This window comes from Arthrobacter sp. TJ-265, from assembly GCF_058269135.1.
In genome coordinates, this window is record NZ_JBZCND010000001.1 from 281582 (window position 1) to 335867 (window position 54286).

General features: G+C 70.2%; 56 protein-coding genes and 3 tRNA genes (2 of these 59 cut by a window edge). 34 read left to right on the forward strand and 25 right to left on the reverse strand.

Features of this window, described 5'->3' with window-relative positions; genetic code table 11:
* Positions 1–209 carry the 5' portion of an aldo/keto reductase gene (locus tag AC4D2E_RS01305; RefSeq protein WP_490951453.1) on the reverse strand. It extends 775 nt beyond the left edge of the window, so the window shows 209 of its 984 coding nt (coding positions 1–209); its start codon is at positions 207–209; the stop codon falls past the left edge of the window.
* Between the two features lie 136 nt (positions 210–345).
* On the opposite strand from AC4D2E_RS01305, the gene AC4D2E_RS01310 reads away from it, so the two are divergent.
* Together AC4D2E_RS01310 and AC4D2E_RS01315 are read left to right on the forward strand one after the other, a co-directional pair.
* Positions 346–996, forward strand: a complete 651-nt coding sequence (locus tag AC4D2E_RS01310; RefSeq protein ID WP_490909977.1) for a TetR/AcrR family transcriptional regulator — start codon at positions 346–348, stop codon at positions 994–996.
* Between the two features lie 49 nt (positions 997–1045).
* Positions 1046–3601 (forward strand): MMPL family transporter, encoded by a 2556-nt coding sequence (locus tag AC4D2E_RS01315; RefSeq protein WP_490909976.1) that lies wholly within the window; start codon positions 1046–1048, stop codon positions 3599–3601.
* A gap of 61 nt (positions 3602–3662) precedes the next feature.
* Here the strand turns inward: AC4D2E_RS01315 and AC4D2E_RS01320 are convergent, their stop codons facing one another.
* The gene (locus AC4D2E_RS01320) at positions 3663–4298 is read right to left on the reverse strand and encodes a YitT family protein (protein WP_490951454.1); all 636 of its coding nucleotides are present in this window, start codon (positions 4296–4298) and stop codon (positions 3663–3665) included.
* A gap of 223 nt (positions 4299–4521) precedes the next feature.
* Between AC4D2E_RS01320 and AC4D2E_RS01325 the strand changes: the two genes are divergently transcribed.
* From AC4D2E_RS01325 to AC4D2E_RS01340, 4 genes are all read left to right on the forward strand, one after another.
* On the forward strand, positions 4522–5163 hold the full coding sequence (locus AC4D2E_RS01325) for an ABC transporter permease (protein ID WP_104166840.1): 642 nt from the start codon (positions 4522–4524) through the stop codon (positions 5161–5163).
* A complete protein-coding gene (locus AC4D2E_RS01330; RefSeq protein WP_258069780.1) occupies positions 5156–6451 on the forward strand; it encodes an ABC transporter ATP-binding protein in 1296 nt (431 codons plus the stop codon). Before AC4D2E_RS01325 ends, AC4D2E_RS01330 begins: the two co-directional genes overlap by 8 nt.
* A 115-nt stretch (positions 6452–6566) precedes the next feature.
* Entirely contained in the window at positions 6567–7274 is a 708-nt protein-coding gene (locus tag AC4D2E_RS01335; protein WP_104166836.1) for an ABC transporter permease, read from the forward strand.
* The gene (locus AC4D2E_RS01340; protein ID WP_490951455.1) at positions 7271–8281 is read left to right on the forward strand and encodes a glycine betaine ABC transporter substrate-binding protein; all 1011 of its coding nucleotides are present in this window, start codon (positions 7271–7273) and stop codon (positions 8279–8281) included. Before AC4D2E_RS01335 ends, AC4D2E_RS01340 begins: the two co-directional genes overlap by 4 nt.
* Here AC4D2E_RS01340 and AC4D2E_RS01345 read toward each other — a convergent pair.
* The 3 genes from AC4D2E_RS01345 to AC4D2E_RS01355 form a co-directional block, all read right to left on the reverse strand.
* A complete protein-coding gene (locus AC4D2E_RS01345) occupies positions 8278–8658 on the reverse strand; it encodes a hypothetical protein (RefSeq protein WP_490909972.1) in 381 nt (126 codons plus the stop codon). The two genes, AC4D2E_RS01340 and AC4D2E_RS01345, sit on opposite strands and share 4 nt — an antisense overlap.
* A gap of 96 nt (positions 8659–8754) precedes the next feature.
* On the reverse strand, positions 8755–9765 hold the full coding sequence (locus tag AC4D2E_RS01350) for an adenosine deaminase (protein WP_490909970.1): 1011 nt from the start codon (positions 9763–9765) through the stop codon (positions 8755–8757).
* A gap of 152 nt (positions 9766–9917) precedes the next feature.
* Positions 9918–10760: a helix-turn-helix transcriptional regulator gene (locus AC4D2E_RS01355; protein WP_490909969.1), complete on the reverse strand. Its 843-nt coding sequence runs from the start codon at positions 10758–10760 to the stop codon at positions 9918–9920.
* Between the two features lie 101 nt (positions 10761–10861).
* Here AC4D2E_RS01355 and AC4D2E_RS01360 point away from each other — a divergent pair, with 101 nt between their 5' ends.
* The gene (locus tag AC4D2E_RS01360; protein WP_490951456.1) at positions 10862–11833 is read left to right on the forward strand and encodes an SDR family NAD(P)-dependent oxidoreductase; all 972 of its coding nucleotides are present in this window, start codon (positions 10862–10864) and stop codon (positions 11831–11833) included.
* A 67-nt stretch (positions 11834–11900) separates the two neighbouring features.
* Here the strand turns inward: AC4D2E_RS01360 and AC4D2E_RS01365 are convergent, their stop codons facing one another.
* Both AC4D2E_RS01365 and AC4D2E_RS01370 read right to left on the reverse strand, forming a co-directional pair.
* On the reverse strand, positions 11901–13388 hold the full coding sequence (locus AC4D2E_RS01365) for a catalase (protein ID WP_104166517.1): 1488 nt from the start codon (positions 13386–13388) through the stop codon (positions 11901–11903).
* Positions 13389–13395: 7 nt separating this feature from the next.
* Positions 13396–13875 (reverse strand): Fur family transcriptional regulator, encoded by a 480-nt coding sequence (locus AC4D2E_RS01370; RefSeq protein WP_104166834.1) that lies wholly within the window; start codon positions 13873–13875, stop codon positions 13396–13398.
* Between the two features lie 95 nt (positions 13876–13970).
* Between AC4D2E_RS01370 and AC4D2E_RS01375 the strand changes: the two genes are divergently transcribed.
* The 3 genes from AC4D2E_RS01375 to htpX all read left to right on the forward strand — a co-directional run bounded on the left by AC4D2E_RS01375 (position 13971) and on the right by htpX (position 17027).
* The gene (locus tag AC4D2E_RS01375) at positions 13971–14675 is read left to right on the forward strand and encodes an esterase/lipase family protein (protein WP_490909967.1); all 705 of its coding nucleotides are present in this window, start codon (positions 13971–13973) and stop codon (positions 14673–14675) included.
* 65 nt (positions 14676–14740) lie between these two features.
* Positions 14741–16027 (forward strand): MFS transporter, encoded by a 1287-nt coding sequence (locus AC4D2E_RS01380; protein ID WP_490951457.1) that lies wholly within the window; start codon positions 14741–14743, stop codon positions 16025–16027.
* A gap of 118 nt (positions 16028–16145) precedes the next feature.
* Entirely contained in the window at positions 16146–17027 is an 882-nt protein-coding gene (gene htpX / locus AC4D2E_RS01385; protein ID WP_104166511.1) for a zinc metalloprotease HtpX, read from the forward strand.
* Between the two features lie 78 nt (positions 17028–17105).
* Here htpX and AC4D2E_RS01390 read toward each other — a convergent pair whose 3' ends face one another.
* Positions 17106–17594 carry a YajQ family cyclic di-GMP-binding protein gene (locus AC4D2E_RS01390; protein ID WP_043440455.1) on the reverse strand — a complete coding sequence of 163 codons (489 nt, stop codon included), beginning with the start codon at positions 17592–17594 and terminating at the stop codon, positions 17106–17108.
* A gap of 147 nt (positions 17595–17741) precedes the next feature.
* Between AC4D2E_RS01390 and AC4D2E_RS01395 the strand changes: the two genes are divergently transcribed.
* The 3 genes from AC4D2E_RS01395 (at position 17742) to AC4D2E_RS01405 (ending at position 19502) form a co-directional block, all read left to right on the forward strand.
* Positions 17742–18119: a hypothetical protein gene (locus AC4D2E_RS01395; RefSeq protein WP_490951458.1), complete on the forward strand. Its 378-nt coding sequence runs from the start codon at positions 17742–17744 to the stop codon at positions 18117–18119.
* Positions 18120–18208: 89 nt separating this feature from the next.
* A tRNA-Tyr gene (locus AC4D2E_RS01400) sits at positions 18209–18290 on the forward strand.
* Between the two features lie 147 nt (positions 18291–18437).
* Entirely contained in the window at positions 18438–19502 is a 1065-nt protein-coding gene (locus AC4D2E_RS01405; RefSeq protein WP_490909965.1) for an acyltransferase family protein, read from the forward strand.
* On the opposite strand, the gene AC4D2E_RS01410 is transcribed toward AC4D2E_RS01405, so the two are convergent.
* Positions 19417–19950 carry a DUF6314 family protein gene (locus AC4D2E_RS01410; protein ID WP_490951459.1) on the reverse strand — a complete coding sequence of 178 codons (534 nt, stop codon included), beginning with the start codon at positions 19948–19950 and terminating at the stop codon, positions 19417–19419. The two genes, AC4D2E_RS01405 and AC4D2E_RS01410, sit on opposite strands and share 86 nt — an antisense overlap.
* An 87-nt stretch (positions 19951–20037) precedes the next feature.
* Between AC4D2E_RS01410 and AC4D2E_RS01415 the strand changes: the two genes are divergently transcribed.
* On the forward strand, positions 20038–20481 hold the full coding sequence (locus tag AC4D2E_RS01415; protein ID WP_490951460.1) for a MarR family winged helix-turn-helix transcriptional regulator: 444 nt from the start codon (positions 20038–20040) through the stop codon (positions 20479–20481).
* 14 nt (positions 20482–20495) lie between these two features.
* Here the strand turns inward: AC4D2E_RS01415 and AC4D2E_RS01420 are convergent, their stop codons facing one another.
* Entirely contained in the window at positions 20496–20930 is a 435-nt protein-coding gene (locus AC4D2E_RS01420) for a DUF1810 domain-containing protein (RefSeq protein WP_490951461.1), read from the reverse strand.
* Between the two features lie 85 nt (positions 20931–21015).
* On the opposite strand from AC4D2E_RS01420, the gene trxA reads away from it, so the two are divergent.
* Entirely contained in the window at positions 21016–21405 is a 390-nt protein-coding gene (gene trxA, locus AC4D2E_RS01425) for a thioredoxin (protein WP_490909961.1), read from the forward strand.
* 91 nt (positions 21406–21496) lie between these two features.
* Here trxA and AC4D2E_RS01430 read toward each other — a convergent pair whose 3' ends face one another.
* The 3 genes from AC4D2E_RS01430 to AC4D2E_RS01440 form a co-directional block, all read right to left on the reverse strand.
* Positions 21497–21784 carry a putative quinol monooxygenase gene (locus tag AC4D2E_RS01430; RefSeq protein WP_104166495.1) on the reverse strand — a complete coding sequence of 96 codons (288 nt, stop codon included), beginning with the start codon at positions 21782–21784 and terminating at the stop codon, positions 21497–21499.
* A gap of 74 nt (positions 21785–21858) precedes the next feature.
* Complete coding sequence (locus AC4D2E_RS01435) at positions 21859–22833, reverse strand: DNA-3-methyladenine glycosylase family protein (RefSeq protein WP_104166493.1); 975 nt, start codon at positions 22831–22833, stop codon at positions 21859–21861.
* Positions 22834–22874: 41 nt separating this feature from the next.
* On the reverse strand, positions 22875–23951 hold the full coding sequence (locus AC4D2E_RS01440) for a tartrate dehydrogenase (RefSeq protein WP_104166491.1): 1077 nt from the start codon (positions 23949–23951) through the stop codon (positions 22875–22877).
* A gap of 177 nt (positions 23952–24128) precedes the next feature.
* Here AC4D2E_RS01440 and AC4D2E_RS01445 point away from each other — a divergent pair, with 177 nt between their 5' ends.
* Both AC4D2E_RS01445 and AC4D2E_RS01450 read left to right on the forward strand, forming a co-directional pair.
* Positions 24129–25505 carry a cystathionine beta-synthase gene (locus AC4D2E_RS01445; protein WP_490951462.1) on the forward strand — a complete coding sequence of 459 codons (1377 nt, stop codon included), beginning with the start codon at positions 24129–24131 and terminating at the stop codon, positions 25503–25505.
* 26 nt (positions 25506–25531) lie between these two features.
* The gene (locus AC4D2E_RS01450) at positions 25532–26695 is read left to right on the forward strand and encodes a cystathionine gamma-synthase (protein WP_490951463.1); all 1164 of its coding nucleotides are present in this window, start codon (positions 25532–25534) and stop codon (positions 26693–26695) included.
* A gap of 112 nt (positions 26696–26807) precedes the next feature.
* On the opposite strand, the gene AC4D2E_RS01455 is transcribed toward AC4D2E_RS01450, so the two are convergent.
* The 3 genes from AC4D2E_RS01455 to AC4D2E_RS01465 form a co-directional block, all read right to left on the reverse strand.
* Positions 26808–28361: an LTA synthase family protein gene (locus tag AC4D2E_RS01455; RefSeq protein WP_490951464.1), complete on the reverse strand. Its 1554-nt coding sequence runs from the start codon at positions 28359–28361 to the stop codon at positions 26808–26810.
* 218 nt (positions 28362–28579) lie between these two features.
* Positions 28580–28996, reverse strand: coding sequence for a hypothetical protein (locus tag AC4D2E_RS01460; protein WP_490951465.1), 417 nt, complete (start codon positions 28994–28996; stop codon positions 28580–28582).
* A gap of 9 nt (positions 28997–29005) precedes the next feature.
* A complete protein-coding gene (locus AC4D2E_RS01465) occupies positions 29006–30205 on the reverse strand; it encodes an amidohydrolase (protein WP_490951466.1) in 1200 nt (399 codons plus the stop codon).
* A 142-nt stretch (positions 30206–30347) separates the two neighbouring features.
* Here AC4D2E_RS01465 and AC4D2E_RS01470 point away from each other — a divergent pair, with 142 nt between their 5' ends.
* The 7 genes from AC4D2E_RS01470 (at position 30348) to AC4D2E_RS01500 (ending at position 37188) form a co-directional block, all read left to right on the forward strand.
* On the forward strand, positions 30348–31685 hold the full coding sequence (locus AC4D2E_RS01470; protein WP_490951467.1) for a glycosyltransferase 87 family protein: 1338 nt from the start codon (positions 30348–30350) through the stop codon (positions 31683–31685).
* Entirely contained in the window at positions 31685–33229 is a 1545-nt protein-coding gene (locus AC4D2E_RS01475) for an ATP-binding protein (protein ID WP_490951468.1), read from the forward strand. The genes AC4D2E_RS01470 and AC4D2E_RS01475 overlap by 1 nt, the downstream gene beginning before the upstream one ends.
* Positions 33226–33900, forward strand: coding sequence for a response regulator (locus AC4D2E_RS01480; RefSeq protein WP_490909954.1), 675 nt, complete (start codon positions 33226–33228; stop codon positions 33898–33900). The genes AC4D2E_RS01475 and AC4D2E_RS01480 overlap by 4 nt, the downstream gene beginning before the upstream one ends.
* A 47-nt stretch (positions 33901–33947) precedes the next feature.
* The gene (locus AC4D2E_RS01485) at positions 33948–34604 is read left to right on the forward strand and encodes an MOSC domain-containing protein (RefSeq protein WP_104166477.1); all 657 of its coding nucleotides are present in this window, start codon (positions 33948–33950) and stop codon (positions 34602–34604) included.
* A gap of 337 nt (positions 34605–34941) precedes the next feature.
* A complete protein-coding gene (locus AC4D2E_RS01490; RefSeq protein ID WP_104166475.1) occupies positions 34942–36861 on the forward strand; it encodes a DEAD/DEAH box helicase in 1920 nt (639 codons plus the stop codon).
* A 126-nt stretch (positions 36862–36987) separates the two neighbouring features.
* Positions 36988–37059 (forward strand) — tRNA-Thr (locus AC4D2E_RS01495).
* Positions 37060–37114: 55 nt separating this feature from the next.
* A tRNA-Met gene (locus AC4D2E_RS01500) sits at positions 37115–37188 on the forward strand.
* A 66-nt stretch (positions 37189–37254) separates the two neighbouring features.
* Here AC4D2E_RS01500 and AC4D2E_RS01505 read toward each other — a convergent pair.
* The 3 genes from AC4D2E_RS01505 to AC4D2E_RS01515 form a co-directional block, all read right to left on the reverse strand.
* Positions 37255–38424, reverse strand: a complete 1170-nt coding sequence (locus AC4D2E_RS01505) for an RtcB family protein (protein WP_490951469.1) — start codon at positions 38422–38424, stop codon at positions 37255–37257.
* Positions 38425–38494: 70 nt separating this feature from the next.
* Positions 38495–39127 carry a class I SAM-dependent methyltransferase gene (locus AC4D2E_RS01510; protein ID WP_490951470.1) on the reverse strand — a complete coding sequence of 211 codons (633 nt, stop codon included), beginning with the start codon at positions 39125–39127 and terminating at the stop codon, positions 38495–38497.
* A complete protein-coding gene (locus AC4D2E_RS01515) occupies positions 39117–40217 on the reverse strand; it encodes an NAD(P)/FAD-dependent oxidoreductase (RefSeq protein WP_490951471.1) in 1101 nt (366 codons plus the stop codon). Before AC4D2E_RS01515 ends, AC4D2E_RS01510 begins: the two co-directional genes overlap by 11 nt.
* Before the next feature lie 92 nt (positions 40218–40309).
* Between AC4D2E_RS01515 and AC4D2E_RS01520 the strand changes: the two genes are divergently transcribed.
* From AC4D2E_RS01520 to AC4D2E_RS01530, 3 genes are all read left to right on the forward strand, one after another.
* On the forward strand, positions 40310–40894 hold the full coding sequence (locus AC4D2E_RS01520; protein ID WP_104166467.1) for a helix-turn-helix domain-containing protein: 585 nt from the start codon (positions 40310–40312) through the stop codon (positions 40892–40894).
* 107 nt (positions 40895–41001) lie between these two features.
* A complete protein-coding gene (locus tag AC4D2E_RS01525) occupies positions 41002–41568 on the forward strand; it encodes a type 1 glutamine amidotransferase domain-containing protein (RefSeq protein WP_490909950.1) in 567 nt (188 codons plus the stop codon).
* 135 nt (positions 41569–41703) lie between these two features.
* Entirely contained in the window at positions 41704–42774 is a 1071-nt protein-coding gene (locus AC4D2E_RS01530) for an ATP-dependent DNA ligase (RefSeq protein WP_490951472.1), read from the forward strand.
* 11 nt (positions 42775–42785) lie between these two features.
* Here the strand turns inward: AC4D2E_RS01530 and AC4D2E_RS01535 are convergent, their stop codons facing one another.
* On the reverse strand, positions 42786–43208 hold the full coding sequence (locus tag AC4D2E_RS01535) for a pyridoxamine 5'-phosphate oxidase family protein (protein WP_490909948.1): 423 nt from the start codon (positions 43206–43208) through the stop codon (positions 42786–42788).
* Between the two features lie 190 nt (positions 43209–43398).
* Here AC4D2E_RS01535 and AC4D2E_RS01540 point away from each other — a divergent pair, with 190 nt between their 5' ends.
* The 5 genes from AC4D2E_RS01540 (at position 43399) to AC4D2E_RS01560 (ending at position 46670) form a co-directional block, all read left to right on the forward strand.
* Positions 43399–44340 carry a DUF2797 domain-containing protein gene (locus tag AC4D2E_RS01540; RefSeq protein WP_490909947.1) on the forward strand — a complete coding sequence of 314 codons (942 nt, stop codon included), beginning with the start codon at positions 43399–43401 and terminating at the stop codon, positions 44338–44340.
* Positions 44341–44373: 33 nt separating this feature from the next.
* Positions 44374–44604, forward strand: a complete 231-nt coding sequence (locus AC4D2E_RS01545; RefSeq protein WP_104166459.1) for a hypothetical protein — start codon at positions 44374–44376, stop codon at positions 44602–44604.
* An 85-nt stretch (positions 44605–44689) separates the two neighbouring features.
* On the forward strand, positions 44690–45139 hold the full coding sequence (locus AC4D2E_RS01550) for an FAS1-like dehydratase domain-containing protein (RefSeq protein ID WP_490909946.1): 450 nt from the start codon (positions 44690–44692) through the stop codon (positions 45137–45139).
* Between the two features lie 2 nt (positions 45140–45141).
* A complete protein-coding gene (locus AC4D2E_RS01555) occupies positions 45142–45582 on the forward strand; it encodes a MaoC family dehydratase (protein ID WP_490909945.1) in 441 nt (146 codons plus the stop codon).
* Complete coding sequence (locus AC4D2E_RS01560; protein WP_490951473.1) at positions 45579–46670, forward strand: UDP-N-acetylmuramate dehydrogenase; 1092 nt, start codon at positions 45579–45581, stop codon at positions 46668–46670. The genes AC4D2E_RS01555 and AC4D2E_RS01560 overlap by 4 nt, the downstream gene beginning before the upstream one ends.
* A 221-nt stretch (positions 46671–46891) precedes the next feature.
* Here the strand turns inward: AC4D2E_RS01560 and AC4D2E_RS01565 are convergent, their stop codons facing one another.
* Positions 46892–47320 (reverse strand): hypothetical protein, encoded by a 429-nt coding sequence (locus tag AC4D2E_RS01565; protein WP_104166453.1) that lies wholly within the window; start codon positions 47318–47320, stop codon positions 46892–46894.
* Positions 47321–47503: 183 nt separating this feature from the next.
* Between AC4D2E_RS01565 and AC4D2E_RS01570 the strand changes: the two genes are divergently transcribed.
* Positions 47504–49225: an HNH endonuclease signature motif containing protein gene (locus tag AC4D2E_RS01570; RefSeq protein ID WP_490951474.1), complete on the forward strand. Its 1722-nt coding sequence runs from the start codon at positions 47504–47506 to the stop codon at positions 49223–49225.
* Positions 49226–49431: 206 nt separating this feature from the next.
* Here the strand turns inward: AC4D2E_RS01570 and asd are convergent, their stop codons facing one another.
* From asd to AC4D2E_RS01590, 4 genes are all read right to left on the reverse strand, one after another.
* Positions 49432–50571, reverse strand: coding sequence for an aspartate-semialdehyde dehydrogenase (asd, locus tag AC4D2E_RS01575; RefSeq protein ID WP_490951475.1), 1140 nt, complete (start codon positions 50569–50571; stop codon positions 49432–49434).
* 108 nt (positions 50572–50679) lie between these two features.
* Positions 50680–51342, reverse strand: coding sequence for a hypothetical protein (locus AC4D2E_RS01580; RefSeq protein WP_490909941.1), 663 nt, complete (start codon positions 51340–51342; stop codon positions 50680–50682).
* A 168-nt stretch (positions 51343–51510) separates the two neighbouring features.
* Positions 51511–52074, reverse strand: coding sequence for a dihydrofolate reductase (locus AC4D2E_RS01585; protein ID WP_104166447.1), 564 nt, complete (start codon positions 52072–52074; stop codon positions 51511–51513).
* Positions 52071–52850, reverse strand: a complete 780-nt coding sequence (locus AC4D2E_RS01590; RefSeq protein WP_104166822.1) for a thymidylate synthase — start codon at positions 52848–52850, stop codon at positions 52071–52073. The genes AC4D2E_RS01585 and AC4D2E_RS01590 overlap by 4 nt, the downstream gene beginning before the upstream one ends.
* Before the next feature lie 176 nt (positions 52851–53026).
* On the opposite strand from AC4D2E_RS01590, the gene AC4D2E_RS01595 reads away from it, so the two are divergent.
* Positions 53027–54286, forward strand: the beginning of a protein-coding gene (locus tag AC4D2E_RS01595) for a Pls/PosA family non-ribosomal peptide synthetase (protein ID WP_490951476.1). The gene runs 2661 nt beyond the window's last position; only the first 1260 of its 3921 coding nucleotides appear in the window; the start codon lies at positions 53027–53029; the stop codon falls past the right edge of the window.

Here is a 54286-nt window from a genome sequence, read left to right on the forward strand (position 1 = left end):
CCCAGCAGCTCCTCGTTGGTGTAGGGGCCGTACATCTCGGCGGTGTCGAAGAAGGTGACGCCGAGGTCGAGCGCGCGGTGGAGGGTGGCCATCGCCCCGGCGTCGTCCTTCCCGCTGCCGGTGTAGAACGCCGACATGCCCATGCAGCCGAGGCCGAGCCGGGAGACGTCGAGGCCCGAGCCGGGGGCGCCGAGGGTGATGGTTCTCATGGGAGCCGCCTTCGCAGGGGAATCGTGGGAGGAAAAGGGTGCCTCGGCCAGAGTACGCCGGGCGGCCCGCCCGCGGTCAGGGCCGGCGTCGGAGATCTTGTTGCACGCTGTGCAAGAATTCGCCTACGCTGTGATCGTGCTGGAAACGACCGACGACGCAGTGCCCGTGGGCCGCCGCGAGCAGAACAAGATCGACACTCGCCGAGCGATCGCGGATGCGGCGATCGACCTCGCGCTGTCCGTAGGGCCCGGCTCGTTCACCGTGGACCAGATCGCCGTACGGGCCGGGGTCTCCCGCCGCACGTTCTTCAACTACTTCCACAGCGCCGAGGACGCCCTGACCGTCCGCACCGACGGGTTCCTCGACCTGGCGCTGGAGGTCTTCGGGCGGATGCCGCAGGACGAGCCCCTCTTCGACTCCATTATCCGGGCGTTCACCGAGACCACGCGGATGGAGGGCCTCTCGCAGCACGGCGCCCTCTTCCGCATGGCGGACTCCAACCCGGATCTCTTGCGGGCGCAGCTGCACTCGTGGGAACGCGCCGAGGTGCGGATCGTCGAGGGGCTGCGCCGACGGCTCGGGGCGGACGCCTCCGAGCTCTACCTCACCGCCCTGGTGGGGAGCGTCCTCTCCTGCACCAAGGCGGCGATGCGCGACTGGGCCGCCGTGAGCCACGACTCCACCGGCAACCCCGGGCAGGAGCTCGAGGAACGCATCCTCGCAGTGCTGACCATGCTCCGCGACGGGTTCTCCCCCCGCACCACCGGGCCCGTCTCCCGGACCTGACTCCTTGTCCTTCCTCCCCTGCCCGCTCCCTTCCTGCTAGGACTCCTCCATGGCTTTCCTCCTCTACCGGCTCGGTTCCTTCGCGTTCCGAAGGCGGTGGTGGGTCGTCTCCGCATGGCTCGCCATCATGCTGGCGGTCGGCGCCGCCGCCGTCGCCTTCTCCGGGACGCTCACCAACAACTTCACCATCCCCGGTACCGAGTCGCAGCGCATCTCCGACCGGCTGCGGGAGGAACTGCCGGAGGCGGTCGGCGGCACGGGCACGGTGGTGTTCACGTCCGACGACGGCGCCGCCTTCTCGCCCGAGCAGCGTGAGGGCGTGCAGGCGGCCCTGGCGGACATCGCCGCGCTCGACGGCGTGCGCGGCGTCATCGACCCCTTCGACGTCGCGGACCAGGTGGCGTCCGGCAGTGAGGAGCTCGACGCCGGTCGCGCGGAACTCGACGCCGGCGAGCAGCAGCTGAGCGCCGGAGAGGACCAGCTCGCGCAGGGCCAGCAGCAGCTCGACGAGCAGCGTGCACAGTTCGAACAGGTCCGGGCGCAGCTCCCGGGACCCCAGGCGGCGGCCACCGCCCAGCAGCTAGAGCAGGGCCAGGCGAGGCTGGATGCGAGCCGCACCGAGCTGGAGTCAGGGCGGGAGCAGCTCGAGTCCGGGCGCACCGAACTCGACCTCGCCCAGCGGCAGCTCGACGCCACCTCCGGGGTGAGGCTGGTGTCCGAGGACGGCTCCACCGGCGTGGCCAGCGTGCAGTTCGACCAGCAGATCAACGCGGTCTCTCCGGAGCTGCGCGGAGCGGTGCAGGAGGCGGCTGCCGAGGCGGAGTCGGCAGGAGTGACCGTCGAGTACAGCAAGGAGATCGTCGAGGACGTCTCCGGGATCGTCGGGGCGACGGAGGCCGTCGGCCTGGCCGTCGCCGCGATCGTCCTCATCCTGATGCTCGGCACCCTGGTCGCCGCCGGGCTGCCGCTGCTCATGGCCATCGTCGGGGTCGGCGTGGGCGTGGGGGTCACCTTCGCACTGTCGGGGATCGTCGAGATGAACAGCATCTCCCCGGTCCTCGCCCTGATGCTCGGCCTCGCCGTCGGCATCGACTACTGCCTGTTCATCGTGAACCGGCACCGGACCCAGCTCCTGCACGGCATGGACCTGCAGGAGTCGATCGCCCGTGCCACCGGCACCGCCGGGAACGCCGTGCTCTTCGCAGGCATCACCGTGATCGTGGCCCTCGCCGCGCTCGCCGTGCCAGGGCTTCCGTTCCTGACCGTCATGGGTCTCTCCGCAGCGGGCACGGTGGCGGTGGCCGTCCTCGTGGCGCTCACCCTCACGCCTGCGCTCCTCGCGCTGATGGGACGTCGCGTGATCTCGAAGCGCCGGTGGGCCAAGGCCGCCGGACACAGGCACTCCGCCGCCGCATCCCTGGACTCCGAGGACAGCACCGCCCTGGCCGACCAGCGCGCCGCGCGCGGCGCGGGCTGGGGCGGCTTCGTGACCCGGAAGCCCGTCCTGACGGTCCTCGCCGGCGTGGTCCTCCTCGGCGTCATCGCCATCCCGGCCGCGCAGCTGCGCGTCGGCCTGCCCGACGGCGGCACGGAACCGGCCGATTCCACGGCGTTCCAGGCCTACAGCACCATCGGCGACAAGTTCGGGGCCGGCACCAACGGCCCGCTGATCGTCGTCGGATCCCTCCCCGGGACTGCCGACGAGGCCGAGCTCACGACGCTCCGGCTCGACGTCAACGACCGCCTGCGGGACGTGCCCGGGGTCGCCGCGTCGGTGCCTGCGACGGTGAGCGAGGACGGCCGCACTGCGATCTTCCAGGTCATCCCCGAGGAAGGACCCGCCAGCGAGGCCACCGAGAACCTGGTCCGCGACCTTCGCGCCGCGACCGGTGACTTCGAGGACCGGACCGGCGTCGCCATTGCCGTGACCGGTCAGACCGCGGCGAACATCGACGTCTCCGCCAAGCTCATGGAGGCGCTGCCGGTGTACCTGGCCATCGTGGTCGGGCTGTCCCTGATCCTGCTCCTGCTGGTGTTCCGCTCCATCCTCGTCCCGATCATCGCGACCGCCGGGTTCCTGCTCTCACTGCTCGCCAGCTTCGGCGCGACGGTCGCCATCTACCAGTGGGGCTGGCTCGGCGACGTCTTCGGGGTCACGAACCCCGGGCCGATCCTCAGCTTCCTGCCCATCATCCTGATCGGGGTGCTCTTCGGCCTCGCGATGGACTACCAGATGTTCCTGGTGTCCGGCATGCGGGAGGCGTACGTCCACGGGGACGACCCCAAGGCCGCAGTGCGCATCGGCTTCAGTCATGGCGCCCGGGTGGTCACGGCAGCGGCGATCATCATGGTCTCCGTGTTCGCGGGCTTCGTGTTCTCCCACCTGGCCATGGTGCGCCCGATCGGCTTCGGTCTCGCCTTCGGGGTGCTGCTCGATGCCTTCGTGGTCCGCATGACCCTGGTCCCGGCCGCGATGTACCTGCTGGGCCGGCACGCCTGGTGGCTTCCCGCATGGCTCGGGAGGATCCTCCCGGACGTCGACGTCGAAGGAGCCCGGCTCCTGCGCGACGAGAAGGAGAAGGAGTCCGTCCCGGTTCCCGCCTGAGGCCCTGGGTCGGAGGTGCGGGGGCACGCGGCCGGGAAGGGCGGCCCCCGCCCCTGGGCCCTCAGGCGCCGAGGTAGCGTCCGGGCCTGTGGTTGAGCGCCAGGACGAGGTTGAGCACTACGGCGCCGACGGCCGAGAGCAGCACGCCCGCGGGCGCGACGACGGTGAAGGCGGCGAGGATGACGGTCGTGTCGAGAGCCATCTGCACGTACCCGGCACGCCAGCCGAGCCGTTCCTGCAGGATGAGGGCGAGGATGTTGAAGCCGCCGAGGCTCGCCCGGTGGCGGAAGAGGATCAGCAGCCCGACACCTGCCAGCAGGTTCCCGCCGAGCGCCGCATAGAGGGGGTTCAGGGTCAGTCCGCCGAGCGACACGGGGTGCAGGGCGGCCAGGCCCGCGACGAGCGCCACGGCCACCATGGTGCGCAGCGTGAAGTCCCAGCCCTTCTTCCACACGGCGAGGGCGAAGAACGGGATGTTCACGAGGAAGAACAGCGCGCTGAAGGACAGGCCGCCCGTATAGCTCAGGAGCATGGCGAGGCCCGCCGTCCCGCCGGTCACGGCGCCGCTCGTCGTGAGCAGGAACAGGCCGAGGGACACCGTGAAGGTACCCGTGACCATCCCCAGGATGTCCTCCGGCACCGAGTGCCTGACGATGACCTCGGCGCCGATCGGGGCGGGGGCTGTTGTGGTGTCCATGGCGGCAAGCTATCACCGGCAGGTGCGGCCCGACGCACCGGGGGCCGTCGATGTGAACAAGGGCACAGGGGGTGGCCCGGACGCGGATCACCAGGACGCCGGGCGGCAGGAATCTCTTGCCCGCCCGTCCCCGATCTCCGGTACGGTTGAAAAAATAAGCCGGCTTACGGCTGCGCCCTGCGCTGGATCAGGGGCGCGGTGTGGGCGTGACGAGGAGGTGGACGTGCTCGACTACGTAGGCAGCAGGCTCGAGCAGATCCTGTTCGCCAGCTGGCAGCATTTCTCGCTCGTGGTCCAGTGCCTGGTGATCGCGACCGTCCTGGCCATCGCCGTCGCGGCGCTGGTCTACCGGAGTCCGGCCCTCACCGCCGTCGCGAACAGCGTCTCCGCGGTCGGCCTGACCATCCCGTCCTTCGCCCTCATCGGCCTCCTGATCGCCCCGTTCGGCTTCGGCGTCGCGCCGGCCGTCATCGTGGTGGTGTTCTTCGCCGTCCTGCCGATCCTGCGCAACGCGGTCGTGGGCCTGACGAGCGTGGACCGATCGATCATCGAATCCGCCCGGGGCGTGGGGCTGAGCCGCTTCCAGACCTTCCGCCGGATCGAGCTGCCCATGGCGTGGCCCGTCATCCTGGCCGGGGTGCGTGTCTCCGCCCAGATGGTCATGGGCATCGCCGCAATCACCGCGTACGTCCTCGGGCCCGGACTCGGCGGGTTCATCTTCACGGGCCTCGCCCGGCTCGGCGGCGCCAACGCCCTCGAATCCGTCGCCACCGGGATCATCGCCGTGGTGATCCTGGCCATGGTGCTCGATCTCCTTCTGGTCGGCCTCGGCCGGCTCACAATCCCGCGAGGTATCCGTGTCTGACAACATTCCCGCCACCCCCGCGTCCCCGGACGCCACGGCCGAGATCACCGGCGCGAGCATCCTGCTGGACAAGGTCAGCAAGCGGTACCCGGGCCAGGCCAAGGCGGCCGTCGACGGACTCACCATGGAGATCCCGGCCGGCAAGATCGTCATGCTGGTCGGCCCCTCGGGCTGCGGCAAGACCACCACGCTGAAGATGATCAACCGTTTGATCGAGCCCTCCGAGGGGCGGATCGTGCTCGACGGCGACGACGTCACGGCCATCGACGGCGATGCCCTGCGACGCCGCATCGGCTACGTCATCCAGGCCGGCGGCCTGTTCCCGCACATGACGGTCGCGACGAACATCGCCATCGTCCCGAAGATGCTCGGCTGGGGCAAGGAACGCGTGGCCGCCCGTGTCGACGAGCTCCTGGAGCTCGTCTCCCTCGACCCGGAGCAGTACCGCGACAGGTTCCCCCGGGAGCTCTCCGGCGGGCAGCAGCAGCGTGTGGGCGTCGCCCGCGCGCTTGCGGCGGATCCACCCGTGCTGCTCATGGACGAGCCGTTCGGCGCCGTGGACCCGATCACGCGGGTGCGCCTGCAGGACGAGCTCATCAGCATCCAGAAGGAGCTCCAGAAGACGATCGTCTGCGTCACCCACGACTTCGACGAAGCGGTGAAGCTCGGGGACTGGATCGCCATCTTCACGGAGGGCGCGCAGCTGGTGCAGTACGACACCCCGGCCCGGATCCTCGCCGAGCCCGCCAACGAGTTCGTGGAGAACTTCATCGGCGCCGGTGCCGGCCTGAAACAACTGACCCTGACGCGCGTCAACGAGGTGGCCCTGCGGTCCGCCGTGACCGCGTCCCCGGGCGATCTCGCCTCCGACGTACTCTCGCGCCTGGACCAGCAGGGTGACGACCACGCGGTCATCATCGACGGCCGGAACCGGCCGCTGCAGTGGCTGTCGAGGCGGCAGCTCGCCCGGCTCGAGCGGATCGGTGGCGACAGTGATCCGCGTCTTCCCCTCATCGGCGAACGTGCCACCCTGAACGACGCGCTCGACATCATGCTCGTCTCCAGTGTCGGCGCGGCGCTGGTCACCGGTGGACGTGACAGCTTCCGCGGCGTCGTCGACGTGGAGACCATCATGGTGGCGATGACCCAGGCGCACGCCCATGCGCGCACCTCCCACGCGGAGGGCAAGCCGGTCGGCATCAACACCGGCGCGCTCACCACGCAGCCGGACACCGGCGTCGAGCCCCAGCCCTTGCATCCGGCCGCCGGGGGTGGCGGAAGTGAGTGAGGGCTTCGGCGCTCCCGCCGCAGCCCAACGCCCGACGGCGGGTGCGGGCACCGCCCTCGTCCCGCGCGGTGCAGCCGATCCCCTCACCGTCAGCACCGGCCGCGGCTGGCGCCCCCTGCTCCTCCAGCTCGCCGGCATCCTCCTGGCGGGCGGTGCGCTGGCCGTCTGGCTGACGACGGCGCAACTCACCGAGACGGAACAGATCACCCTCAACCCGGCGTCCCTCCTCGGCTACACGCGGGAGCATCTGGCGCTGACGCTGCTGTCCGCCGCGATCGTGCTCCTGATCGCCATCCCGCTCGGTATCCTGCTGACGCGGAAGCCGCTCCGGCGGCTGGCCGGGCCCGTCCTCGCGGTCGTGAACATCGGCCAGTCCGCGCCGGCCATCGGGCTCGTCGTCCTGCTCGCCGCCTGGCTCGGCTTCGGCTTCCGTGCGGCGGTGACGGCGCTCGTGGTCTATGCGCTCCTGCCGGTCCTCCGGAACACCATGGTCGGCATCGGCCAGGTCGACGACCGGCTGGTCGAGGCCGGCCGGGGGATGGGCATGAGCGCCGCGGCGGTCCTCTTCCGCGTCGAACTCCCGCTCGCGGTGCCCATCATGCTCGCGGGCATCCGCACGGCGCTGGTGCTGCTCGTCGGGACCGCCGCGCTCTCCACGTTCATCAACGGCGGCGGGCTCGGCATCCTCATCACCACCGGGGTCAACCTCAACCTGTCGCGCGTCCTCGTGGCCGGTGCCGTGAGCGTCGCCCTTCTCGCGCTGCTCGTGGACTGGGTGGGGCGCGTCGTCGAACTCCTCGCCCGCCCGAAGGGACTCGCATGAGCCGGCGTCCCGGCCCCCTCAGCGTCCGGCTCCGCACCGGCATGGCGCTGACAGCCGCCGCCTCCGGCCTCCTCCTGGCCGGGTGCGGACTCGAGCCCGCCACGTCCTACGTCCCCGCCGCCGGTCCGGGCTCCATCCAGCCCATCGAGGGCGCCGACGACGCACCGCTCACCGTGACGTCCAAGAACTTCACGGAGCAGCTGATCCTCGGGAAGATCTCCGTCCTGGCGGCGCAGGCCGCGGGCTTCGATGTCACTGACCTGACCAACGCGCCCGGGTCGCAGCCGGCCCGGGACCTGATCCTCTCGGGTGAGGCAGACCTGACGTGGGAGTACACCGGTACGGCCTGGCTCGCCTTCCTGGGCGAGGAGGCCGGCATCGCCGACCAGCAGGAGCAGTGGACGGCGGTGCGGGACGCCGACGTCGCCAACGGGCTCGTCTGGGGCGGCCCGGCGCCGCTGAACAACACCTACGCCATGGCCGTGCGGACCGAGGCCATCCCGGAGCTCGGCGGGATCACCACGATGTCGGGGCTCGCCCAGCTGCCACCCGAGCAGCGGACGTTCTGCGTGGAGGCGGAGTTCAACTCCCGCGCCGACGGGATGACGCCCATGCTGCAGCACTACGGCCTCGAGCGCGGCACGGCGACCGGGGTCCCCGACGAGAACATCGGGATCTACGACACGGGGGCCATCTACGGGGCGACCGACACGGGAGCCTGCAACTTCGGCGAGGTCTTCGCGACGGACGGGCGCATCGAGGCCCTGGACCTGACCCTCCTCGAGGACGACCTCGGGTTCTTCCCGGCCTACAACGCAGCGCCGGTGTACTACGGGGAGACCCTCGAGGAGTTCCCGGAACTCCAGGACGTGTTCGACGCGATCACCCCGACGCTCACCGACGAGGCGCTGCGCGTCATGAACCTCCGCGTCGACGTCGAGGGCGAGGAACCCGCCGACGTCGCCTTCGACTTCATGGTGGACAACGGGTTCATCTCCAGGCCCTAGCGCGCCATTGCCGGGACGGGCCGTGGCCCGGACGCCGCGCCGATCGAGGACAGCCAGGCGCGGGCCTCCCCGCTCTCCGTGAAATAGCGGGTCCGGCTGCGCGACTGGGCGATGAACGCCGCGAGGACCCGGTCCACGGGGTCGCTGCCCGTCAGCCCGATCGGCCCCGCATGGTGGTAGGCGACGAGCATGCGGCGCGCCGGCGGCGTGATGTGCCGGACCAGGTTGAGGTGCACGAGCACCGGGGATGCGTGCCAGCGCGGGAAATGCGTGACCGTGTTCGCCAGGACGTCGAGCTCGGCCGGCCCGATCCCGATGCCGGGCCGCCAGAGGACCTCCAGGATGCCCGCGTCGTCGATGATCGTGAAGTCATCCACGATGGTGCCTCCCTCGGTCGGAACCTGCCGGCGCAGGCACTGTGAACTGAAGTCTCCCACGGGTGGCCGGGATCGGGGAACGATCGGCGTCCTCGCCTACCCGGCGCGCGTGACATGGGCGGACACCCGCCATTCCTCGATCTCCGCCAGCAGACCCCTGCGCCGGTCCTCCCCGACGAACGCCGACCGGACCGAGTTCGCGGCCAGCCGCGCGCGGTCGTCGATGCCCAGCCCGAACGCGTCGACCAGTGCCGCCACATTGTCGTCGAGATACCCACCGAAGTAGGCCGGATCGTCCGAATGCACGGAGACGTTCAGGCCCCGCGCGAGCATCTCCGGCAGGGGATGAGCGCCGATGGCGTCGACGGCCCGCAGCCGCACGTTCGAGAGCGGGCAGACCGTGAGCGGTACCTGCTCGGCGACGAGCCGCTCGACGAGCGCCTCGTCCTCGAGGCAGCGGATCCCGTGATCCAGCCGGTCCACCGCCAGGAGATCGAGCGCCTCCCGGATGTAGGCGGGCGGGCCTTCCTCGCCCGCGTGCGCGACGCACTTCAGGCCGGCGTCCCGGGCGACGTCGTACACCTCCCGGAAGAGCGACGGCGGGTAGCCCACCTCCGCCGAGTCCAGGCCGATCCCGACGATGGGCGCGTCCATCGCGAGGAGGTCGCGCAGCACCACGAGCGCCTCCGCCGCCGGACGGTCCCGCAGGAAGGCGGCGATCAGGGACGTGCTGATGCCGAGGTCGGCCTCGCTCGTGGACAGGGCCGCCGCCACACCGTTGACGCACGTCGCGAGGGAGACGCCGCGGACCAGGTGCGCCTGCGGATCCATCGTGATCTCCGCGTGGCGGACGCCGGCAGCGGCCGCCCGGCGCAGATACGCACGGGTCATGTCGGCGAAGTCCTCCTCCGTCCGCAGCACGTCCATGTTCGCGTAGTAGAGGTCCAGAAAGGACTGCAGATCCGTGAACGCGTACCGCGCCGCGAGGTCTGCGGGGTCGGCGTAGGGCAGGGTGATCCCGTTCCGCGCCGCGAGCGCGAAGATGAGCTCAGGTTCCAGGGTCCCCTCGATGTGGAGGTGCAGTTCGGCGCAGGGCGGTGGCGGCATTGCCCCAGCCTAGGAGGCACGGACCGCGGGCCGCCAGACACAAGGGTGCTCCGACGGCCGGGGCGATCCGTATGAGCGGAGCGGGACCACCGGGCGCGGACCGTGCCTCGCGGCGTCGGTCCACCCGACCACCCGGTGATGACACCGGAGGATCAGCCCCCGGCCGACTCCTGCACGCTCCAGCTCGCGAGGAAAGGCAACTTGCGGGCGGTCTCGGACTCCGGCTGCGCCGTATAGACGACGAGCACCTGATCGACACCCCGGGGTGGCACGACCGTCTCGACGTCGAAGGAAAGGTCGCCCACGATCGGGTGGAGGATCCGCTTGGCGGCGGATGCGTAGTCCTGCACGCCGTGATCGGCCCACCACCGCTCCGCATCGGCATCCCGCGAGCGGAGCTCGTCGATGAGCGCGACCAGTCGGTGGTCATCAGGATGGCGGCCCAGCTCACCGCGCAGGGCCGCTATCGACGCCGCCGCGAAATGCTCCCAGTTGACGATGCGCTCACGGGCCAGCGGGTCGAAGAACATGAACCGGGCGAAGGACGACGACGGCCGCAGGCCGGTGAGGACGGCGGCGAGGAGCGTGTTGGTGGCGAGAACGTCGCCGCGTCGGCCGAGGACCAGCGCCGGCATGTGGTCCAGCACGGACATCAGGCGCAGCAACCCGGGATCGGCCTGCTGGGCCGCCGGCGTCGACCGCCGCGGGCGGTTCGGCGGGTCGGCCAACGCGAGCAGGTGGTCGCGTTCGACGTCGTCGAGCCGGAGCGCCGTCGCGAGCCCCTCGAGGACGCTGCGGGAGACGTTCGCCTGCCGTCCCTGCTCCAGCCTGCTGTAGTAGTCGGAACTCACACCGGCCAGTACGGCGAGCTCTTCCTTCCTCAGCCCGGGTACGCGCCGCGGACCGGGGAAGGCGCGCAGGCCGACGTCGGCGGGGGTCAGGCTGTCGCGGCGGGAGCGCAGGAACGCTCCGAGCTGGGTGCGGTCTGCGGGCATCTCCCCACTCTAGGAGGTGGCGTCGCCCGCATCGTGGTTTTGTCGTACCCCGGTCCGGTACGGTCTGGTTCCCCTGCTACGCGGCGTATAGAACTGGGAGCATGACGACCGGACCGGCATCAACCCCCTCTGCCCCGCACACCTCACCCTTCGGGGCGGACAGCACGGCCCTGGAAGTGATCGAAGGCATCGACCTCCGCGGCCGCACCGCCGTCGTCACCGGCGGCTCCTCGGGCATCGGCGCCGAGACCGCGCGGGCGCTCGCCCACGCGGGCGTCGCGGTGACCCTCGCCGTCCGGGACGTTCAGGCGGGCCAGCGCGCCGCTGCGGACATCCGGCGCGGCAGTCCCGGTGCCACCGTGGACGTCCGGGGCCTGGATCTTGCGGACCCGGGCTCGGTGCGCCGCTTCACCGGCGAGTGGACCGGGCCGCTCCATCTGCTCGTCAACAACGCCGGGGTCATGATGACGCCGGAGCTGCGGACGCCGCAGGGCTGGGAGCTGCAGTTCGCAACGAACCACCTGGGCCACTTCGCCCTCGCCACGGGACTCCGCCCCGCACTCGCGGCAGCCGGCGGTGCGCGCATCGTGTCCGTGAGCTCCAGCGGCCACGGAAACTCCGACATCGTGTACGACGACCTGTTCTTCGACCGTCATCCGTACGACGCGGGGCACGCCTACGGGCAGTCCAAGACCGCGAACGTGCTCTTCGCGGTCGAGGCGACCGGACGCTGGGCGGACGACGGCATCACCGCGAACGCCGTCATGCCGGGTGGGGTGTGGACCGGGCTCCAGCGCCACTGGGACCCCGCGGTGCTCGCCGCGACGAAGGAGCAGGTCGCGGCGCTCGGCCTCACCGTCAAGACGCCGGCGCAGGGCGCCGCCACCTCGGTGTTCGCCGCGGTGTCCCCGCTGCTCGACGGGGTCGGCGGGCTGTACCTCGAGGACTGCCATGAGGCGGATGTCGTGCCGGCGATCGTCGACGGGCTCCACGGTGTCCGGGACTACGCCCTGGACCCGGTCAGCGCCCGGAGGCTGTGGGAGGTATCGCTCGCGCTCCTGGCAAGCTCGTGACCCTGGGAACGCAGAAGGAGGGCGGGCCCGAACGGGTCCGCCCTCCTCGTGCTTCGTGCCGGAGCGCCTAGTAGAGCGCGGCTTCCGACTCGGTGGCCGGCGTGTCGCCGCTGCCGAGATTCGCTGCGAGCTTCGCGCCGAGCTCGGCGTCGACGTTGGCCCAGTACTGGATGGCCCGCGCGCGGATCTCGTCGCTCTGCACGCCGCCCACGGCGCCGGTGATGGTCTCGAGGAAGCGGGCACGCTGAGCGTCGTCGAACACCTCGCGGTAGAGCGTCCCGGCCTGGCCGAAGTCGTCGTCCTCGGCGTGCAGCGAGTGCGCTGCGCGGACGAGGTCGCCGTCGTTCTCCCAGCCGCCGTGCTCACCGTACTGCGCCGGATCGGCGGCGGGTCCGCCGACCGAGTTCGGCGCGTAGACCGGGGTGGAGGCCGCATTGAAGTGGTAGCGCGCCGCGCCGTCCTTCGAGTAGTTGCGCACCTCGTTCTTCGGCATGTTCACGGGCAGCTGCGCGTGGTTGGTGCCCACCCGGTAGCGGTGCGCGTCGGCATAGGAGAAGATGCGCGCCTGCAGCATGCGGTCCGGACTCGCGGCGATGCCGGGCACGAAGTTCGACGGCGCGAACGTGGCCTGCTCGATCTGCGCGAAGTAGTTCTCCGGGTTGCGGTTGAGTGTGAGTCTGCCGACCGGGATCAGCGGGTAGTCGCCCTGCGGCCACACCTTCGTGAGATCGAACGGGTTGAAGCGGTACGTCTTCGCGTCGTCGTACGGCATGATCTGGACCTTGAGGTCCCAGCTCGGGTGATTGCCCTTGGCGATGTTCTCCGAGAGGTCGCGCAGGTGGTGGTCGGCGTCCGACCCGGCGAGCGCCTCGGCCTCGTCGACCGTCAGGACCTCGTGGCCCTGGTTGGACTTGAAGTGGTACTTGACCCAGAACTTCTCGTTCAGTTCGTTGATCCACATGTAGGTGTGGGAGCCGTAGCCGTTCATGGTGCGCCACGAGTTCGGCAGGCCACGATCGCCCATCAGCCACGTCACCTGGTGCGCGGATTCGGGGCTGAGGGTCCAGAAGTCCCACTGCATGTCGGCATCACGCAGGTTGGTGCCGGGCAGGCGCTTCTGCGAGTGGATGAAGTCGGGGAACTTGATGCCGTCGCGGATGAAGAAGACCGGGGTGTTGTTGCCCACGAGGTCGTAGTTGCCCTCGGAGGTGTAGAACTTCAGGGCGAAGCCGCGCGGGTCCCGCCAGGTGTCGGGGGAACCCTGCTCGCCGGCCACGGAGGAGAAGCGCAGAAGGGTCTCCGTCGTCGTGCCCTTCTGGAAGAGCGCGGCGCGGGTGTACATGCTGACGTCCTCGGTGGTCTCGAAGACACCGAAGGCTCCGCCGCCCTTGGCGTGGACCACGCGCTCGGGGACGCGCTCGCGGTTGAACTGCGCCAGCTTCTCGATGAGGTAGTGGTCGGTGAGCGGGATGACGCCATCGCGGCCGAGGGCGGACGAGTTGCTGTCATCGATGACGGGGGCGCCGGACTGCGTGGTGCTGAAGTTCGCGGACATAGTGCTCCTATTCCTGGTGGTGGGACTGATGGTGGTGTGGGGCTGCCGGGCGGCAGTCGTCGCAGAGTCCCTGGTAGAGGACCTCGGCGATCTGGATGGTCATCCGGGAGGCACCGGGCGACCATTCGGGGGTGAGGCAGGGGGCGTGCCCTACGGCGCAGTCCACGTCCTCGATCCGCCCGCATCCGGTGCAGACGGCGTGGTGGTGGTTGTCGTCCACGCGTGTCTCGTAGCGGGCGGGGGAGTGGGGGGTCTCGATGCGGCGCAGCAGGCCGATGGCGGTCAGATCCGCCAGGATCACGTACACGGACTGCACGGTGATCTGGGGCAGTTCGGCGCGGACCGCGCCCGCGGTGTCGTCGGCGGTGGCATGCGGCGACTGCTCGACGGCGGCGAGGACGGCGAGGCGCTGGCGCGTCACCCGACGCTGGTGCGCGTGCAGGGCAGCGGACCACCGGGCCTCGCGGGTCGCACTCCTCGTCTGCATCATTGCTTCAGTGAACCAGTAAATCTGAATTTGTCATAATAGGCTGCCGCGAACTTCTCCACCACGCGGCCCGTGCAGTCGGTACCGTTGACAGGATGAACCTTTTTGCGCGCGGCTGGGCCTGGGCGCTGGACTACGCCTACGTGGGCTTCTGGCAGGTCCAGGGCTTCCTCTTCCGGGCGGACCCCACGCAGTACCGGACACCCGCCCCCGGATCGCCGGAGGGCAAGGCCGCCGTCCTGCTCCTTCCCGGCATCTATGAGACCTGGCAGTTCATGCGGCCGATCGCCCACCACCTGCACCGGGCCGGGCACGCGGTGCACGTGGTACAGAAGCTGGGGTACAACCGCGGCACGGTGGCGGCCATGGCGCAGCTCGCCGCCGGCTACCTCGAGGAGCACGAGCTCACCGACGTCGTCGTCGTCGCGCACAGCAAGGGCGGCCTGATCGGCAAGTTCCTGATGACCATGTCCAGCGCCGCACCGCGGGTCACCCGCCTGGTGGCCGTGAACACGCCCTTCTCCGGGTCCGTCTACGCGAACTTCTTCCTCCTGCCGAGCATCAGGGCGTTCTCGCCCGGCAATCCCACCCTGCAGTCCCTCCGGGAGAACCTCGGTCTGAACCGACACATCACCTCGATCTACGGGCGGTTCGATCCGCACATCCCCGGCGGCAGCTTCGTGGAGGGCGCCCGCAACGTGCAGCTCGAGACGATGGGGCACTTTCGGCCCATCGCGGACCGCCGCGTCCTGCGGGAGATCGATCGGGCGATCGCGGCGGAGGACACCGGCACCGCCTGAGCACCACCTCCTCGGCGCGCCGCAACCGTTGCCGGAGCGAATCAATCCGCCGCTAGACTTTCCCCGTGCCCAGACTCCTCGCCGACATCACCCCCCTGAAGGAGAGCCCGGCCTTCCGCAGGCTGTACATCGGCACGGCGCTCTCGGCGATCGGCACGCAGCTCACCATCGTGGCCGTGAGCCTGCAGATCTACTCCCTCACGCAGTCCACCCTCAGCGTCGGCCTGCTCAGCCTGTTCGCCCTCGTGCCCCTCGTGGTGGCGGGCCTCTACGGCGGCGCGATCGCCGACGCCCAGGACCGCCGCACGGTCGCGCTGCTCTCGGGGCTGGCGCTGTGGGCCACCACCGCGGCCATCGCGCTGCAGGCGTGGATCGGTGTGGACAGCGTGGGGCTGCTCTATGCCCTGATCGCGATCCAGTCGGGTGCGGCCGGCATCAACCAGCCCACGCGGAGCTCCATCATCCCGCGCCTGGTCCGGCCGGCGCTGCTGCCCGCTGCCAACGCCCTGAGCATGATCACCTTCGGCCTGGCCTTCACGGTGGGTCCGCTGCTCGCAGGCGTCCTCGTGGCGCAGGTGGGCTACGCCTGGACGTACACGGTCGACGTCGTCACCTTCACCTTCGCGCTCTGGGCCGTCTACCGGCTCCCGCCGCTGCCGCCCGAGGGTCCCACGCGGCGGGCAGGCCTCGCGACCGTGCTCGAGGGGTTCCGCTTCCTCGGCACACGGCCGAACATCCGCATGACTTTCATCCTGGACCTCATCGCCATGATCACGGCACAGCCGAGAGCACTGCTGCCGGCCGTCGGCGCTGTGCTCATCGGCGGTGGTGAGCTGACCGTCGGCATCCTGCTGGCCTCTGGCGCGTTCGGCTCGGTGCTCGCCGGGCTGTTCTCCGGCCCGCTCGGCCACATCCACAGGCAGGGCCAGGCGGTCATCTGGTCGATCGTCGGATGGGGTGCGTCCGTGGCGGGTTTCGGGCTCGTCGTCGTCATGGCCACCGCGACCGGTCAGCCCGCGGCGGGCGAGGGCGCGATCTCCGTGTGGGTTCTCCCCGCGGCGGCCTGCCTCGTGCTCGCCGGCATCGCCGACTCCGTCAGCAGTGTCTTCCGCAACACGATCCTCCAGTCGGCGACGCCGGACGCGATGCGCGGGCGCCTCCAGGGAGTGTTCATCGTCGTCGTCGCCGGCGGACCGCGCCTCGGCGACATGGTGGCCGGTGGTCAGGCGGCATGGCTCGGGGAGGGCTGGACCGCCGTCGTCGGGGGGATCGCGTGCGCCGTGCTGGTGCTCGCGGTCGCACGCTGGCAGCCCCGGTTCGCGCAGTACGATGCGCGCCGTCCCGAGCCCTGACGAGCCGGAGGCTCCCTGCCGGCTCGCAGCGCCGGCCCGTACGATGAACGGAACAGGCCGCCCGGCACCCGCGTTGTACCGATCACCGCCACGGCCTCCACAGCGCAAGGAGAGTGCAGTGCACAACCACTTCAACGGTGCCAAGACGGCGTTGCTGTTCGGTGCCCTGATGGGGATCTTCCTCGTCTTCGGTGCGGTCATCGCCGGGGCGACCGGGAGCTCCATGTTCATCTGGCTGTTCGCCCTGCTCGGCGTCGGGTCGATCGCCTACAGCTACTGGAACAGCGACAAGATCGCGATCCGCAGCATGGGCGCCGTCGAGGTGACGGAGCAGCAGCAGCCCGCCATGTACCGGATCGTCCGGGAGCTCAGCACGCGGGCCAACAAGCCCATGCCGCGCCTCTACGTGTCGCCGACCATGGCCCCGAACGCCTTCGCGACCGGCCGCAATCCGGAGAACGCCGCGGTGTGCTGCACGCAGGGCATCCTGCGGCTGCTGGACGAGCGTGAACTGCGCGGCGTCCTGGGGCACGAGCTGATGCACGTCTACAACCGCGACATCCTCACCGGGTCCATCGCGGCCGCCGTCGCAGGGGTCATCACGTCCGTGGCGCAGATGTTCGCCTTCGCCGGCATCATGGGCGGCAACCGCAACCAGGGCGGCAACCCCATCGCGGCGCTGCTGCTCGCCTTCCTCGCGCCGCTCGCCGCAGGGCTCATCCAGACCGCGATCGGCCGCACCCGGGAGTACGACGCCGACGAGGACGGCGCCGCCCTGACCGACGACCCGCTGGCCCTCGCCTCGGCGCTGCGCAAGCTCGAGAGCGGTACCCAGCGGGCCCCCTTGCCGCAGGACCAGCGCCTCGTCAACACCTCCCACCTGATGATCGCGAATCCGTTCAAGGGAGCCGGCGTGGGCAAGCTCTTCGCGACCCACCCCCCGATGGACCAGCGCATCGCCCGCCTCGAGGGCATGGCGGGCCGCCCGCTCGGCCGGTAAGGCCGGAACGGACGACGGCGGCCCCACCTTCCGCAGGTGGGGCCGCCGTCGTCCGTGCTGGTCGTGTGAGTGGCGCGGTCAGCGCATGTTCACGAACTGGAGGTCTGCCTCGTCGAAGTTCTTGAGCAGGGCCATGGTGGCCTGCAGGTCGTCACGCGACTTGGAGCTGACGCGCAGCTCGTCACCCTGGATCTGGGACTTGACGCCCTTGGGGCCCTCGTCGCGGATCAGCTTGTTGATCTTCTTCGCGAGGTCCTGGGCGATGCCCTCCTTGATGGAGGTCTCGAGGCGGTACTCCTTGCCCGAGGGGAAGGGCTCTCCGGTGTCGAGGGACTTCAGTGAGATGCCGCGCTTGATCATCTTGGACTGCAGGACGTCGAGCACCGCGAGGACGCGCTCCTCCGAGTTCGCCTTCATGAGGATCTTCTCGCCGCTGAAGTCCACCTCCGCGCCGACCCCCTTGAAGTCGTACCGCTGGGCGATCTCCTTCTGCGCCTGGTTCAGCGCGTTGGCGACCTCCTGCTTGTCCACTTTGCTTACGACGTCGAACGTGGATTCACTCGCCACGATGCCTCCTCGGGGTGGTTGGGTTCCTTGCCCTCAAGCCTATCTGCAACCCCTGCGCTTCACAGCGGGTGCTCAGGCGTCGTCGGGGGCAAGCACACGGTCGGCTGGCAGGGTGGTGCCGAGCAGACACACCGAAGGAGGACCGCCATGACCGGGACACGACGCCGCCGCTACCGCGTCCGGCTCCGCCGGGCCGTCGCCGGGTCATTCCTCGCGGCGGCCTCGGCGGCGTCGCTGGCCGGGTTGACCGCGGCGCCGGCGCTCGCCGCCCCGCCGGCGGTGATCGCCCCCTCGGACAGCACGCGCAGTGATGCATCCGATCTCCTCCCCGGGGTGCACCTCGGGGAGGCCGGTGTCGCGTCGTGGGGTGCTGCCGCGGCCGGGGTCACGGTTCCGTCCGCGCAGGAGCGATTGGCAGGAGTGCGGGCGGACCTCGACACCGCCGTCCTGCTGCGCCTGGTCACACCGGAGCAGGCCTCCGGTTTCTACGCGCAGATCGAGCGCCGGGTGGCCGCGGGCCTGTAGCGTCCCGGGCCGATTCGTCTCCGGGGCGGTTTGTGGGTAAAGTTGTCTTGCCCGCGCTTGCTGCGGGCGGTCTTCCTGTGAAGACGTTCGGCAGATTACCCGAGCGGCCAAAGGGGGCTGACTGTAAATCAGCTGGCAACGCCTACGGGGGTTCGAATCCCTCATCTGCCACAGCAAGGAAGGGCCCGCTCCATCGGAGCGGGCCCTTCGCCGTTGACGCTCAAATCCCGGCGCTGCACACGCTCCCGGGCACCGCCCCAGCACGGATCCGTGTCCGTAGCAATCCCCCCGGGCCGGTTCGACGAACTCCCTGTACGCATGCCTACAGTTGAGGCTCGACGGCGGGGGACCACGATCAGCACCACACAGACTCGGATCGGATGGCTGGACAGCCTCCGCGGCGCCGCCATCCTCCTCGTCGTCCTGCTCCACGCGGGCGAGGCCCTTCGGATGGCGGTGGGTCCGACGCCCGGGCTCGACCAGGTGAACCTCTTCCTCGAGCCCTTCCGCATGCCGGTGCTGATGTTCCTGTCCGGCATCCTGCTTCCGCGGTCGGTGGCCAAGCCGGCTCGCACCTACTTCGCCGGCAAGGTCTCCCTGGTGGCGTGGCCGTACCTGCTGTGGTCGCTGATCATCCTGACCGCGACCGGAGGCCTCGGTGTGGGCGCCCTCGCGCAGATCGCCTATCTCTCGCCGACCTACCTCTGGTACCTGTGGTTCATCCTCGTCTTCTATGCCGCGGCCTACCCGCTGCGCCGCGTCCCCCCGCTGGCGGTCGCCGGTGCAAGCCTCGCCGCGTCGGTCGTGCTGCCCGACGGCGGCCGTCCCGGGACGTTGACGTTCCTCGCGGCGTTCTTCTTCTTCGGCGCGTGGTGCGCTCAGCATGCGGGGATGGTGGAGCGGGCCATCGGCAGGCCCTGGGTGCTGGCGCTGGCAGGGGTCTCGGCGGTCACGGTGGGCGTGCTCGCCGCGGCCGGCAGGGATGTGCTCTACCGGGGGGAGTTCGCCTGGGGCGTGGTGGGTGCGCTCGGCGTCGTGTGCTGGCTCTTCCCGCGGCTCGGCACCCATCGCGCGACGGCGGCCCTCGAGTTCGTGGGGCGCTACTCCATCGTCTTCTACGTGGTCCATCTCGGGCCCATCATGGGCGTGCTCGCCCTCGCGGACGCCGTCGGGATTGCCGGGACGTGGCTGCTGCCGGTGCTCCTGGTGGTGGGAGTGGGGATCCCGGCCGGACTCGCCCGGGTGTACTCCCTGCGGGAGCACGCGTCGGTGAACCTGCTGTTCGAGCTGCCCGCGCTCAAGCGCCGTCCGCAGGCGGCCGCGCCGGACGGCCCGCGCTCCCGGGACTCCCGGGCGGGCCGGATGCCTGGACCCGGCGCCTGAGCGTGGTGGTCAGCAGGAGGTCCTTCGCCGGTCCGGTCACGTCCCAGGAGTACCGCACCATGTGGTGTGACGGCACCGCGAAGTCCACCCGGTAGGTGTCGGGGGAGCAGAGGTGGTCGTCGCGCGCCGTTCCCCGGCTCAGGTCGAGGCGGCACAGCGTGCGTCCGTCGACGAACTGCACGGTCATCGTCGTGCCGTCGGCCACGACCCGGTACGAGCGGGAGGCGGGTCCCTGGAAATGGGGCCAGGTGGCCGTACCCTGCTCGTCCCAGCGCAGGCCGCCGTCATCGGGGGTGAAGGTCGTGGTGCCGGTGAAGATGCCCGTCGCGCCGCCCGCCCGGTCCAGCATGGTGCGCTCCGTCGCCCACGTTCCGGCCAGGAACGGGATCGGATCGTGGACCGGAACCGGTCCGGCGGGCATCGCGGCCATCGGCGCATCCTCCTGCATGGTTCCTCCGTGTCGACCCCACGCTAACGCGGCACCGGCCGGGCCGCACCTTGCCGAGGACCCGGGAGAATGTTAGGCTGCCTAACTATGAGCCCCGACCCTCCGGACCCGCAGCTGCTGGACCTCGCGCAGTCCTTCCGCACCACGCTGCGTCACACCGTCTTCCTGAGCCGCTCCATGGACAACGACGGGGACATCACCGCCATGCAGATGAGCACCCTCGGCATGGCGGCCGACGCCCCGCTCCGGGTGAGCCGGGTCGCAGCGAATCTCGGCATCCGGGTTCCCTCTGCCACCGAGCAGATCATCAAGCTCGAGCAGGCCGGCCTCGTCAGCCGCCAGCCGGACCCGACCGACTCGCGCGCCGTCCTGGTGAAGCTCACCGCCCAGGGGCGTGCCGCGTGGGAGGAGGCCGGCCGGCGCCGCAACGCGCGCGTGGCAGCCCTGCTCGCACGCCTCGACGACGGGGAACGGGTTACCCTCGCCGCCGCTCTGCCGGTCATCCAGAAGATCAACCACACCCTCGGATAGGGGGCACCACGGCGTCAGCCGGCGAGGATCGAGACGGTCTCCTGGTCCTCCACGCCCCCGTAGTAGCGGTCCAGCACTGCCTGGAACCACGGTTCCTGGGGTGCGGCCCGGTTGAAGAGCGTCATGGAGGACTGCAGCTTGCGGGCGTCGATCCCGCCGAGCACGGCCACGGGATCGCTGCCGTCCAGGGTGAGGAGGGCGTGGGTGCTCTCCATCAGTCGGGGTCCGAGCACCGGGTGCGACAGGTAGGCCTGTGCCTCCTCGAGCGAGGTGACGGCATACCGGACCGCCGTCGGACTGCTCCCGAGCCCCGCGATCTGGGGGAAGACGAACCACATCCAGTGGCTCGTCTTGCGTCCCCGGTTCAGCTCGGCCAGCGCCTGCGCGTAGGTGCCCTGGGCATCCTGCACCTCGACGAATCGCGCCAGGTCGTAGGGGTCGTCGGTCACTGAGGCCTCCGGGAGGGATGGTGGGGATTCTTCATCGGTAGCGAACACGCCTGACACGGGTGCCGGCGGTCGCTAGCGTTGAAGGATGTCGACAATCAATATCACTGAGGCAAGCTTCCCAGAAACCATCGAGGGCAACGACATCGTGTTCGTCGACTTCTGGGCCGACTGGTGTGGTCCGTGCAAGCAGTTCGCCCCCGTGTACGACGCCGTGTCCCAGCAGCACGAGGACGTCACCTTCGCGAAGGTGGACACCGAGGCCGAGCAGTCGCTCGCTGCGGCCGCGGGCATCACGTCCATCCCCACGCTGATGGCGTTCCGCGAGAAGGTGCTCGTCTTCTCGCAGCCGGGCGCCCTGAACGCGACCCAGTTCGGCGAACTCGTCGACGCCGTCAAGGGCCTGGACATGAAGGCCGTGCACGAGCAGATCGCCCAGCAGCAGGCCGAGGCGTCCCCGGCCGCCGACACCCAGTAGTCGCTCCGACGAACCGGGAAGCCCCGCACTCCTTCGAGTGCGGGGCTTCCTTCGTCCATCGGAGCTGGTTCTGGTGCGCGCGGGTGCCCGGTCAGGCCTGATCCGAGCGCACGACCTCCACGGGCCGGGCCAGCAGGGCGCTCAGGGATTCGCCGAGATCCTGGACGGCGGGACCTCGCAGGTGCTGGTCGAGGAGTTCGGTGGACTCCCACTGCTCGGTGAGGACGATGCGGTCCTCCCGGGCATCCGTGATCTCGTAGCGGATGCAGCCGGGCTCCTCCACCACCTGTTCGATGGCGATGCCGAGGGCGAGCTCCACACGGAAGAACTCGCCGTCGAGCGGGGTGAATACTGCGGTGACGTCTACGGGCTGGCTCATCCTCCAACCCTAGCGGTGGCCCGCCTGTGGGCCGCATCGTTGCGTGCCGGCCTCTTCGGCGCTCCGCACCCGCGTCAGCGCCGGCGGTGGTCCTCGGGCGAGAGCCTCGGCCCGAACGTCGGTTTGCGGAACCCGCTGGCGTAGAGCGAGCGCACCACGCGCTGGCGCTGGCCCTTCCACGGCTTCAGGAGTTCGATCATGCCGGCGTCGTCGGTGCGCCGGCCGGTGAGCGCCGCACCCACGTAGGCGGCGAGGTGGTAGTCGCCCACCGAGATGGAATCGGGGCAGCCGTGCGTCCGCTGCACCACTTCGGCCACCGTCCAGACACCGATCCCCGAGATGGACCGGAGCCCTGTGCGGACGGCGTCGCCTCCCGGCAGGGACGCGAGGCGTTCCAGGCCGGTCGCGACGAGGGCGGCCTTGAGGACGGTGGACGAGCGCTGGGCGTCGACGCCGGCCCGGTGCCAGTCCCAGGAGGGGACCCGGCGCCACTGCTCGGCCGTCGGCGGGAGGCGGAGTGCGGCCGGCGCGACGCCCCCGGCCCCCGGGGCGGCGTCCCCGTAGCGGACGAGCAGGTAGCGCCAGGCGCGCTTGGCCTCGATGCCGGTGACCCTCTGCTCGAGGACGGCCCGCGCGACCGTGTCGAGCATGCGGCCCGACGACGGCAGGCGCAGCCCGGGACTGAGGTACCGGCCCTTGCGGGCGAGGTCGGGCAGCGTGGCGCGGAATTCGGACGCGTCGAACGCGCTCCAGTCGTCGTCGGCGCCGAGCAGGCGGGGGACGGACGCGAGAGCGCGGGCCGCCCCGGGCCCCCAGGCGGTCGCCTGGACGCGGCTGTCGTTCAGCGACCCGCGCTGGCGCAGGGCCAGCGTGACCGGTCCGTCTGCGGTCCGGAACGCGAGCCAGTGATCGGTGCCCTGCACGATGAACGACGGGTCGTGCGGCCCGCACTGCAGGGTGCCGATCGTCCTGGCCAGGCTGTACGGGCCGTCGGGCACCCACTCCGTGGCCTCGGCACCCGAGGGCAGCACGACGGGAGCAAGGGTCATGCGTCAATCGTCCCACGGGGCCCGGACGGTCGCACCCGCGCTCAGCCCGCGATGGTGCGCGTGATCGTGTCCCCGAGCGACGCCGTCGTGCCGGTTCCGCCCAGGTCCGGCGTGAGCGTGTCCCCGCCCGCGGCGAGCACCGACTCGATCGCGGAGAGGATGCACGCCGCGGCGTCCGCCTCGCCGAGGTGCTCGAGCATCATCGAGGCGCTCCAGATCTGGCCCACCGGGTTGGCGATACCCCGGCCCGCGATATCGGGGGCCGAGCCGTGCACCGGTTCGAAGAGGCTGGGAAACGTGCGGTCCGGGTTGATGTTGCCGCTGGGGGCGACGCCGATCGTCCCGGTGCAGGCCGGCCCGAGATCGGAGAGGATGTCGCCGAAGAGGTTGCTGGCCACGACGACGTCGAACCAGTCCGGGTGCAGCACGAAGTTCGCACAGAGGATGTCGATGTGGAACTTGTCCACGCGGACGTCCCCGTAGTCCGCCGCCATCGCCTCCACCCGCTCGTCCCAGTAGGGCATGGTGATCGAGATGCCGTTGCTCTTCGTCGCCGACGTCAGGTGCTTCTTCCCGCGCCGCTGCGCGAGCTCGAACGCGTACCGGAGGATCCGGTCCACGCCCGTGCGGGTCATCACGGTGTCCTGGATGACGGTCTCGCGGTCCGTCCCCTCGAACATCCGGCCGCCCACGCTCGAATACTCGCCCTCGGTGTTCTCGCGGACCACGTAGAAATCGACGTCGCCCGGCTTCCGCCCCGCGAGGGGACTGGTGATCCCCGGCAGGAGGCGGACGGGGCGCAGGTTCACGTACTGGTCGAAGTGGCGCCGGAACTGCAGCAGGCTGCCCCACAGGGAGACGTGGTCGGGGACGACGTCGGGCCAGCCGACCGCGCCGAAGAAGATGGCGTCGAAGGTGCGCAGCTCCTCGAACCAGTCGTCGGGGAGCATCTGCCCGTGCGCCACGTAGTACTCGGCGCTGGCGTAATCGAACTCCACGGCGTCGATGGTGAAGCCGAACCTGTCCGCGGCGGCCCGGAGTGCCCTCAGCCCTTCCGGTACGACCTCCTTGCCGATGCCGTCCCCTGCGATCACCGCGATCCTGTACGTCCTGGTCATCTCCGGGTCTCCTTCGTCGGCGCGATCCTGTCCCTCCCACCCTAGGCTCGGGTGCCGGGCAGCCCCAGTCCGGGGACGGTGGCAGGTGACGTCGGCGCGGCGGCCGGTGACGTCACGACGTCCTGCGGCGTAACAGCGGCGCGAACGTTGGGGCAGCCAGCCGGTAGCGTTGTCGTCATGAAGTACGCCAATTCCATCGTTGACCTGATCGGCAACACCCCGCTGGTCAAGCTCAACTCCGTCACCGACGGCATCAAAGCAACCGTCCTCGCGAAGGTCGAATACCTCAACCCCGGCGGGTCGGTGAAAGACCGCATCGCGGCGAAGATCATCGACGCCGCGGAGGCCGAGGGCAGGATCAAGCCCGGCGGCACCATCGTCGAACCGACCTCCGGCAACACCGGCGTCGGTCTCGCCCTCGTCGCCCAGCAGCGAGGCTACAAGTGCGTGTTCGTGGTCCCCGACAAGGTGGGCGAGGACAAGCGCAACGTCCTGAAGGCATACGGCGCGGAGGTCGTGGTCACGCCCACCGCCGTGGCACCCGACAGCCCGCAGTCCTACTACGGCGTCTCCGACCGCCTGGTCCGCGAGATCCCCGGCGCGTACAAGCCGGACCAGTTCTCCAACCCCAACGGTCCGCTCAGCCACTACGAGACCACCGGGCCCGAGATCTGGAACGACACCGACGGCACCGTGACGCACTTCGTCACCGGCGTCGGCACCGGCGGGACCATCACCGGCACGGGCCGGTACCTCAAGGAGGTCTCCGCCGACCGCGAGGGCGGACCCGTCCGCATCATCGGCGCGGACCCGGACGGCTCCATCTACTCCGGCGGAACCGGCCGGCCGTACTTCGTCGAGGGCGTCGGCGAGGACATGTGGCCGGACTCCTACGACCCTGCCGTGCCGGACGAGATCCACGGCGTCACCGACGCCGAGAGCTTCGAGATGACCCGGCGCCTCGCCCGCGAGGAGGGCCTGCTGGTCGGCGGGTCCTGCGGCATGGCCGTGGTCGCGGCGCTGCGCGTCGCGAAGGACCTGACCGAGGACGACGTCGTCGTGGTCCTCCTGCCCGACGGCGGCCGCGGCTACCTCGGCAAGATCTTCAACGACGACTGGATGAGGTCCCACGGCTTCATGGACAGCGGCGAGGACACGAGCGTGGGCGAGGTGCTGCGCGCGAAGAGCGGCGCCCTGCCGGACCTCGTGCACACGCACCCCACCGAGACGGTCCGCGATGTCATCTCGATCATGGGTGAGTACGGCGTGTCCAGCATCCCCGTGCTGTCGCAGGAGCCGCCGGTCAAGATGGGCGAGGTCGTGGGATCGATCGACGAGCGGTCCCTGACGGCGAAGATCTTCCACGGCGAGGCGAAGCTGACGGACGAGGTCTCCCAGCACATGGACGCGAAGCTGCCCCTCATCGGGTCCCTCGAATCCGTGGAGGCGGCCCGTGAGAGGCTCCAGGACAGCGACACGCTCATGGTGACCTTCATCGGCTCGCCGGTGGGAATTCTTACGCGCCACGACTTGCTGACATACATGAGCAAGTGACCCCCTCCCCGAACTCCAGGAGCATCGTGACGCACTCTGACGCCCAGGGCTTCAACACCCGGGCCATCCACGCAGGCCAGACCCCCGATCCGACCACCGGAGCGGTGATCCCGCCCCTGTACCAGACCACCACGTTCGCGCAGGACGGCATCGGCCAGCTGCGCAACGGCTACGAGTACGGCCGCGGCACCAACCCCACCCGGGACGCGCTGCAGGTCCAGATCGCGGCGCTGGAAGGGGGAAGGCACGCCTTCAGCTTCTCCTCGGGCCTCGCCGCCGAGGACGCCCTCATCCGTGCCGCGCTGCGTCCGGGTGACCACATCGTGCTCGGCAACGACGCCTACGGCGGCACCTACCGCCTGATCGACCGCGTCCTGTCCGAGTGGGGCATCACGAACACGGCCGTGGACATGGCGGACGGCGCTGCCGTCCAGGCGGCCATCACCGCGAACAACACGAAGATGGTCTGGGTCGAGACGCCGTCGAACCCGATGATGAAGATCACCGACATCGCCGCCACGGCCCAGCTCGCGCACGAGGCCGGCGCCCTGCTCGTCGTCGACAACACGTTCGCCTCCCCGTACCTGCAGCAGCCGCTCGCATTCGGGGCCGACGTCGTCGTGCACTCGACCACCAAGTACATCGGCGGGCACTCCGACGCCAGTGGCGGGGCGGTCGTCGTGAACGACGACGCGCTCGCCGAGAAGGTCGGGTTCGTGCAGTTCGCGGTCGGTGCCGTGTCCGCGCCGATGGAGGCCTGGCTGACCACGCGCGGCCTCAAGACCCTCGGCGTCCGGATGGACCGCCACTCCTCGAACGCGACGGCGATCGCCCGCTGGCTGCAGCAGCAGGACGAGGTGGAACGCGTGTTCTACCCCGGTCTGCCCGAGCACCCCGGCCACGACCTCGCCGCGGCCCAGATGAAGGACTTCGGCGGCATGATCTCCGTGACATTCAAGGGCGGGGCGGAGGCTGCGAAGAAGGTGGCCGAGTCGACGCACGTGTTCATCCTCGCGGAGTCCCTCGGCGGCATCGAGTCACTCATGAACTACCCGAGCGACATGACGCACGCCTCCGTGAAGGGCACCGAGCTGGCCGTGCCCGAGAACCTCATCCGGCTGTCGGTCGGCATCGAGGACCTCGAGGACCTGATCGGCGACCTCGAGCAGGCCATCGCAGCCCTCCGGTAGCCCCTCGGTCGAAAGGGCCCCTTCTGCGGAAGGGGCCCTTTCGTCCGTCCGGGGAGCGGCCCTGCGCGCTCGTCTGGCGCCGGTGCTGTCGGGTCCGGTGGGTCCGGCGACGTCACCGGGGCGACGGAGCGGCCGCCCAGGCGTCCGCGTAGAAGTCCGCGGAGCGCGAGTCCAGCAGATCCGCATAGCGCCCCGGCTCCATGGCCTGCGCCGACCCGTCCGGGACCGCCGGGGCGAAGGCGGACACCCCGAGCCCCGCCTGCCGGTCCTTCAGGGTCAGGCCGGCTGCTTCCAGAAGGGTCGGGTACATGTTCAGCTGGTCCACGCCGGGGCGGAGCGCAGCGTCCTTCGTTGCGTCAGGGATCCAGATCCGGTTGAAGATGGTGCGGTCGGGATGGTCGTCCAGCTGCTCGTGGAAGGCGTCTCCGGCGTTCATGTGCTTGAGGTGGTCACCCATGATCACCACGGCGGTGTCCTCGAGGTAGCCCTTCTCCTCCAGGTAGTCCACGAAGCCGGCCACCTCGGTCATGGAGCAGGCGAACACGGACGTCACCTCGTTCTGCGTGTCCACGGGACAGTAGTCGTAGACGTGCACCGGCTCGTGGGTGTCCAGGGTCAGGATGGAGAGGTTGAAAGGCTGACGCGTCTTCTCCGCCTCGGCGTGGAGCGCGTCGACCTCCTCCCTGGCACGGGCCAGGAGGCGCTGATCGCTCAGGCCCCAGTCGCTGCGGAAGCTCGTCGCCGGTTCGCCGGCTGCGCGCCAGTCGGCGAGATCCTTCACCTCGGAGTAGCCATGGCTGGCGAGGAACGTGTCCTTCGCCGCGAAGGAGGCATTGGCGCCGCCCATGAACACGCTCGTGTAGCCGTGATCGTCCAGGACATCGCCCAGGCAGGTCGTCCCGCCCAGGTAGGTGTCGACGTCGTTGCCGAGCTCGTTGGTGGTACCGCTGCTCGCCGCGGGGCCGCCGCCCTTCAGGGGGATGCCGCACTGGGTCGAGGCGAGGCCCGCCATGGTCCAGCCTCCACCCCTGTACTGCTGGAGGCCGTCGATGCTCTGCCAGCCGTCCGTGTCCCTGGTGGCGTCCTTCAGGGGAGCGAACGCATCCTTCTCGAAGAGCCGGTCGTCAGCAAGGGTGGCTTCGCCCGATTCCAGGTAGATCAGCACCAGGTTGCGCTTCCGCTCATCGCTGGTGACGATCGGCCCCACGTGGTACTCGCCGAGGTCGTACTCGGACTTCCCCGCCTCGATGTAGTCGCCCATCCCGACGGCGCTCCCGAAGGCGGTGGTGCCGCCGATCATCACCGCAGCCACCAGGACCGTGGAGACGGCTCGCCCGATCCACGGTGAACGCCGAGGGCGGGCGTCGTCGTCATCGCGGAGGCGCCTGCGGCGGGAGCGCTGCCACAGCGCGATGCCGACGGTGATGACGAGGGGCAGGACGCCGACGCCGAGGTGGCCCATCCAGACGATGGGTCCGCCCCCACCGTCGGTCTCCACGGAGACGAGGTTGAGGAGCATCTGGTTGACGGAGATATGACCCCAGAGGAAGCGGATGCCGGCGGCGGCGATGAGCAGCGCGATCCCGGCCCAGAGCATGGAGTAGAGCAGCACACGCCCCACGGCGGCGCCGACCCGTCGGGTCACGTGAAGATTCGGGTCAGACATGCGCCACCTCGCGTTTCAGATGCCCGCGTGTTCGCCGTACACCCTTGACATTGCACCCGTTCTCGGGTTCAGAAGATCCTAGTATCGCCACGCTACCTGTTCAACAGCGGTTCACCCGGTGGTGGTGCACCGTTCACATGGTTTTGCCAGCTTCGACGACCCGGCGCGGCGGCCGGACAGGGTGTGGCTACCGGAACGCCATGGCGACCGGGCTGCGGTCAGCGGGAACCCGGCAGCCGGAGGCGTTTCTTCGCCCTCGGCTGCGTGAGCTGGAAGTAGTCGCTGCTCTGCGGCAGCCACATGAGCAGCACGGCGACGAGCATCGCCCCCGCGATCAGCGACAGTCCGGGTGTCCCGCGGACCACGATCGGCACGCCCGCGATGATGCCGATGGTGCTCAGCAGCTCGCGGGCGCTCCTCCTGCCCCGGCGCAGCGGGAGCAGGAGGAGCAACTGCAGCACGGCGAGTGCCCCGAACAGTGCGCCGAGGCCGATGAAACCGGCGCGGTCGCCGTCCTGCACAGCGGACGACGCGAGAAAGGTACCGGCAGCGATGAGCAGCAGGACCGCGTTCACGAGCCACAGCAGGACGGCGGCACGCAGGGTGAACGGCCGGGGTGGCAGGGGCGTCGCCACGGGTGGTCCTCAGCCCCGCGGCGCGACGGTGCCGGTATGTGTCCCGGTGTCGTAGGAGTAGACCTCCGTGCCGCCGATCCAGACCTGCAGGGCGCGCTGCATGACATCGAGCGGATCCCCGCTCCACAGCACGAGGTCCGCGTCCTTGCCGACGGCGAGCGAGCCGAGACGGTCGGCCAGCCCGAGGACCTTCGCCGGATTGATCGTGATGGAGCGCAGGGCCGTCTCGCGGTCGAGGCCCTCCTTGATGGCCAGCGTCGCCTGGTGCACGAGGAAGTTGATCGGGATGACCGGGTGGTCGGTGATGATCGAGATCTCGACGCCGGCCTTCGCCAGCTTGCCCGGATTGGCGATCGAACGGCCGCGCAGTTCCACCTTGGACTTCGTGGTGAACAGGGGGCCGATCAGCACGGGGGTCCCGCGCTCCGCCAGGATGTCGCCGAGCAGGTGCGCCTCGGTGCCGTGGTCCAGCACGAGGTCGTACCCGAACTCGTCGGCGATGCGGAGCGCCGTGGCGATGTCGTCGGCCCGGTGGGCGTGCTGGCGCCACGGGATCTCGCGCCGCAGCACCATGGCGAGCGCCTCGAGGTGCGGGTCGCGTGCGTTCTCGTCGGCCTTGCCCATGTAGTTCTGGGCCTTCATGAACGCTTCGCGGATGATGAGCGCGGTGCCGAGGCGCGTCGACGGCGTCTTGTCCTTGCCGCCGTACACGCGCTTGGGGTTCTCGCCCAGCGCCGACTTCAGGCCGCTGGGGGAGCGCAGCACCATCTCCTCGAGGTACCGGCCGTGCGTGTGGAGGGCGACGGCGAGCCCTCCGATCGGGTTGCCGGACCCCGGGTTCACGTTCACGGTGGTCACGCCGCCCGCAAGGGCGTCGTCGAATCCCGGGTCGAAGGGGTTGATGGCATCGATCGCGCGGACGCCGGCGGTGTTCGGGTTGGTCATCTCGTTGGTGTCGTCGCCCGCGGAACCCTCACCCTCCTCGTGCGTCCCGAGGTGCACGTGGGCGTCGACGAAGCCGGGCAGCAGCCACTTGCCGGCCGCGTCGACGACGGCCGCGCCGTCGGGTACGGCGACGGACGCGCCGAGGGCCGTGATGCGGCCGTCCTCGACGACGACGGTGCCGTCGAAGGGCTCGCCGTCGATCGGGACGACGTGGGCGTTCGTGATGGCGGTGACGGGGGCGGTGTTTCCGCTGGAGTGCGACATCGGCGTGAGACCTTTCACAGGGGGTCGGGTGATTTCCACCCTATCGGCAGGCGGGCGGCCCCCCGGAGCGTGCCTACACTGGATGAGCCGTTCGTCGGGCTTCCCGGACCGGTCCCAGCACCCGATCCTTCGGAAGGACAGCATGAGCCAGCGCAGTGCCCCAGTGGCGGCGAGAACCCGGGCGCTGGGCCTGGTGGCCGCAGTGGTGGTGGCCGCGGCCCTGGCGGCCTGGGCGTTCGCCTGGGCGGACTTCATCGGCCTCGACTTCAGGGTGTACCGCATGGGCGGTCAGTCCGTGGTCGACGCCGACGGGTCGCTGTACTCGCGCTCCTTCGGCGAGGGCGAGGGCTCCCTGCTCTTCACGTATCCGCCGTTCGCCGCGCTCGTCTTCACCGCGCTGACGCTGGTGAGCGCGGAGACGGGGGCTGCGCTCTTCGTCGCGCTGTCCGTCCTCATCGCGGCCGCGACGTCGCTGCTCATCACCCGGTACCTCGGCGGCTTCCGCGCCGTCCGCGACGTGCTCCGCCATGCGACCGCCCTGCCGCTGGCGATCGCCGGGACCGGCCTCGTGTGCCTGCTCGGGCCCTGGCGGGAAACCATGGCGTTCTCGCAGGTCAACATCGTGCTCTTCGCCATGATCGCCGCCGACCTCCTCTCCGGGCCGCACCGCCGCATGCCGACCGGCCTGCTCACCGGCATCGCGGCCGGCATCAAGCTGACCCCGCTGGTCTTCGGCCTGTACTTCCTGGTCCGCGGCGAGTGGAAGCAGCTGTTCACCATGGCGGGCGGCTTCTTCGGGACCATCGCCGTCGGATTCCTCCTCCTGCCGGGCGAATCCTCGACGTACTGGCTGCAGATGCTGCGGGACACCGGGCGCATCGGCGGCGAGGGGTATGTGGACAACCTCTCGGTCCGCGGCGCCATCCTCCACTTCCTGGGCCCCGGATTCCCCTCCACCGTCCCGTGGCTGGTCGTCTCCCTCCTGCTCGTCGCCGCGACCGCGTACGTCATCCGCTCCTCGAAGCGCCACGGCGACCGTTTCCTGCCGATCGCGATGACCTCGCTGCTCATGCTCCTCATCTCGCCGATCTCGTGGTCCCACCACTGGGTCTGGATCGTCGTGGTCCTCGCGGTCCTTGCCGGGCAGGCGGCCGGGCTTCCCCCGGCCCTGTCGGCCCACCGGACGACGGCGGCGGTCCTCTTCGTCGCGACCCTCCCGGTCTTCATCTACTCACCGAAGACGATCGGCGTGCTGTTCGGGGCCGACGACCTCGACTCGCAGCAGACCACGGGCTGGCTCATGGCCTCCAGTGCCGGCGTCTTCTGCGCGCTCGCGATCACCGTCTTCTGGGTCCTCCTGTGCCGTGCCCGTCGGTCGCTGCCGGTGCCCGCCCCGGGCCGCGGGCAGGTCGCTGTCGGAACCGGGACGGACCACCCCGCCACGCCCGACGCCGCCCTCCCCGGCACCCCGCGCCCCTGATGGCGCCGGCGGCGCGGCGTACCCTCGCGGCTCCCGTCGGGCGCCTGCGGGTCGGCGTCGCGTGCGCCGTCGCGCTGGTCCTGCCCCCGCTGCTCGAGGCAGCCGTGTTCCAGGCGGGCGGCTCCCTGCTCGCGGTCGACGTCCTCTTCCAGCTTGCCGGCGTCATCGCCGTCGCCCTGATCGGGGGCCTCTGGCCGGCCCTCCTCGGCGCGCTGTGGAGCAGCATCATCCTGAACTACACGTCCACCGAACCCTTCGGGTCCCTCGAGATCTCGGACGCCGACAACGTCGCCACGGTCCTGATCTTCATCGCCGTCGCGGTGACCGTGTCCCTCGTGGTCGGACTGTCCGCGCAGCGATCCCGCGACGCGGCGCTGGCCCAGCAGGAAGCGGCACTGCTCGGAGCGCTGGCCCGCGGCGCGCTCGCCGAGGAGGACACGCTGCAGGGCTTCCTGCAGCACGTCCAGACCCAGTTCGACGTCGACGCCGTCGCCCTGTTCGGCCGCACCACGGCCACGGCCGACGCTCCGGGGGACGGGACCACGACGGACACCGGCGTGCAACGGACCGCACTGGCGGTGCGCGACACCCCCGATCGGGGATCCGGGCAGCGCGGCGCGGCGCGGGGAGGCCGCGTCGGCGGCCCGGACGCCTGGACGCCGGAGACGGCGACCACCCTCGAGCCGGTGGACGGCGACGTCACCCTGGCCCTCTACGGCCACCCGCTGTCGGCGCGGGAACGCGGCCTCCTGACAGCGTTCGCCGGGCAGCTGCGGTCCATGCTCCAGCGGCAGGAACTGATCAGGAGCACGCGCACCAACCAGCGGCTGGTGGAAGGCAACGTCATGCGCACGGCGATCCTGCGCTCGGTCTCCCACGACCTGCGCACGCCCCTGACCGGCATCAAACTGGCGGTCAGCAGCCTCCGGCATGCGGAGATGAGGTTCTCCCGGGAGGAGCAGGACGAGCTCCTCGCGACGATCGAGGACTCCTCCGACCGGCTGGACGCACTCGTGAACAACCTCCTCGACATGTCGCGCATCACCGGCGACGCCGTGAATGCCCTGCTGCGCCCCCTCCGGTGGATCGACGTCGTCGGCCCCGCCCTCGCCGGCGTCCCCGCCGACCGCGTGCACGTCGCCATCCCGCCGAACCTCCCCGCGATCGAGGCGGATCCGGGGCTGCTGGAGCGCGTGCTCGCGAACATCGTGGAGAACGCGGTGAAGTACGCCCCCGGATCACCCATCGAGGTGACGGCGTCGGTCGGCGGGACCGGCAGGGCGCTCATCAACGGCTTCCCCGCCAGCGAACTGCGGGTGATCGACCACGGGCGCGGTGTGTCGCGGGACGACGTCGCCGCCATGTTCCGCCCGTTCCAGCGCCTCGACGACGCGCCGTCGGGTGCCGGCGTCGGGCTCGGGCTGGCGGTCGCGAAGGGCTTCACCGAGGTGATGGGCGGCGTGCTCGACGCCGAGCAGACGCCGGGCGGCGGCCTGACGCTCGTGATCCGCCTGCCCATCTCGACGGGAGCGGCGGAGCTGTGACGCGCGTGCTGGTGGTCGACGACGAACCGCAGCTCCTCCGGGCCCTCGAAATCAACCTGCGCGCCTGCGGCTACCAGTGCGTGACGGCCGTCGACGGCGAGACCGCGCTCGCCGCCGCCGCTGAGCACCACCCGGACATCATCGTGCTGGACCTGGGCCTGCCGGACCTCGACGGGGTGGACGTCATCCGGCGGATCCGCGGGTGGTCCCAGGTCCACATCATCGTGCTATCGGCGCGGCACGGGTCGCAGGACAAGGTGGACGCGCTCGACGCCGGTGCCGACGACTACGTGACGAAGCCCTTCGGCCTCGACGAACTGCTGGCCCGCCTCCGCGTGGCGGCCCGGCGGTCGGCGATCGCGGCCGAGGCACCGGTCATCGAGACCCCTGACTTCACCCTCGACGCCGGTGCGCGCCGCGCGGTCAGGGACGGCAGGGACGTCCGGCTGACGCCCACCGAGTGGAAGATCATCGACCGGCTGATCGGTCAGCCCGGCCGGCTCGTGTCGCAGCAGCAACTGCTCCTGGACGTCTGGGGTCCGGCGTACGCGAAGGACGTGCAGTACCTCCGCGTGTACATGGCGCAGCTGCGCAAGAAGCTCGAGCCGGACCCGGGTGCGCCGCGCTACTTCGTCACGGAGAGCGGCATGGGGTACCGGTTCGAGCCGTGAGCGCCGAGATCCCCGGCGGCGGCCGGACGCGACCTAGGATGGTGGCCATGACCTCCGGCACCCTCCTCGCGGTATGCCGCGTCCACGACCTGCTGCCCACGAGGGACTCCACGGGCGTCACCGCGATCGACAAGCGGGCCGTCGTCGGGCCCGTGAACGTCCACCCGCTGGGACTCACAGGGGACATCCAGGCCAGCCGGAAGCACCACGGCGGGCCCACGAAGGCCGTCTACGCCTACTCGCAGGAGGACGCCGACTTCTGGGCCGCCCAGCTGGGGCGGGACGTGACACCGGGTCTCTTCGGGGAGAATCTCCGCGTCGCCGGGATCGACGCGTCCAACGCGGTCATCGGCGAACGCTGGAGCGTGGGGGAGCAGGTGGTCCTCGAGGCCACCATGCCCCGGACACCGTGCGTGAACTTCGCGCGGTACCTGGGGGAGAAGTCCTGGGTGAAGCGCTTCAGCGAGGCCAACCGCGTGGGGACCTACCTGCGCGTGGTGGTGAAGGGCAGCATCGAGGCCGGGGACGCGATCCGGATCAGCAGCGTCCCGGAGCACGGCGTCACAGCAGCCCAGGTCTACGCCGGCCTCGACGGGACCCGCGCCCTGGCGCTCCTCGATGCCGCAGCAGGGGGGTCGCTGGCGCTCACCCCGCAGGTGCGGAAGGCAGCCCTGCAGGCCCTGAGGGTCGCGGCGCCGGCCTGACGTGCCGAACGTCACCCGCCCGCCGTCGCCCTTCTGGCTCGGGGCGAGGCCGGCGTGCCGTAGACTGGGAACATCCCCCACACCGGTATTCCCTTTATGTCCGCCCTCTCGGGCCGGATTGGTTGTGTTGGGGCTCGGAGCACAGACTCGCGAGCAGATTCATCAGGGAGCGCCGGCTAGAAGAAACGTCACACGTCACTGCTGAGAGAGCAGAGAGAACCGTGTGGCCCGGAGTTCGGCGCCGGGATTGAAACAGTGCCGGATTCCTACGTTCATTCGGCACTGCGGGCTCCATCCTGCCAGGGCCGTCCGGCACCTACCTGGAGGATTATTTCCCGTGCCTGAAAACCTGTCCGAACAGATCACCGACTCCACGCCCGTCACCGACGAGGCCGTCACGGCCCCAGCAGCACCGGCCGAGGACGACGCCGCGGAGATCCGCTTCACCGACCTGAACCTGGACCGCCGCGTCCTCGCCGCCCTCACCGACGTCGGCTACGAGAAGCCCTCGCCCATCCAGGCGGCGACCATCCCCGCGCTGCTCGAGGGCCGCGACGTCGTCGGCCTCGCCCAGACCGGCACCGGCAAGACCGCCGCGTTCGCCATCCCCGCGCTGTCGAAGATGGCCGAGCTGGCCGACGTCAACGGCGGCCCGAGCAAGAACACGCAGGTCCTGGTCCTCGCGCCGACCCGCGAACTCGCGCTCCAGGTCGCGGAGGCCTTCGCCTCCTACGCCAAGCACATGGAGGGCTTCACCGTCCTCCCCGTCTACGGTGGATCGCCCTACGGCCCCCAGCTGGCCGGGCTCCGCCGCGGCGCGCAGGTCGTGGTCGGCACGCCCGGTCGCGTCATCGACCACATCTCCAAGGGCTCGCTCGATCTGTCCAACCTCGAGTACGTGGTGCTCGACGAGGCCGACGAGATGCTGCGCATGGGCTTCGCCGAGGACGTGGAGCAGATCCTCTCCTCCACCCCGGCCGAGAAACAGGTTGCCCTGTTCTCCGCGACGATGCCCCCGGCCATCCGCCGCATCGCCAAGAAGTACCTGAACGACCCCGCCGAGATCTCGGTCAAGGGCAAGACGACGACGGGCACCAACACGCGTCAGCGCTTCCTGCAGGTCATGGGCCCGCACAAGCTCGACGCGATGACCCGCATCCTCGAGGTGGAGGACTACGACGGCATCATCGCCTTCGTCCGCACCAAGATGGCGACCGAAGACCTGGCGGACAAGTTGCGTTCACGGGGCTTCTCGGCAGCAGCCATCAACGGAGACATCCCCCAGCAGCAGCGCGAGCGCACCGTCGAGGCGCTGCGCGACGGCAAGATCGACATCCTCGTCGCCACGGACGTCGCCGCCCGTGGGCTCGACGTGGAGCGCATCTCGCTCGTCGTGAACTACGACATCCCGCACGACACCGAGTCCTACGTGCACCGCATCGGCCGCACCGGCCGCGCGGGGCGTTCGGGTGACGCGATCCTCTTCATCACCCCCCGCGAGAAGTACCTGCTCCGTTCGATCGAGAAGGCCACGCGCCAGCCGGTCGAGCAGATGCAGCTGCCCTCCACGGAGAAGATCAACGAGCTGCGCCTGAACAAGTTCGCGGAGAAGATCACCACCACGCTGGCGACCGAGGACGTCTCGCTGTTCCGCGACCTGATCGCGAACTACGAGGTCGAGCACGATGTGCCGGCCGCCGAGATCGCAGCGGCCCTCGCCATCATGGCGCAGGGCGGCCAGCCCGTCCTGGTCCAGGACATCCCGGTGGCTCCCGCCGGCCAGCGCGAGCGCGCCGACGGCCGCAAGGACGCCTTCGGGTCCCGCGGCCCGACCCGCACCCTCACCGAGGGCAACGCCACCTACCGCATCGCGGTGGGTCGTCGCCAGCGCGTGATGCCGGGCTCGATCGTCGGGGCCATCGCGAACGAGGGCGGCCTGTCCTCCTCGCAGATCGGTGGCATCGACATCCGTGCGGACCACAGCCTCGTGGAGCTGCCGGCCGATCTTTCCAAGGACCAGCTGCGGGCGCTCTCCAAGACGCGCATCGGCGGCGAGCTGATCCACCTGGAGCTCGACAAGGGCCGCAAGCCCGCAGGCAACCGTGGCGCGGGCGAGTTCAAGAAGCCCTTCAAGAAGGACTACCCCAAGCGCGACGGCGACACCCGCTTCTCGGGCGACGCCACCCGCAAGCCACGCCAGGCCAAGGGCGCCGGCGCCGGGGCAGGACGCCCCAGCGCGCAGTCCGAGCAGTGGTAGGACCCAGCTGACAGACCCCCGTCGGACCCGTGCCTGCACGGGTCCGACGCGGAATGCGGGGGCCGCCGATCGGGCGGCTGCCGATTTCGCACCAGCGGCCGGGAACTGGTAAAGTTTCTTGCTGTTGCCCCCCTAGCTCAGTGGTAGAGCGCGTTCTTGGTAAGAACGAGGTCACCGGATCGATTCCGGTGGGGGGCTCGCAAATGAGGGGGCCCGTGACGATCGTCCGATCGGTGCGGGCAGACTCATTTGGGGCGGTGTAGCTCAGCTGGTTAGAGCGCACGACTCATAATCGTGAGGTCGTGGGATCGAGTCCCACCACCGCTACAGACAGAACCACGGAAGGCCCCGGAGCTTCGGCTCCGGGGCCTTCCGTGTGTCCCAGGCGCCGCGTCAGTCGCCTTTCACGTTGATGATCTGCCGGAGCGTGTGGCGGACGTCCACGAGCTCCCGGGCGTCCTGCATGACGACGTCGATGTCCTTATAGGCGGCCGGGATCTCGTCGAGGAACGCCGGCGTGTCCCGGTACTCGATGCCGCGCATCGCTGCCCGGAGCTGGTCCTGCGTGAACGTCTTCCGGGCCCTGGTGCGGGAGTACTCGCGTCCGGCGCCGTGGGGCGCCGAGTCCATGGACTCCCTGCTGCCCCTGCCCGTCACCACGTAGGAGCGCGTGCCCATCGAGCCGGGGATCAGGCCGGGCCGGCCGGGGTCCGCGGCGATGGCGCCCTTGCGGGAGAGCCAGACGTCCCTGCCGTAGTGCGTCTCCCGCTGCGTGTAGTTGTGGTGGCAGTTGATGCGCTCGCGCTCCTGTACCGGACCGCCCACCCAGTCGGCGAACTGCCGGACCACGCGGTCCATCATCTCCTCGCGGTTGAGCAGGGCGAACTTCTGGGCCCACAGCAGTTCGCTGATGTAGCGGTCGAACTCGGGCGTCGCCTCCTCCAGGTACGCGAGGTCCTGGTGGGGGAGGCCGAGGGACCGTCGCGCACAGTAGTCCTGTGCCGCACGGATGTGGCGCTGCGCGATCCGGTTGCCGATACCCCGGGACCCGGAGTGCAGGAAGAGCCAGACGTCGTCCTGCTCGTCGAGGGACACCTCGATGAAGTGGTTGCCCGATCCGAGGGTGCCGAGCTGCAGCCGCCACTGCTTCACGTAGCTCGACGGGTCGAATCCTGCGGCACGGGCGTCCTGCTCGAGGGTGTCGACGCGGGGCTGGGCGGAGGCGCTGACGCGCTTGTTGTTGTTGCCGGCCGAGAGCGGCACGGCCCGCTCGATCGCCTGGCGCAGGCGACGACGGTCCAGGTGGGCGATGTCCGTGGCCCTGAAGTCGGTCCGCACCGCGACCATCCCGCAGCCGATGTCCACCCCGACGGCCGCCGGGATGATCGCCCCGAGGGTCGGAAGAACCGAGCCGACGGCGCAGCCCTTCCCCAGATGGGCATCGGGCATGGAGGCGAAGTGCGGGTACACGAACGGCATGGAACTGGTCATCAGGTTCTGTGCGAGCGTCACCTCGTCGATCACGCTGGCGAAATTGACGTACTTCTCCGTGATCCACTGCATCCGTCGAGGCTATCGAGGGACCGGTGGGAGCGCACGCGGTACGCGGGCTGCTACCCGGCCCTTGCGGGCCTCAGCGGAGCCGTACTGCCTGCAGGACGGCGTCCCTGATGGTCACGTCGCGGCCGTCCGCGGTGCGCTGGGTCCTCGGTCGGGCTTCGCAGGCCCGGATGTCCCAGGAGTCGTCGAGCAGGGCGGCGATCTGCTGCGGGGTGTAGAACAGCTCGGCGTGCGGCGGTCGCCCCACTCCGGCGCGCCGGTCCGAGGGGTCGTGGGCGACGATGAGGAGGGTTCCGCCGACGCCGACGAGCGCCGCCAACCGCCGGAAGATCCGCGACCGGTCCGGATCGGGCAGGTGCATGAACTGGATGGAGACGAGGTCCTGTCCGTCCGGGAGTTCCGGCGAGGCCAGCAGGTCCGCGTACCGCCACTCGAGGCGGTCCGTGATCGGCTCCTCGAACGCCTCGGCGTGGGTCCGGGCACGGGAGAGGGCCACCTCCGAGACGTCGATCCCGAGGACGGTCCAGCCCCGGGAGGCGAGCCAGACGGCGTCGGCTCCCTCCCCGCAGCCGACGTCCAGTGCCCGGCCCGGCGGCAGGTCCTGCGCCGCAGCGACGAGCTGCCGGTTCGGGTTGCCGCTCCAGATCCTCGACGCGTGCTGCCGGTAGCGGTCGTCCCAGAACTCCTGCGTGTACTCAACCGACACTGCGTACCTCTTCCCGACGCGTCGAAGCGGAGGGCGCGGAGGCGCCCGTGACCTGCCCATCATCCAGCCCGTGGCGGCGGACACCAAGCACGCGCTCCGAGACGCCGGACTCGGACGACGCCGAGAAGGGACCCCGGTATCCGTCGAGGGCCCAGGCGGTCTCCTCCGCGACCAGGTCCGCGTTGATCGCCGCACCCGCCATGGTGCCCTCGGCCGCAGCGACGACGACCTGCGCGGAGAGATTCGAGACGTTGCCCGCGACGTACACCCCGGGCACCGCGGTGGAGCCCATGGGACCGGGGACGATCGAGTGGCCCATGCCGGAGGGATGACCCTGCGGCGCGAGGCCCAGCGGCGCCAGCAGGTCCCCACGGGCCTCCATCCGCGTCCCGACGGCGAGGGCGTCCAGGCCGAAGGTCGTACCGTCCCGTACCGTCACCCCGGTCAGGAGGCCGTCCGCCTGGTCGACGGAGGCGACGGCGCCGTTCACCACGCGGATCGACCGGGCGGCCAGCGTGTCCCACTCCTCGTCCGTCGGAGCCACCGTGTCGTTAAGGAACAGCGTGACGTGCTCCGACCACTGCCGGAACAGGAGCGTCTGGTGGATGGACATCGGGCCCGTCCCGAGGACGCCGATGTGCTGCCCGCGGATCTCGTACCCGTGGCAGTACGGGCAGTGCACGACGCCCGCACCCCACTGCTCACGCAGACCGGGAATCGCCGGCAACCCGTCCGCCAGGCCCGTGGCGAGGAGCAGGCGCCGCCCGACGACGCCGCGACCGTCCGCCAGCGCCACGGCGAATCCTTCGGCGACGCGCCGGACGCGCACGGCCTCCGCGCGGACGAACTCCGCGCCGTAGCTCTCGGCGTCGGCGCGCCCGGCGTCGAGCAGCGCAGCCGGGCTGATGCCCTCGCGGGCCAGGAAGCCGTGGACGCCCTGGGCCGGGGCGTTGCGCGGCTGCCCGGCGTCGAGGACGACGACGGAGCGGAGTGCACGGCCGAGCGTGACGGCCGCGCTCAGGCCCGCGGGTCCGCCGCCGATGACGACGACGTCGTGCCGCTCCTGCAGGGTGCGATCGGTGGGTGACATGGTGGTTCTCCTTCGAGTGTGCCGATACATCCAGCATCGGGCGACTCCCGCAGGGAGTGCAAACTTCTTTGCCGGTATGGCAAAATAGGGTCATGACTGCAGACCTCGAGGCGGTACTCGACGCCGTCGGACCCCGCCTCCGCGCCCTGAGGGCACAGCGCAACCTCACACTCGGCGACGTGTCCGCGGCGTCCGGTATCTCCGTGAGCACGCTGTCGCGGCTGGAATCCGGTGGGCGCCGCCCCAACCTCGAGATCCTGCTGCCCATCGCCCGGGTGTACGGGGTGCCGCTCGACGATCTCGTCGGAGCGCCGCCGACCGGCGACCCCCGCATCCACCTCCGTCCCATCGAGTACCACGGGACCACCGCGATCCCCCTCACGCGCCGCCCGGGCGGCATGCAGGCGTTCAAGATGGTGCTCGACGGCGCTGCGCGCGGCACCGAACCGGATCCGCAGGTCCACGAGGGCTACGAGTGGCTGTACATCCTCAGCGGCTCCCTCCGCCTCGTCCTCGGTGACAACGACTTCGTGCTCGGACCGGGCGAGGCCGCCGAATTCGACACCCGCACCCCCCACTGGTTCGCCAGCGCCGACGGGAAGCCCGTGGAACTCATCAGCCTCTTCGGTCAGCAGGGCGAGCGGATGCACGTCCGGGCGCGGCCGAAGCGCCCCTAGTCCGCCCCGGTGTCGTGCAGGCGGTCATTACTCAGCTTGCTTATGATCTGGTGCGTTCCTAGGCTGGACACGGTACGACAGCCACGCTCTACGCAAGGGAGAACAGCATGTCCGAGCACGACATTTCCGGCAAGAAGGTCGCATTCCTGCTGACGGACGGGGTGGAGCAGATCGAGCTCACGAGCCCCTGGAACGCCGTCAAGGAGGCGGGCGGAGTCCCCACCCTGGTCTCGCCGAAAGCCGGGACCCTCCAGGGCTTCGACGGCATGGACAAGGGCGACACCTTCGAGGTGGACCTCGCCGTCGCCGACGCGAAGGCCGACGACTACGACGCGCTCGTCCTGCCCGGCGGCGTCGTGAACGCGGACTTCCTGCGCGTCGACACGGATGCCCAGGCGTTCGCCCGCGCGTTCTTCGAGCAGCACAAGCCCGTCGCGTCCATCTGCCACGGACCCTGGCTGCTGATCGAGGCCGGGGTGGTGAGCGGCCGGGACATGACGTCCTACCACACGCTCGCGACCGACCTGAAGAACGCGGGCGCCAACTGGAGCGACGAGGAGGTCGTGGTGGATCAGGGCCTGGTCACCAGCCGCACCCCGGACGACCTCGAGGCGTTCAACGACAAGCTCCTCGAGGAGATCGAGGAAGGCCCCCACGAGGGCCAGACCCCATAACCAGGGCGCTCACCCGACCACCCACTGCAGGGCCCGCCGAACGGCGGGCCCTGCAGTGTCCTCGGGGGGGGGGGGGGAGGCCGCGAGGCCCGGGCGGTGATGGCGCAGCTCGCGCCCATAGGACAGGATCGGAGCATGACCGACCTTCCCTTCCCTGTCCGCCCCATGCTCGCCAAGGCCGTCGCTGCCGTCCCCGAGCCCGACAGCGTGCCCGGCGGCCTCGTGTACGAGCCCAAGTGGGACGGCTTCCGGGCGATCGTGAGGATCGCGGACGGCACCTGCGAGATCGGCAGCCGGGGCTCGAAGATGCTCACCCGGTACTTCCCGGAACTCGTCGACGCACTGCTCGAGAACCTCCCCGACCGCTGCGTGGTGGACGGGGAGATCGTGGTGCGGAAAGGGGAGCCGGGGGCGGAGCGGCTCGACTGGGACGCGCTCTCGCAGCGGATCCACCCGGCGGAGAGCCGGGTGAAGCTCCTGGCCGGGCAGACGCCGTCGTCGTTCATCGCCTTCGATCTCCTCGCGCTGGACGGCGCCGACCTGACGGGTGTGCCCTTCGACGAGCGCCGGAAAGCCCTGGAGCGTGTGGGGGAGTCCTTCGCGCAGCCGGTCCATCTCTCGCAGGTCACGCGCGACGTCGGGCTCGCGCGCCGTTGGCTGGTGGAGTTCGAGGGCGCGGGCCTCGACGGCGTCGTCGCGAAGCCGCTGGCCGCCGCCTACGAACCGAACAAGCGGCGCATGCTCAAGGTGAAGCACCACCGCAGCGCCGACACCGTGGTGCTGGGCTACCGGATCCACACGTCGGGGCAGGGTGTGGGGTCGCTGCTGCTCGGTCTCTACGACGAGGACGGCGCGCTGCGGAACGTCGGCGGCATCTCCGCGTTCTCGGACACGCGTCGGCTGGAGCTGGTCGACGAACTGGAGCAGGACGTGATGCGCGACGACGACGGCACCGCGGAACTGGGCGCCACCGAGCGGAGCCGGTTCGCGTCCGCGAAGGACGTCTCCTACATCCGGCTCCATCCGCGACGCGTGGTCGAGGTGCGGTACGACCAGATGGAGGGTGACCGCTTCCGCCACACGGTCCAGTTCGAACGGTGGCGGCCGGACCGGGAAGCCCGCTCGTGCACGTTCGACCAGCTCGACCTCCCCGCGGCCTACGATCTCAGCCGCGTACTCACGGGTGGCGTCACGTCCCCGGGGTGACGCCCGGCGGGTCAGTACCGCTCCGGTTCCTCGCCGAGCTCGAAGTGGCGTCCATGGATGTAGGTGGGGGTGATCTCCACATAGGTGTACTTCCGCGTCGGGATCCAGGGCCTGAGCGGCAGAGTGTCCGCCTCGTCCACCTCGGACTGCGAGAGGATCACCCGGGCCGTGCCCTTGAGCACCACGCTCCAGGCCTCGTCGCCGGTGACCTCGTCCACCTCGAAGGCGACGCGCTCGTTCACCGTGAGTTCGGCCAGCTTCGTCCCCGGATTCGTCCGCATGAACAGTGCCCCGTTGTGCGCGACGAAGTTGAGCGGATAGATGTCCGGTTCGCCCAGCACGCTCACGGCCAGCCGACCGTACTCGGAGCGTTTCAGCATGTCCCATGCTTCGGCTTCGGACAGGACCGTTCCGGGTCGTTCGTCACTTTCCATGGCGTGATCCTCCTGGACGTCGGGGTGTCCGCCGTGGCGGATGCGGGGGTGATGCGGCATCAGTGTCCCCGACGTCCGCTGCGGGCACCAGAGTCGGGCGGCCCCGATGTCCGAGGAGCCCGGCCGGTCGATCGGCGCCGGGCCTGCGCGGTACGCCGTCGTTGTCGGTACCAGCCCCTACGCTGGAGCCGTGGAACCGACCTATCTCTGCAGCGGCGTGACCTGGGACGAGGCAGGGCCGTCCCTGTCGATGCATGAGGTGTCCGCGCTGCGCGCCGACTCCGGTGGGGAGGACGAGGGGCGGTGCGAGCTGCCGCTCAGCCCGGGCACGAGACTCGCGTTCGAGGTCACCGCCGAGGGGAAGTACTGCCTCGGCTTCCACCGGGTCCACGGACGGGAGGACCGCACCTGGGTGCCGTGTGCCGATGAGGCGCCTGCCGAGCGCGGCTCCCAGTGCGGGCGCTGCTTCGCACAGGACGACCTCCGTTACATGCACGACATCCACCGCTCCGGGATCGCCCCCGCCGGGCTGAAGCGCTACCTCGACCAGCCGCACTGGCTCTACGTCGCGACCTTCGCGGACGGCTCGACGAAGGTCGGGACGGCGTCGCACCTGCGGAAGCGGGCGCGCCTCGTGGAGCAGGGCGCCGTCGTGGCGCAGTTCGTCGCGTACGCCCGGGACGGGCGGATCGTGCGGATCCTCGAGGACGAGGTCACGCGCACGGTCGGCCTGCAGCAGGCCGTACGGTCCGCGACCAAGGCCGCGTCCCTGTGCGCGCCGCTGCCCGCGGTGCAGCTGGAGCACGTCAACGACGGCTTCGCCCTGGCGGCCCGGGGGCTGCTGGGTGGCGGCCTGGAGATCGAGGGTTTCGAGGTGGTCCATGAGGAGTTCGACCCGCCGCCGTCGTGGTCCGCCGTCCTCGGCCGACGGGGGCTGCAGCCGTATCCGTTGCCGCTCGGTCAGGGCAGGCACGGCGTCACCGTCCGCGAGGTACTCGGCCCGTCGGCGCTGGTCTCGATCGACGGCGCGGACCTCGTGTTCGTCGCGGACCTGGCCCAGCTCAAGGGCCGGCGGCTCCGGGCCGGGGACTTCAGCACGCCGGTGCCGGCTGTCCAAGAAGCGCTCTTCTGATGACCGAGGGGCGGGCGGCAGTAGAATCGGTGAATGCTGAATACGCCCTGGGAGACCGGCTCGGACCTGTACCGCAAGCTGGTGGTCTCCGCCCTGGTGACCACGGCGCTCGGCATCCTCATCGCCGTGGTCGGAGCCGTCACGGACCAGCGGACGCTCGTCTCGACCGGCATCCCGATCATCGTGGTCGGTATGGTGTGCCACGTTGCGGGCATGGTGGTGCGCTCGCGGGACACCCGGCGCCGCCTTCGGGACCGGCGCTGAGCCCGCACAGCCCGACGCCGCCCCCTTCCCGCGCCCTCAGCCAGGATCTCCCCGCCCGCCCGACGCCGTTTCCATCGGAGGAACCATGACCATCGACCCAGACCTGCAGGGGCGTAGCTACCCCGCAGGAGAGACCTACTCCGTCGGCCGTGAGGCGATCCGCGACTTCGCCCGGGCCGTCAAGGCGACACACCCGGCACACTACGACGTCGACGCCGCGGCAGCGCTCGGACACCGGGACCTGGTGGCCCCGCCCACCTTCGCGATCATCATCGCGCAGCGTGCCGACGCGCAGCTCATCGCCGATCCGAGTGCGGGGATCGATTTCACCCGCGTGGTCCACGCCGACCAGCGCTTCATCCACCACCGTCCGATCATCGCGGGCGACCAGCTCGTCGCCGAACTCCACGTGGACCAGGTGCGGGCCATGGGCGGCGGCGCGATGATCACCACGCGTGCGGAGATCTCGACGATCGAGGGCGAGCCGACGGCCACCACGACCTCGTCCCTCCTCGTCCGCGGAGAGGACCAGTAGCCATGGCAGTTTCCATCAGCACGCTCGAGGTGGGCCGGCAGATCGGCTCCACCACCATCGACATCACCCGCCAGGACCTGGTCCGGTACGCGGGCGCTTCGGGAGACCTCAACCCGATCCACTGGAACCAGGCCTTCGCCGAGGGGGTAGGACTCCCCGGCGTGATCGCCCACGGCATGTTCACCATGGGCGCCGTCGTCCAGCTCGTCACGGACTGGGTCGGCGACCCCGCCGCCGTCATCGATTACCAGACGCGGTTCACCAAGCCCGTGGTCGTCGAGGACACCACGGCGCAGCCCGGGGAGCCGGGTGCCGTGGTGGAGGTGACGGGCGTCGTCGGCGCGATCGACACCGAGCGGTCGACGGCGCGGATCGACCTCACCGTGACCTTCGCCGGGCAGAAGGTGCTCGTGAAGGCGCAGGCCGTGGTGAAGCTGCCATGACCGTGCCCCTGACCGGGACCCTCCTGGCCGACCTCACGACGGCACGCGTCGGGGGACCCGCGCGCACGCTCGTGGAGGCCTCGACCGAACAGGAGATCGTGGAGGCCGTCCGCGCCGCCGACACCGCCGGGGACCCGCTGCTCATCATCAGCGGCGGGTCGAACCTGCTGATCGGTGACGACGGCTTCGCGGGCACCGTCGTCCGCATCACCTCGAGCGGTTTCACCGTCGACGACGACGACGCCACGTGCGGCGGCGTCATGGTGAAGGTGCAGGCCGGGCACGATTGGGACGACCTCGTGCGGTACACCGTCCTTCACGCCTTCACGGGGCTCGAGGCACTCTCGGGTATCCCCGGCTCCACGGGAGCGACGCCCGTCCAGAACGTCGGGGCGTACGGTTCGGATGTCTCCCACACCATCGCCACGGTGCGGACGTTCGACCGCCAGACGGACAGCATCAGGAGCTTCACCAACTTCGAGCTGCAGTTCGGCTATCGGGACTCCCTGCTGAAGCGCAGCACGGTCGACGGGTCGCCGCGCTACGTGGTGCTGACGGTCGAGTTCCAGCTCGGCCTCGGACGCATGAGCACCCCGATACGGTATGCGGAGCTGGCCCGTGCACTCGGCGTCGAGGTCGGGGCGCGTGCCTATGCCAACGATGTGCGCCGTGAGGTGCTCGGACTGAGGGCCGGGAAGGGCATGGTGCTGGACGCACCGGACCCGGACACGTGGAGTACGGGATCGTTCTTCACCAACCCGATCGTGCCGCAGGATGTCGCGGACCGGCTGCCGGCCGATGCTCCCCGCTACCCGTCAAGTGAGGACGGCCACGTGAAGCTCAGCGCCGCCTGGCTCATCGAGCATGCAGGGTTCTCCAAGGGATTCGGTCTCGCGGACGATGACGGGTTCGCCGCTGCCGGCGGGCGGGCCGCGCTGTCGACGAAGCACACACTCGCCCTCACCAACAGGGGCGGCGGCTCGGCGTCGGACCTGCTGTCCGTCGCCCGCCTCGTGAGGGACGGGGTGGAGCGGGCCTTCGGGATCCGGCTGGAGCCCGAGCCGTTGCTCATCAACTGCGCCCTGTAGCGTGCCCGCCGTCGGCTGCCCGCTTGCTGCTTGTCGGCCGCGCACCCTCTGCGTCCCGCCCGACAGGTGGTAGGCGGCGCGTCTGCCGACAGGCAGTCGGCCCTCCAGCCTGGTCAGGCCGCGCGCCGGGCGAATCGGCCGCTGGCCCGGTTCGCGTGGGCCGACGGTCCGGCCTGTAGCTCGGTGCCCGGCCGAGTCGGCCGCCTGATCACCGGGTTCCCTCAGCGTGCGGGGGATCGGCGCGCCTGTTCGGCGGCGGCACGGGTGAGGACGACGTCCTGCCAGCTGTCCTCGCGCTGCACGAGCTGCCGTGAACAGAGCCACTGCGCAAGGCGTGAGGCGACGCTGATCTGAGCGAGCCGATCGTGGAAGTCCGGGAGGAGCTGGGGCGCAGCGAGGAAGTCGGGCAGCGCGTGCAGCAGCTCGCGCGCTCCCATCACCTGGACGTAGGGGTCCTCGGTGCCGAACTGGCGTTCCAGCGCGAGTAGTTCCTGGTCGGTGTCGGTCAGCCTGGTCGCGGCGACGTGTTCGAGGTAGGCGCGGAGGTGGACCTGGATCCGCTCGTATCGCAGCAGGCTCTCGGGGTGCCGCGTGTGGCCGCTGGCCGCGAAGAAGCGCCGGAGGACGATGTCTGCGTTCACGGGGTCCATGCGCCCATCCTGCCTGTGGCCTCCGACCTTTTCGTGCGGCTCCCGGCGGTACCGGATCCCCTGGCAGGGGTCCGTACTCGGCCGGTGATGGGCGCGAGGAGATGTGGACGAGGCGATGCTGACCTGTCCTCCACAATCACCGTCCGCCCTCGGAAATAGTACGTGCGTTCGATAAAATCAGGTATGGCTGTCGCACCGCTGGAGAATCCCCGAGACCCCGAACTCTCCCTCGGATTCGTGCACGCCGCGCTCGTGCAGGTGGCTGATTCATTGACGGCTCAGGGCCGGATGCTGTCACGGAGCGAGGCGCTGCGGACGCTGGTCGACGTCGAGGACATCTCGCGGGTCGTCGATTCCCTCCAGGTCTTCGCCGCGGGACTGGCGGAGGAGACGGATCTGGCGTCGGGTGACAAGCCTCGTGAAGTCGGTTCCCTCCAGACACGGGCGGAAGAGTCCCTCCGCACGTCCGAATCAGTCGGTGCGGCCGGGGTGAGGGCTTCCAGCGGAAGCGCGGCCGACAGCGCCGGCGGGAACCGGTTCCGGAACTGCGCGGACTACCTGCGGGCCAGGCTGGGTATCAGCCGCGCTGAGGCGAAGCGCAGGCTGGACCTGGCTCATCGCGTGCTGCCCGGTGTCGCTCCCTCGGGTGCGCCCCTCGAGCCGCAGTCGGCGGCCGTGAGTGCCGCGTTCGCCTCGGGCACCCTGAGCGGAAGGGCAGCGACGCTCATCTGTTCAGCAGTGGAACGGGCCGGCTGCCTCGCTGCACCCGAGCAGCTGGCGTCGATGGAACGTCATCTCACCAGTCAGGCACTGGAATCCGATGAGGATGTTCTGCGTGTCCTCGCCCGTCGCTGGGAGACCGTGCTGGACCAGGACGGTCAGGAGCCCACGGAGAAGGTTCTGCGGGCCCGTCAGGGCGTGTTCTTCAGGGGGCGGCGCAACGGACTGCGCATCCTCGAGATCGGGGCCACCGACGAGCAGTTCGAGCATCTGGTCACGGCCATGACCACCGCCACGAACCCCCGGAGTCCCAAGGCCGACCGCGCCGCGGACGCTTCCCAGTGCGTGAACGGTGCCGGAGCCGTGACGGACGGTGCAGGCGATCCGATCATGCCGTCGAAGGGACCGGGAAGTCCTACACGGGCGCAGAGCCTGCTCGACGGGCTGGTGGGTGCATGCCGCATCGCCCTGTCCACGTCCCTCCTGCCGGCAACCGGTGGCCACAGGCCCCAGGTCATGGTGACCATCGACTACCGCGACCTCCTCGACGAGCTCCGCAACACCCGCAGCCGGGACACCAGCAGTCACGACAGCAGCAGTCGGGATACGGCACGTCGAACCGGTGGTTCGACCGCCGGTCGACCTGCCGGTCGAACCACCGGTCGGGATACCTCGGGTGATGCCCGCACCGCCGGCTCGAGGGGCGGAAGCGGGACCGGGCGTGCCGTTTTCGCCGAGCAGCTAAGTGCCAGCACCATCCGGCGGATCGCCTGCGACGCGGACCTCGTTCCCCTGGTACTCGGTGGCGAGGGGCAGATCCTCGACATCGGCCGCGCAGGTAGGCTCTTCCCGCCACACGTGCGTAGAGCCCTCATCGCCCGGGACCGCGGCTGCGCGTTCCCGGACTGCACTGTTCCAGCCACGTGGTGCGAGGCCCACCACATGACGCCCTGGGCCTCCGGGGGTACCACCGGCATCGCCAACGGAGTCCTGCTGTGTGCACACCACCACCACACCATCCATGACGGCCTCTGGACGGTCGCATCGCACAACGGCATACCCTGGTTCACTCCACCGCCACATCTCGGTCGACCCGGAACCACCGCGCGGCGCAACAGGTACTGGCATGCCGAGCCCGGGTTGCCGGGTGGCGCCGGGGGCGCGGTTTCGACCGGACAGCAGTAGGGAAAGCAGTGGAAGGAGCGGCCGCTTCGAACGATCGGTGGAGTGTCATGTCCACCGAGGCGACCGGGACACCACCGACAGCTCTCGCCGTCCGACGTCGGCAGATCGCCGCCGAATCCCCAGCAACGCGCATCCAACCGGTTCTTCAGCTCGCCGTCAGATCACCCGGACAACACCCATGGGTCACCGGCGCGTGGAAAGACGCCTCAGAGGTTCCCGGTGGCGATCATCAGCATCCGGCGGAGCGGCTCGGCAGCTCCCCACAGCAGCTGGTCTCCCACCGTGAAGGCGCTGATGTACTCCGGGCCCATCTCGAGCTTACGGATCCGGCCGACAGGGACCTCCAGCGAGCCGGTGGCCGCCACCGGCGTCAGGCCCGCGATCGTGTCGACCTTCGTGTTGGGGATGACGCGCACCCACTCGTTGTCGGCTGCGAGGATCGACTCGATCTCGCTGACCGGCAGGTCCTGTGTCAGCTTCAGGGTCAGCGCCTGCGAGTGCGAGCGCATGGCGCCCACGCGGACACAGAGGCCGTCGAACGGGATACGCGTGGCGGTGCCGAGGATCTTGTTGGTCTCCGCTCCGGCTTTCCACTCCTCCCGGGATACGCCGTTGCCGAGGTCGCTGTCGATCCACGGGATGACGGAACCGGCCAGCGGCACACCGAACTGGCTCGCTTCGAGGCTCGGGTGCCGCTGCTTGGCGAGGATCGCACGGTCGATGTCGAGGATCGCGGAGGCGGGGTCGTCGAGATTGACGGCAACGGTGCCATGCAGCGTACCGAACTGGTTGAGCAGCTCCCGCATGTGGCGTGCGCCGCCGCCCGAGGCCGCCTGGTAGGTCATCGACGTGCCCCACTCCACGAGGCCGTTGCGGAAGAGCCCGCCCAACCCCATGAGCATGCAGGAGACCGTGCAGTTGCCGCCGATGAAGTCGCGGACGCCACGCGCGAGTCCGGCGTCGATGGCGTCGCGGTTGACCGGGTCGAGGACGATGATGCTGTCCTGCTCCATGCGCAGCGTCGACGCGGCGTCGAGCCAGAGGCCCTGCCACCCGGCGTCGCGCAGCTTGGGGTAGACCTCGGCCGTGTAGTCGCCGCCCTGGGCGGTGACGATGATCGGCAGCTTGGCGAGCGTCTCCACGTCGTAGGCGTCCTGCAGCGTGCCGGAGCCCTCCGCGAACTGCGGTGCGGCGCCTCCGGCGGCAGACGTCGAGAAGAACACGGGGTTGATCCGGGCGAAGCCGCCCTCGTCCTGGAGGCGCTGCATGAGGACGGAGCCCACCATGCCGCGCCAGCCGACGAAGCCGACGGAGGGCAGGGCGGAACTCTCGGGTGCTGAAGTCATGCCCTCCAGTTTAGGCGGAGGCTCCCCGGACACGCTGGTTTGTGACCGATGCCTCCCGCAGATCGCCGGCGTCGGCGGCAGTCGTCAGGGAACGGGGAGAGGGACCCGTCAGTCTCCCCTCACGTTCCGGAGTTCGGCCAGCAGGGCGTCGTCGTCGAGTCCCGTCCGCTGGGGGACGTCCTCCCGGCCCTCGTACTGGTAGCCCACCGTCCAGCCCGACGCATCGCTCCTGATGAGGAGGCGGCCCTTGGCCGGCGTCTCGTGGCGGTACACGGTGGCTCCGCCGTCGGGGTGGGTCGTGAGGTGCGAGGTGACCATCATGAGGAGGGCCTGTGCTCCGGACAGCCCAGGGTCCTGCGCCATGGCCAACCAGGAGAGGTACGAGCGTGGCTGCAGCAGGATGGAGAACTCGTCCGACTCCACCTGGAGCATGCTCCCGCTGGTCCGGCCGGGCGCCAGCAGTCCGATGTCGACGCGCCGCCGGGCGCCGGACAGGGCGGAGAGGATCGCCGCCATGGCTCCGCGGACCACCAGCTCGCGCTTGGGACCCACGGTCGCGAGGCCGTGTGCGACGAGGGACGAAGTGCCGGCACGGATGACCTGGCTGTCGGCGGCCTCCTGCGGGATGCGCAACGCAGCCGCGCTCGACGTCGACGGTCCGCCGGGCCTCATCGCGAGCAGCGCCGCCAGTTCGGCGTAGCCGAGTCCGAGAGCCTTGGGCGGGACCGCGACCTGCACCGGGTCCGACGGGTGGTTGCCTGCGTCAGTCATGTCCGTGTCCTTCGGTTGTCGGAGTCCGGAGAGGTGCCCGGCGGCTCCGGGAGCACCTCAGCGCCGGCGGAGCCGTGCCGCCGTGGAGCGGAACCGGCCGGGCACCGTGCTCCTGACGACGCACGCGCCCGTGCGTGCCGTCGTCCGCGGAGGACCGTCGGTGCCGCGTCAGCCCTGCCTGGTCCAGAGGCTGATGCGGTAGCGGGGACCTTTCGCGGACTCCAGCCATCCTGCTTCCGGGGTCAGGGCTGCCAGCGCCCAGTCCGTTCCCAGCAGGGGAGCCACGGTGTCGCCCTCCGCTGCGGATTCGACGACGGTGACGAGCGCTGCGTTGGCGCGCGGCATGGCCTCGGCGTACACGCGGCCACCACCGATGACCCAGATCTCCTCCGCGCCGGGACTGGCCCGGGCGGCGTCGAAGGCGGCATCGAGCGAATCGACGACGACGGCACCGGGCAGGTCCGCTCCGGACCGGGACACGACGATGTTCGTGCGGTCCGGCAGGGGGCGGAAGGTGGAGGGGAACGATTCCCAGGTACGCCGACCCATGATCACGGGATGTCCCGTCGTCGTGGCCTTGAAGTGCGCCAGGTCCTCCGGCACGTGCCAGGGGATGCCGCCGTCCTTGCCGATCACGCCGTCCTCGGTCTGCGCCCAGATCATGCCGATCACGGGACGGGACCCGACGGCGTCGGCCACGCTCAGCGTGGGGGGTGAGGGGGCCGCGTTCATACGGCCACCGGTGCCTTGATCGTGGGGTGGTGCTGGTAGTCGATCACGTCGAAGTCCTCCAGGGCATAGTCGAAGATGCTGTCCGGCTTCCGGTTCAGCGCGATGCGCGGATACGGGTAGGGCTCCCGGGACAGTTGTTCGGCAACCTGCTCCACGTGGTTGTCGTACACGTGGACGTCGCCGCCGGTCCAGATGAACTCGCCGGGCTCGAGGCCGGTCTGCTGGGCGACCATCAGGGTCAGCAGGGCGTAGGAGGCGATGTTGAACGGGACCCCGAGGAACGTGTCCGCGGACCGCTGGTACAGCTGGCAGGAGAGTCGGCCGGGGCCACCGTCCACGCCGGGGCTCACATAGAACTGGAAGAACACGTGGCAGGGTGGCAGGGCCATGTTGTGCAGCTCGGAGACGTTCCAGGCCGAGACCAGGTGGCGGCGGGAGTCCGGATTCGTCCTGAGTGCCTCGACCACCTGGGCGATCTGGTCGATGTGGCCGCCGTCGGGTGTGGGCCACGACCGCCACTGGACGCCGTAGACGGGGCCGAGCTCGCCGTCCTCGTCCGCCCACTCGTTCCAGATGGACACACCGCGCTCCTGCAGCCAGCGCACGTTGGAATCACCGCGGAGGAACCACAGCAGCTCCAGCGCCACGGACTTGAAGTGCACGCGCTTGGTGGTGACGAGCGGGAAGGACTCGCTGAGATCGAAGCGGAGCTGCCGGCCGAACACGCTCCGGGTACCGGTGCCCGTCCTGTCGCTCTTGGCCGCGCCGTTCGCCATGACGTCGCGCAGCAGGTCCTCGTAGGGGGTGGGGATGGGAGTGCTCACCCGGCCAGTCTAGGACGAACCGCCCGCCCCGGTCGGCCGCATCGACCGCGGGTAGACTACCCCCGGGCCGTGCAGGTGACGGCGCCCCTGATCACCTGCTGTTCATTTCGCACCGGAAGAATCCAGCCGTGACCACACCCACGCCCCAGACCGACACCGCCCCCGCCGCCGCGCGGTTCACGGCGTCCGGGCGGGCGCCATCCCCCCGCACACTCCTCGACATCCTGCGGGCCACGGCCGCGGAACACCCCAGCGCCTCGGCGCTCGACGACGGCACCGAGGACCTCAGCTACACCGAGCTGGTGGCGGCCGCCGACCGGTTCGCCGCCGTCCTGCGCGACGCCGGCGTGGGGCGCGGTGACACCGTCGGGGTACGCCTCCCCTCGGGCACCAACGAGCTGTACATCGCGATCCTCGGCGTGCTCGCGGCGGGTGCGGCCTACGTGCCGGTCGACGCCGACGACCCGGACGAGCGCGCCCGCGTCGTGTTCGCGGAAGCGCGTGCAGCCGCCGTCGTCGGGCACGGCCTGTCGGTGGCCACCGGGCCGGGCGGACGCCGGGGGATCACCGGAGACCCCACACCGGACGACGACGCATGGGTCATCTTCACGTCCGGTTCCACGGGTACGCCGAAGGGCGTCGCCGTCTCGCACCGCTCGGCGGCCGCCTTCGTCGATGCCGAGGCGCGCCTGTTCCTGCAGCACGAACCCCTCGGGCCCACCGACCGCGTCCTGGCCGGCCTCTCCGTCGCGTTCGACGCCTCCTGTGAGGAGATGTGGCTGGCCTGGAGGCACGGCGCATGCCTCGTGCCGGCCCCCCGCGCACTCGTGCGCACCGGCGTCGACCTCGGTCCCTGGCTGATCGCCCGCGGGATCACCGTCGTGTCCACCGTGCCCACGCTGGCGGCTCTGTGGCCCGCCGACTCCCTCGAGAACGTCCGCCTCCTCATCTTCGGCGGGGAGGCATGCCCTCCGGACCTCGCGCAGCGCCTCGTCGTCCACGACCGCGAGGTCTGGAACACCTACGGCCCTACCGAGGCGACCGTCGTCGCCTGCGCCGCACGGCTCGGCGGGGACGGCCCGGTGCGCATCGGGCTGCCCCTGGACGGCTGGGATCTCGCCGTCGTCGACGAGTCCGGCCTGCCCGTGCCGGAGGACGGCACCGGCGAGCTCATCATCGGGGGAGTGGGGCTGGCCCGCTACCTGGACCCGGCCAAGGACGCCGAGAAGTATGCCGCGATGCCGACGCTCGGGTGGAGCCGTGCCTACCGCTCGGGCGACCTCGTGCAGCTGCAGGCAGCCGGACTGGTCTTCGTGGGCCGGGCCGACGATCAGGTGAAGCTCGGCGGGCGCCGCATCGAGCTCGGTGAAGTGGATGCGGCGCTCCAG

What these genes read in the sequence shown, in the direction of transcription:
- AC4D2E_RS01320 (WP_490951454.1), bottom strand. Translation starts at nt 4,298, where the DNA reads ATGGACACCACAACAGCCCCCGCCCCGATCGGCGCCGAGGTCATCGTC.
- AC4D2E_RS01430 (WP_104166495.1), bottom strand. Translation starts at nt 21,784, where the DNA reads ATGAGCCAGCCCGTAGACGTCACCGCAGTATTCACCCCGCTCGACGGC.
- AC4D2E_RS01370 (WP_104166834.1), bottom strand. Translation starts at nt 13,875, where the DNA reads ATGCAGACGAGGAGTGCGACCCGCGAGGCCCGGTGGTCCGCTGCCCTG.
- AC4D2E_RS01410 (WP_490951459.1), bottom strand. Translation starts at nt 19,950, where the DNA reads ATGCAGGAGGATGCGCCGATGGCCGCGATGCCCGCCGGACCGGTTCCG.
- AC4D2E_RS01570 (WP_490951474.1), top strand. Translation starts at nt 47,504, where the DNA reads ATGGCTGTCGCACCGCTGGAGAATCCCCGAGACCCCGAACTCTCCCTC.
- AC4D2E_RS01350 (WP_490909970.1), bottom strand. Translation starts at nt 9,765, where the DNA reads ATGCCGCCACCGCCCTGCGCCGAACTGCACCTCCACATCGAGGGGACC.
- AC4D2E_RS01360 (WP_490951456.1), top strand. Translation starts at nt 10,862, where the DNA reads ATGACGACCGGACCGGCATCAACCCCCTCTGCCCCGCACACCTCACCC.
- AC4D2E_RS01530 (WP_490951472.1), top strand. Translation starts at nt 41,704, where the DNA reads ATGACCGACCTTCCCTTCCCTGTCCGCCCCATGCTCGCCAAGGCCGTC.
- AC4D2E_RS01395 (WP_490951458.1), top strand. Translation starts at nt 17,742, where the DNA reads ATGACCGGGACACGACGCCGCCGCTACCGCGTCCGGCTCCGCCGGGCC.
- AC4D2E_RS01565 (WP_104166453.1), bottom strand. Translation starts at nt 47,320, where the DNA reads ATGGACCCCGTGAACGCAGACATCGTCCTCCGGCGCTTCTTCGCGGCC.
- AC4D2E_RS01505 (WP_490951469.1), bottom strand. Translation starts at nt 38,424, where the DNA reads ATGCAGTGGATCACGGAGAAGTACGTCAATTTCGCCAGCGTGATCGAC.
- AC4D2E_RS01340 (WP_490951455.1), top strand. Translation starts at nt 7,271, where the DNA reads ATGAGCCGGCGTCCCGGCCCCCTCAGCGTCCGGCTCCGCACCGGCATG.
- AC4D2E_RS01580 (WP_490909941.1), bottom strand. Translation starts at nt 51,342, where the DNA reads ATGACTGACGCAGGCAACCACCCGTCGGACCCGGTGCAGGTCGCGGTC.
- AC4D2E_RS01445 (WP_490951462.1), top strand. Translation starts at nt 24,129, where the DNA reads ATGAAGTACGCCAATTCCATCGTTGACCTGATCGGCAACACCCCGCTG.
- AC4D2E_RS01585 (WP_104166447.1), bottom strand. Translation starts at nt 52,074, where the DNA reads ATGAACGCGGCCCCCTCACCCCCCACGCTGAGCGTGGCCGACGCCGTC.
- AC4D2E_RS01435 (WP_104166493.1), bottom strand. Translation starts at nt 22,833, where the DNA reads ATGACCCTTGCTCCCGTCGTGCTGCCCTCGGGTGCCGAGGCCACGGAG.
- AC4D2E_RS01375 (WP_490909967.1), top strand. Translation starts at nt 13,971, where the DNA reads ATGAACCTTTTTGCGCGCGGCTGGGCCTGGGCGCTGGACTACGCCTAC.
- AC4D2E_RS01315 (WP_490909976.1), top strand. Translation starts at nt 1,046, where the DNA reads ATGGCTTTCCTCCTCTACCGGCTCGGTTCCTTCGCGTTCCGAAGGCGG.
- AC4D2E_RS01550 (WP_490909946.1), top strand. Translation starts at nt 44,690, where the DNA reads ATGACCATCGACCCAGACCTGCAGGGGCGTAGCTACCCCGCAGGAGAG.
- AC4D2E_RS01515 (WP_490951471.1), bottom strand. Translation starts at nt 40,217, where the DNA reads ATGTCACCCACCGATCGCACCCTGCAGGAGCGGCACGACGTCGTCGTC.
- AC4D2E_RS01440 (WP_104166491.1), bottom strand. Translation starts at nt 23,951, where the DNA reads ATGACCAGGACGTACAGGATCGCGGTGATCGCAGGGGACGGCATCGGC.
- trxA (WP_490909961.1), top strand. Translation starts at nt 21,016, where the DNA reads ATGTCGACAATCAATATCACTGAGGCAAGCTTCCCAGAAACCATCGAG.
- AC4D2E_RS01475 (WP_490951468.1), top strand. Translation starts at nt 31,685, where the DNA reads ATGGCGCCGGCGGCGCGGCGTACCCTCGCGGCTCCCGTCGGGCGCCTG.
- AC4D2E_RS01525 (WP_490909950.1), top strand. Translation starts at nt 41,002, where the DNA reads ATGTCCGAGCACGACATTTCCGGCAAGAAGGTCGCATTCCTGCTGACG.
- AC4D2E_RS01535 (WP_490909948.1), bottom strand. Translation starts at nt 43,208, where the DNA reads ATGGAAAGTGACGAACGACCCGGAACGGTCCTGTCCGAAGCCGAAGCA.
- asd (WP_490951475.1), bottom strand. Translation starts at nt 50,571, where the DNA reads ATGACTTCAGCACCCGAGAGTTCCGCCCTGCCCTCCGTCGGCTTCGTC.
- AC4D2E_RS01590 (WP_104166822.1), bottom strand. Translation starts at nt 52,850, where the DNA reads ATGGCGAACGGCGCGGCCAAGAGCGACAGGACGGGCACCGGTACCCGG.
- AC4D2E_RS01355 (WP_490909969.1), bottom strand. Translation starts at nt 10,760, where the DNA reads ATGCCCGCAGACCGCACCCAGCTCGGAGCGTTCCTGCGCTCCCGCCGC.
- AC4D2E_RS01470 (WP_490951467.1), top strand. Translation starts at nt 30,348, where the DNA reads ATGAGCCAGCGCAGTGCCCCAGTGGCGGCGAGAACCCGGGCGCTGGGC.
- AC4D2E_RS01405 (WP_490909965.1), top strand. Translation starts at nt 18,438, where the DNA reads ATGCCTACAGTTGAGGCTCGACGGCGGGGGACCACGATCAGCACCACA.
- AC4D2E_RS01520 (WP_104166467.1), top strand. Translation starts at nt 40,310, where the DNA reads ATGACTGCAGACCTCGAGGCGGTACTCGACGCCGTCGGACCCCGCCTC.
- AC4D2E_RS01455 (WP_490951464.1), bottom strand. Translation starts at nt 28,361, where the DNA reads ATGTCTGACCCGAATCTTCACGTGACCCGACGGGTCGGCGCCGCCGTG.
- AC4D2E_RS01555 (WP_490909945.1), top strand. Translation starts at nt 45,142, where the DNA reads ATGGCAGTTTCCATCAGCACGCTCGAGGTGGGCCGGCAGATCGGCTCC.
- AC4D2E_RS01365 (WP_104166517.1), bottom strand. Translation starts at nt 13,388, where the DNA reads ATGTCCGCGAACTTCAGCACCACGCAGTCCGGCGCCCCCGTCATCGAT.
- AC4D2E_RS01545 (WP_104166459.1), top strand. Translation starts at nt 44,374, where the DNA reads ATGCTGAATACGCCCTGGGAGACCGGCTCGGACCTGTACCGCAAGCTG.
- AC4D2E_RS01485 (WP_104166477.1), top strand. Translation starts at nt 33,948, where the DNA reads ATGACCTCCGGCACCCTCCTCGCGGTATGCCGCGTCCACGACCTGCTG.
- AC4D2E_RS01465 (WP_490951466.1), bottom strand. Translation starts at nt 30,205, where the DNA reads ATGTCGCACTCCAGCGGAAACACCGCCCCCGTCACCGCCATCACGAAC.
- AC4D2E_RS01560 (WP_490951473.1), top strand. Translation starts at nt 45,579, where the DNA reads ATGACCGTGCCCCTGACCGGGACCCTCCTGGCCGACCTCACGACGGCA.
- AC4D2E_RS01415 (WP_490951460.1), top strand. Translation starts at nt 20,038, where the DNA reads ATGAGCCCCGACCCTCCGGACCCGCAGCTGCTGGACCTCGCGCAGTCC.